The following is a 54,458-nucleotide window of genomic DNA, read 5'->3' as shown; positions in this document are numbered from 1 at the left end:
AAAGGTTCATCAACGAAGCTCAAAGGTTCATCAACGAAGCTCAAAGGTTCATCAACGAAGCTCAAAGGTTCATCAACGAAGCTCAAAGGTTCATCGACGAAGTTCAGAGGTTCATCATTACCTTTACCTTCTCAACAAATTGATAAAAGTATAGATGAGTATTCAAGTTCATTACGCTATCATTCAGCCTTTTGGGATCAATTTCAGCGTATACCTTTATATGGCTTAGATGAATACTTACTTTTAGTCATAGAGCATAACCCAAGCGAGGGTGAAGCTGCCATCAATTATCTCAATGAAAGTCTGCAAAATTGGGCTGTTCAAATTTGCAAAGATGGACTGAGCTTAAGAAACTGTGGTGATGTAGAAGCTATACGGCAAGTTCATCGCACCATAGAAATTGAGGAATTAGGGAACTCAATTGATTCTGTCCTACGCATCTTTACTGGCATCAGTCAGGATGTAAACGCAGCATTAGAACAAAGAAGTAATTACAACCAGCGTTTAGCTCTTAAAGCTGTAACAGAAAAGTTAAATGGACAGTTAGTAAACTTTAATCGTACTAGTAATAAATATGCTTCTTACTTTCTACCTTTTGCTAAAAGATGGCTGGATATAATCAACAAATATATAGAAGAACTAGCTATCAAAGTTGAACAAAATAAAGAAATTGACAACCCTTATTTTATTGGTGTACCCCTCACACGAGAGCAAGAAATTTTCACGGGGCGCGATGATATCGGCTTACGCATTGAGCAACTACTGAGTGATCGCCGTCGTCCACCTCTGCTACTATACGGTCAGCGACGCATGGGTAAAACTTCCCTCCTCAACAACATCGGAAAGTTACTACCTAATACCATCATCCCCATATTTGTAGACTTGCAAGGCGCACCTTCATCAGCTAGTGACCATGCAGGTTTTCTCTACAACCTGGCTAGAGAGATGGAGAAGTCAGCGAAAAAGCAAGGTTTAACTCTACCGTCCCTAGCCCGCGAAGTGCTACAATCTGACCCTTTCACCTATTTCTATGAATGGCTAGATAAAGTAGAACAGGCTCTAGAACAAAATACCGCTTTACTAGCGCTAGATGAATTCGAGGTGCTAGACAACGCCATAGCCAAAGGTCGCTTTGATGAACAGGATGTTTTGGGAATGCTGCGTAACCTTATCCAACATCGTCCCCGCTTTAAGGTGTTGCTGGCTGGCTCTCATACTATCGAAGAATATCAGCGCTGGGCTAGTTATCTAATTAATGTCCAAGTTGTGCATATCTCCTACCTCAAAGAAGCGGAAGCACGACAATTAATTGAACGTCCCGTCAAAGATTTTACCCTCCGCTATGAACCCAACGCCGTTGAGCGAGTGCTACAACTCACCCGTTGTCACCCGTTCTTAGTACAACTCCTCTGCGCGGAAATTATTGTCCTTAAGAACGAACAAGACCCCTCTATCCGGCGATTGGCAACTTTAGTAGATGTGGAAGCAGCGATACCAGAAGCTTTGCAAAGTGGTGGCTTTTTCTTCGCTGATATTCAAAACAATCAAGTAGACGCTACTGGGCAAGCTATTCTACGTTTTATCGCTGCTCAAGGGGAAGGGGCTATAGTTAGCCGCCAAACTCTATTGCAACAGTTCCCTCATGCTGATATTACTTTCAACTTGCTGTTGCAACGGGAGTTAATTGAGGAAGTTAACGACGGCTATGGCTTCCAGGTGGAGTTGATTCGCCGCTGGTTTATTTGAATCATGTTTAGTAAATATGTCATTGCGAGCGGAGCGAAGCAATCGCAAGGGCTGGGATTGCTTCGCTCTGCTCGCAATGACTGTAATTATTTTTGTCCGACTACTTATCAAAAACTCGCTGACGGAGTTCAAAAGCTCATTCACGAGTATTAAAGACTCGTTAACGGAGTTCAAAGGCTCGTTCACGAGTATTAAAGACTCGTTAACGGAGTTCAAAGGCTCGTTCACGAGTATTAAAGACTCGTTCACGGAGTTCAAAGACTCGTTAACGGAGTTCAAAGACTCGTTCACGGAGTTCAAAGACTCGTTCACGGAGTTCAAAGGCTCATTCACGAGTATAAAAGACTCGTTAACGGAGTTCAAAGGCTCGTTCACGAGTATTAAAGACGTAAGGGCTACAATGATTTTGAATCCTACAAGTTAGTAAAGTGGTGCGTTACGCCAAGGGCTAACACACCCTACTAAAACTACTGCTAAAAATAGAAGTTGGAATACGAGTACATCAAGCTTAGGTTGATTTTTACTATTTGTGCTGGCGTAATTGCTCTACTATATATTCTTCTAGTTCTTGTTTTTCTCTATTACTGGCATTTCGTTGATAAGTTCTGCCTGTTTCTTGCATAAACCTACGTTTCTCACTAGGAGAAGATTTGAGCTTACTTCCCGATGCTTGCAGCTTTTGCTGTAATTCTTCCCAAGTCTTCTCACCTACACTTTCACCTAGTTTCACCAGTGCTTTGGGTAGTAATGTTTTTGCCTCTCTTTGAAAATCTTCTTCTGTCTCAAGGGAAGCGAAATCTATTTTGCTGAAGTCGAGATCGATTTGAAATTTACTCATAGAATTGTATTTGTTCTTTTAACGATTATTGCCACAATGGTAATCTGCGAAGATTACTTATCGACATTTTTGTTGTCAAATGATGAGTATCAGAATTGAAATATATCAAATTATCAGTCTGCAATCCACCAAAATCCTCAGAAGCATGATTCTTTCTTTGTGCATCTTGGCTAAAATAATGGTTATATCTCAGAGAATCATTGATTTTAGCGATTTTTAAAGAATAATTTAAGGCTTTTATATCAAAAGGAATATATATCTAGTTAATACAAGCCTAAGCAGGTTAGGAGTATTAAAAATGCTATCTTAAAGGCAAAGGTCATTTGCTCAATTTTTCAGGAAAACGCTATGACTACAACGCTCAGAGAGCCTAATTCTATTGAGTCATTGCTAGGTAAAGAGGCTGAAGACCTGCTTACCTACAAAGCAAAGGTTTCTCAAGATTTAATACATTTACCGGGGCCAGACTTTGTAGATCGAATCTGGCTTAACAGCGATCGCAATCCTCAAGTATTGCGTAATATCCATTTACTTTACTCTACTGGTCGTCTGGCAAACACAGGTTATCTCTCGATTTTACCGGTAGACCAAGGGATTGAACACTCAGCAGGTGCGTCTTTTGCGCCCAATCCGATTTACTTCGATCCAGAAAATATTATCAAGCTAGCGATCGCCGCAGGTTGCAATGCTGTTGCTACCACTTTGGGGACGTTAGGTATAGTTTCGCGCAAGTATGCCCACAAAATTCCCTTTATTGCCAAAATCAATCACAACGAATTGCTGACTTTCCCCAATCAATTTGACCAAGTATTGTTTGCTGATGTGGAACAAGCTTGGAATTTAGGTGCGGCGGCGGTAGGTGCGACAATTTATTTTGGTTCCGAGAATTCTACCAGACAAATCCAAGAAATTAGCAAAGCTTTTAAACGCGCCCATGAATTAGGTTTGGCAACAATTCTCTGGTGCTATCTGCGGAACAACGCTTTTAAACAAGATAAAGATTACCACCTTGCGGCTGACCTCACCGGACAGGCGAATCATTTGGGCGTGACGATTGAAGCTGATATTATCAAACAAAAGTTACCCGAAAATAATAACGGTTACGGCGCAGTTGCCAAAGCCACTGGTAAGAGTTATGGCAAAACCGACGAGCGCATTTATACAGAATTGACAACCGATCACCCAATTGATTTAACTCGTTACCAAGTACTGAATTGTTACTCTGGGCGTGTAGGGCTGATTAATTCTGGTGGCGCGACTGGTAAAAATGACTTCGCTGAAGCAATTCGCACCGCCGTAATCAACAAACGCGCTGGTGGTTCAGGATTAATTTCTGGGCGAAAGACCTTCCAACGTCCTTTTGAGGAAGGCGTGAAGTTATTTCACACTATTCAAGATGTTTACTTATCGCCAGATGTGACAATAGCTTAGGGAGTGGGGGAAGAGGCAGGGGAGCAGAGGAGCAGGGGAGCAGAGGAGAAGTTACAATAAGTTTTTCCCTTCTGCTTCTTGTGCCCAATGGCCCATGCCCCATGCCCATTTCATCTAACATTTCTCAATAAGAAATCTGGTTGACCACAACTTTTTTGCGATCGCTTCAAAATCTCGGCGCTACAAATACCAGGTTCGCCGGTTTTGGAATAACAAAAGAAGACTTCTTGCAAAAATCTTCCCGAACCAGAACAAAAAGGTGCTATACCATCAGCAGTAATTTGATTATTCGCACTCACAAAGGAATTTTTAAAATTTGTAATTGTGGTACGCAATGGTTTCGCAGGACGATTATAAGCTGCGGGAATAGCGATCGCATCTTTTAACTTTTTACTCAATCCCAAATATTCCGCAGGAGTTTTCCCCGAACAAGTACCATGTTTTTCCCATTCATGATCGTAAAGTTTATTACTAGGATACAAATTGGGAAACTGCCGCTTTACTTCCGATGGTAATTTTTGCGTGGAACAGTTAGCTGGATAACCCCTTTGGTATTGTGGCCACAAACCATGTAATACAAAACCAAATTTCTTCCCAGAACTGCACTGCTGTGGATCGCGAGTGCCATTTGTCGCACAATAATCCGGCGACCAAGAGAGTGTCAGTACATAAAAATCAAATTTACCCGGAGTCCCGCGATTTTGAGCAATGGCAGCATTAGGTATAAAAAGACTAGTAATTAACAGAGAAGATGCGATGAAAAGTTTCTTGAATTGCATAAAAACAGTTAGTTTCCACTAAAATTCAAGTTATATGCAATACATTGTTAAGAGTCAAGGATCGAGAATTCTTCCCAATCTACCATCCCCAACGAATTCAAAAAAGGCAAATCTTGGTAGGGATTCTGGGATATCCTTAGATAAGTGAAAGATTTGCCAAAAAATAGTAAGAATGAAGCTGGCAGCAAGAGTAAGTCAGGTAACACCTTCATTAACCTTAGCGATCGCAGCCAAGGCTAAGGCACTGAAGGCGGAAGGAATAGATGTTTGTAGTTTTAGCGCTGGAGAACCAGATTTTGATACCCCGGCGCATATTAAAGCCGCAGCAGTCAAAGCTTTGGAAGAAGGCAAAACCAAGTATGGTGCAGCAGCCGGAGAACCAAAGTTAAGGGAAGCGATCGCCCACAAGCTTAAAATTGATAACGGTCTTGATTACAAGTCGGAGAATGTGATTGTCACCAATGGCGGTAAGCATTCTCTGTACAACTTAATCGTGGCGCTAATCGATCCAGGTGATGAGGTAATTATCCCTGCACCCTACTGGTTAAGTTATCCCGAAATGGTGACTTTGGTCGGTGGAGTCCCGGTGATTGTGCCTACAGATGCCACGACGGGTTATAAAATTACTCCCGAACAACTCCGTAAAGCCATCACGCCGAAGACGAAGTTATTTATCCTCAACTCTCCATCTAATCCTACGGGGATGGTTTACACGCCAGACGAAATCAAAGCACTGGCGCAGGTAGTAGTTGATGCAGATATCTTTGTCGTCTCCGATGAGATTTACGAAAAGATTCTCTACGACGGTGCAGAACATATCAGCATCGGTTCTCTTGGGAAGGAAATTTTTGACCGGACTTTGATTAGTAATGGGTTTGCGAAGGCTTATTCCATGACTGGTTGGAGACTTGGTTATTTAGCAGGGCCAGTGGAAATTATTAAAGCAGCGAGTACCATTCAAGGACATAGTACATCTAACGTGTGTACCTTTGCCCAATATGGTGCGATCGCAGCGCTACAAAGTTCTCAAGATTGTGTCGAAAAAATGCGCCAAGCCTTCGCTAAACGCCGACAGGTAATGCTAGACAGACTTAACGCCATTCCCGGTTTGAGTACCGCCTCACCAGATGGCGCTTTTTATCTGTTCCCTGATATCAGCAAAACTGGTCTAAAATCCTTAAAATTTTGTGACGCTTTGTTGGAAGAACATCAAGTTGCTGTCATTCCCGGAATTGCTTTTGGCGCTGATGACAACATTCGCCTTTCCTACGCCACAGATATGGCGACGATTGAAAAGGGAATGGATAGATTAGAGAAATTTGTCAAGTCGCGTATTTAGTTGGTTGTCACTTGTCATTTGTGAGGATAATTTATCAACTCTCCAACTTTTGAACTCCACCTTTTCGACTCAGAACTGGTGGAGTTCATTTTTAAACCTCAAGTTCGGAGTTGCGACGCTCAAGTTTCGTGTTCTGAAGCTGAAGTTTCGTGTTCCGATGCTCAAGTTTCATGTTCTGAAGTTCAAGCTTCATGTTCTGAAGCTGAAGTTCCGTGTTCCGATACTCAAATTCCGAGTTCTGATGCTCAAGTTCCAGAGATTTTTAGTAAAACATCGCTTGTTTCATTGGCTCTATGTCATCTAAAGAGAACTCACGGGATTCAAGATAATATAAGATTGCTTCAATAGGATCTCGTGCTTCGGTTGGGTAATGCCTTTGCTCGTATGCTTTCACAAGCGTAGTTAAAACTTCCAAGCGGTCAAATTCTGGTGTATTAAGTTCTGCATCAAACAATCTTTCGATTTCATCAAGTGCAGCACGATAATCAGCTTCAGTGTGGATAAGATGGGTTTTAAGCATAGATATTATTTCCTCAAATACTGATTGCATCTACGTTGTCGTATTCTTTAAAGAATTATGCCCGTCGAAGGCAATTATGCTGCCAACATCACCGAACATGAACAAAATATACGAAATAACTTTATCTCTTCATTCATAAAATATTGAAAGGTTTGATACCGTCAAAAGTTTTGATTTCAACTTTTGGGTTGATATTTTTAGATTAGGTAAAAATCGGGGAGAACTAGGGGAGTAGGGGAGCAGCACTTCGCATTGGTGTAAACTTCAGCCGAAAACTATATCAGACAGGCGTTTTGCAAATCCCTCACGCCCTCATCCCCTACCCGTTCTCCCAAGGAAGAACGAGAATTGAATGTCTAGTCTAGCTCCCCTCTCACGGATGGGAGAGGGGCTGGGGGTGAGGGCAAAACGTTGTCACCAAGCGGGTTTAGCGTTAAGTTTACACCTATGAGCACTTCGGCTCCCTTCCCTAGGGGACGCTACGCGTAGCGAGGGGTACGACTTCGCTACCTCCGCTCCGTGTTCCATCGAGCGACTTGTACTGAACTTGTCCTGAGCTTGTACTGAGCGTAGCCGTTGGGGCAGCCTCTCGCAGAGAAGGGCGTAGTCGAAGTAAGTCGAGATGCTCGACTCGACACAAGTCAGGGCAAGTCGCTCTGTAACCGAGGAGAAGTTGCAGTAAGTTTTTCTCCTCTGCTCCTCTGCCTCTCTCTACATTAACTGCATCTCCTGCAATCCCTGGCGTAGTCTCTTCGCCTCTTCGGGATTATACCTTTCGTGAAGGGCGATCGCTTTTTTAAAAGCTGCTAAACTATCTTGATGATTGCCAATTTTGAGCAACACTACCCCTAAATTTTGATATGCTTCAGCATAGTTGGGATTTAGGGCGATCGCATGTTGATAATATACGATCGCATCTGCAAATAAACCCAAAGCCTTAAATGTCATCGCCAAATTATAATGTCCAAAAACAAAAGTAGGATCGATTTTCAAAGCTGTGGTATAAGCAGTTTTCGCACCGTTGAAATCTCCTGCTGCTTTGAGTAAGTTACCCAAGTTGTTGTATGCTGCTAGTTTGAGCATGGGATAAATTGGCAATTTGATGGCAGCTTGATAGTGAGAAATCGCCTGTGGGGATTTTTGCAACCGACTGTAGGCAATGCCTAAATGATAGTGGAGTTCATATAAAATATCGTAGTTGTCTTCAGCAACGGTGATTCCATGTCTGAGCAAATCCATACCTTGAGAAATTTTCCCAGTTTGCACATACAATGCGCCTAATTTACTGCAAACATAGGGATCGTTGGGATGAGTTGCGAGAAACCCTTCCATCGCTGTAGCGGCTTTGGCATATTTGTTATTTTGAGCGATCGCACTTTTTTGATATCCTGTGTGTACAAGGGCAATCCCAGGTAAATAACCTATTTGCCAGTGGGGTTCTTTGGTTAAAATTTCTGACACACTATCATCTACCAAGGCGTGGTAAGGACGGTCAAAACGAATATCTGGATGATTGCGGAATAGCCTGGAAACCAGAGAATAGGGAGATTGTTCTGCACCAACTTCCTGACGGACGAGGTTGATAAGCAGGTATTCATCTCTTGCGATCGCCTCTCGCAACTGCGGTACAATTGCAGGAGTCAGAGTTTCATCAGCATCTAATACCAAAATCCAATCACCAGTGACATATTTGAGAGCTGCATTGCGGGCAGCACTGAAATCATTACACCATTTAAAATGATGGACTTTTGCACCGAGTTGTTGGGCAATATTGGGAGTGCGATCGATTGAGCCTGTATCCAAGACTATCATTTCATCCACTACTTTTCTCACACTGCTCAGGCATTTAGGCAGTGTTGCTGCTTCGTTTTTCACAATCATGCATAGACTCAAACTCATAATTTAAAACTTGGGAGTGGGGAGTAGTGAATAGAGGGAAGGGAGATGAGAAAGCAACATCTTTACTTCCTATTCCCTTTAACAGTGATAGACTCTGCATAGTGGAAAATTTGCCTCGATTATGAAATGTTACAATCAAGGCTTTTCTATCGAGCATAAACACTGACAGATGGTGTCAATAGTGACAGTGTAATGGATAGACTGTCAATATAAATAACCAGTGTCAATCTATGCCGATCCATCTGACTTTATCAGGTAATATAAAATTGCTAGTGTAGACGTAGCCCTTCCTAGACATCGCATCAGGGAGTATTGCCTGAATCTGGATTGGACTAATTATTTAGCTGTTATTACCCATTTTTTATGATTATATAACTATAATACACATTATCTAAAAGTCATATATGTAATGAAAAACTCACTTACCAGAACATTCCAAAAATATTTGCGATCGCTGAACCGTTGGTTTTCAAATACACCAGAAAGGGCACTTTTAGAAGCTTACGAAGCAGCTCAGAGAATTAAAAATATTGAGAACGAACATTTTGATAACAAAAAAATATCTTTACAATCAGTATACTTTACTGAAAATGTAATGGCTTACTGGCAAGTATATCTTAATAAGAACCTAACTATTATTAAGATCAGGCTTGCAGAATTCCAGCTTAGTCGCGGAATTGTCAATATTTCTAATTCTGTTTTATTAGAAAAATTGAAGGTTATTGATGAAGTACTAGAGAAATATGCTATCAAAGATGGACTAATTAACAATACTCCATTAGTACCAACTTATCAGCCTTTAAAAATCAATGACAACGAAATAAAAAAACAGCTAAATTTATCTAACATAAATGATACTCAAGTTCAAGCTCCAATTCCAAAATCTGGACTACCTAAGATTTCTATTGGTAGAAGAGTTAATAAAATTCAAGCAGATTTTGCACCGCAGACAGAAGAAGAGTTTGTCAGGAATTATCGCCTTTCTAAAGGTAGAACAATAATTGCCCTGCGATTTTTGATAGTTCTCATTCTTGTACCGCTTTTAACTCAATATTTATCTAAAGAATTTATAGTAACTCCAATATTAGAAAGGGTTAGAGGAGATAATTTAACTCAAATATTCATCAATTTTGACATGGAAAAAGAAGCTCTCCATCAATTACATAATTTTCAAGAAGAACTGAGATTTGAATATTTTCTTAATCAAGCACCACCACTTTCTTCAGAGCTAACACAAGAAAAAATCAAAAGTAAAGCAATTGAAATCTCTGAAGAATTTAGCAGAAAAAGTAATAGTAGTATTAGTAATGTTTTTGCTGATTTAATATCACTCTTTTCTTTTGGTATAGTTATCGCCATGAGCAAAAGAGAAATTGTTATTCTTAAGTCTTTTATGGATACCATTGTCTCTGGTCTCAGCGATAGTGCCAAGGCTTTTTTAATTATTCTGTTTACAGATATATTTGTAGGATTTCACTCACCAGATGGGTGGGAAGTCCTTCTTGCAGGAATGGCAGAACATTTAGGTCTACCAGCCACTAGAAATGTAATCTTTTTCTTTATTGCTACATTTCCTGTGATTTTAAACACTATCTTTAAATACTGGATATTCCGCTATCTCAGTCGTTTATCTCCATCGGCATTAGCTACATTAAAAGAGATGGACGAGTAATTGTTGACATCCTCACCGACCTAAAGGCGCGGTGATTCTGGAGTAATAAGTAATAAGTAATAAGTAATGAGTAAATACCCATTTTTCATCTACTCCTTACTCCTTACTCATTACTTTAAATCCGTCGTAGAACGACGGGGCTTTTACCCATTTTTTTGGTAATTATCCAACGCCCAAATTCACTTACTTTGAGTAAAGAATATATTTTTTACCAGAAATTAATTAATTACAAATTACGAATTATTTTCACGCATTTGTCTTTTGATTCGCTAGGCTATGTATATCCTGGTTTTCCCGAAGTATACTATGGATTTTGAAAGCAAAGTCAATACCTCAACTCCTACAGACAACATAGAGTTTGCTCAACCAACTACTACCCGTAAGCCGCTGGAACTGCTGCGAGATACTGAGGCTTTACTTCGTCGCCCAACTGTAGCGAAACTGTCGCCGATTTTGCCACCAAAATTGAGCAATAGATTCCAAGCAACTTCATCTTTGGCGGATGACTCCTTTAAAGAACTGGCAGAAATTGACCTAAATACTATTAGTGATTTTGAACTGCGTCCTGGACGAATTCTTGTTGGCTTGAGCCTTGTTGGTTTTGGGGCGCTCATGATATTGGTGCTGCTGTTATACTTAAACACATTGCATCCTAAAACTAGTACAGTTGTGCAGATTCGGCAATATTGGTATCAATATATTTGGTTTGTCTGTTTAGGTATCACAGGAATGTTTATCTTGGGACGTGAAGCAATGCGTCCTATGCCAAAACGACGGAAGTAAATAGATGAGAATAAATCGAAGTAGATTAAGTAATGTAAGAAATCTTGAGATTAGTTCGTAGTGTTCGCGCAGCGTCTCGTTGGCGTAGCCTCTCGCAGAGAAGAGAGGGCTAAAGCCATCATTTGTTCGCGTAGTGTCTCGCAGAGAAGACTAAAGTCCTCACTACAAACTTTTAATTATTTACGCCGCTTTACTTAACTTTCAGAAATCAACACTTCAAAATATGTTTGTATATTAATTAGTTGCTAGGAGATTTTATACATGAATCATGATGCTTTCATTGTTCCACCAGGTTCAAAGATTTCTCTGAAAAAAAACTATGACCCAGCTTATAAGACTGATTTTCATGAAAAAGCTGATGCTGCAATCAAATTACAGGCAGATGTTGAACGACTAGCTAATTACCAAAATATTCTCTATGCTCAGAACACCTATGCTTTGTTAATTATTTTTCAAGCAATGGATGCTGCTGGTAAAGATAGCACTATTAAACACGTGACTTCTGGTGTGAACCCACAAGGATTTCAGGTGTTTAGTTTTAAGGCCCCCAGTGCGGAAGAATTAGACCATGATTACTTGTGGCGCTCAATGAAAGCTCTGCCAGAAAGAGGACGAATTGGTATATTCAACCGTTCATACTATGAAGAAGCGCTAGTGGTGCGTGTCCATCCAGAAATTCTTCAGAAACAACAACTTCCTCACTTACCTAATGGAAAAAAGATATGGAAACAGCGTTTTGAAGAAATCAATAATTTTGAAAAATATTTGGTTAATAATGGTGTAATTATTCTGAAGTTTTTTCTAAATGTCTCCAAGTCAGAGCAGAAAAAACGCTTTTTAGAACGGATTGAATTTCCTGAAAAAAATTGGAAGTTTTCAGATAATGATGTCCGAGAACGAGCTTTTTGGGATGATTATATGAATGCTTATGAAGAGGTTTTTAATAATACTAGTACTAAATGGGCGCCGTGGTATATTATTCCTGCCGATCGCAAATGGTTTACACGCCTGACTGTTGCCAATATTATCTGCACAAAATTAGAAGAACTAAATCTGCAATACCCAACAGTTAGCGAGGAACATAAGCAGCAACTTTTGGAGGCGAAACGTATTCTAGAGCAGGAAGATTAGCCTGTGAATTTGATAGGTAAAGGCAAAAAATGCAGAAGTAGTTTAGATATACGGTATAGTACATATAAGTAAAAATAAAAAATTGTAACTTTATTAATGCTATTTGTAACTAAAGAAGTTACGCAAATAGTCATAGGCGCAAAATCATGATTGAGATGGCAGAAAATGCCAAAAATCATCCACCTGACTTTACTAATGCTGCCTTTGATGTAGTGGCGATCGCAGCCTCGCCAGGTGGTCTAACTGCTGAGGCATTAGTCCAAACTACGGGTGTTGAGATCCAAGGCTTTTTAGCGAAACCCTTCACCGCCAAACAATTATTGAATTTTGTCCAAACAATATTCCGTTAAAATCAATTTGCTAGGATACTCAGCCAAATTAAAATTCTGGAGTTTTTTGACTCTGTGTTTACTCAGTTAACGACTATCAATGTCCTGAAACAGCCCACTAGTTCTGCTTGGGTTGAACAAGCGATCGCTAATTTAGATATCATCTTACTCGACCACTCCCATTGCGAACGCAAAGCAGCAGGTGTGGCCTTGAACATGATGTTTCGCTACCCTTCCAATACTAAAATGGTACGGGAGTTAACTGCGATCGCCCGCGAAGAATTAGAACACTTTGAGCTAGTTAACCAATGGTTAGAACGCCGGAATATTCCCCTAGCTCCCCTACCACCGCCTCCCTATGGCGCGGGTTTAAAAGCTGAAGTACGCCCCAAAGAACCTGAGCGATTTCTGGATTCCTTACTAGTCACTGGTTTAATCGAAGCTCGCTCTCACGAGCGCCTGGGACTATTAGCTGCTCACTGTCCAGAGCCAGAGTTAGCAAAATTTTATCGTGGGCTAATGGCATCCGAAGCGCGTCACTACGGTATATATTGGGTTTTAGCTGCTACTTATTTTGACAAAGAAATTGTCATGCAGCGGCTTGATGAATTAGCAATTGTCGAAAGCGAATTGCTGGCGACTTTGCACCCAGAACCTAGAATTCACAGTTAGTAGACTAACCCAACAGATATGAAGCTTCAGCTAACACACCTGAGACTGCTTGTCTCCAACTACAAAGATTCTTTTCTGTTCTACCGGGATCTGCTGAAATTTGATGTCGATTGGGGCGATGAAGATAGCGGATATGCTGAGTTTAATACCGGATATCTCAAGCTGGGTTTGCTCAAACAAGAATTAATGGCTGAAGTAGTCCCCAGAATTGAACAGCCTTCATACATTGTCAATCGAGATAAAATTATCTTGGTTTTGGCAGTCGATAATGTGGATGAGGTCTATGAGCAAGTAAAGGCTCAAAATGCGCTCGTTGTGACTCAACCACAAGATCGCCCAAGCTGGGGAATCCGCACAGCTCATTTGCGCGATCCTGATGGCAATCTGATCGAAATCTATAACAATCTCGGAATTATCAGCTAAAATTTCTTGCCAACAACGTTATGAAGTAATTAATCATGAATTAGCATGATACAGAAATGGCTTTCTATTGTTGGCATTGGGGAAGATGGATTACAGGGGTTAAGCGCGATCGCTCGTTCTTTAATCGATCGAGCTAAAGTAATTGTGGGAGGCGATCGCCATTTAGCAATGCTCCCTACAGACGATCGACGTGAGAAACTAGTCTGGTCATCCCCCATTAGCACTTCAGTAGACGAAATCATCCAGCGTCGGGGGCAGTCAATCTGCGTACTCGCAAGCGGCGATCCGATGTGTTACGGCATTGGTGTCACCTTGATGCGGCGAATTCCTGTCTCTGAAATGACGATTATCCCCGCACCTTCAGCCTTCAGTCTCGCCTGTGCCAGGGTGGGATGGTCTTTAACTGAGGTGGAAACTTTAAGTTTGAATGGTCGTCCATCCTCCCTACTCCAGTCTTATATCTATCCAAAAGCGCGGCTGTTGATTTTGAGTGAGGGTAAAGACACACCCGCCATTGTTGCTCAAATTTTGACAAATCGCGGCTATGGTGGCAGTAAAATCACTGTATTGGAGCGTATGGGTGGCGCTCATGAAAGAATTGTAGAAGGTACGGCTGCATCTTGGAGTGAAACGGAAGTTGCAGTGTTGAATGCGATCGCAGTTGATTGTATTGCTGATACTGGGGTTATCCCATTACCAAGATTGCCAGGATTACCAGATAAAGCCTACCACCATGATGGACAATTAACGAAGCGTGAAGTTAGGGCAATTACCCTAGCAGCTTTGGCTCCCACACCAGAAGAATTATTGTGGGATGTGGGTGCGGGTTGCGGCTCAATTTCAATTGAATGGATGCGGAGTAATGCGCGATGTCGAGCGATCGCGATCGAACAAAATTCTTCTAGACTACTATATATTGCTGATAATGCTGCAACTCTCGGTACTCCAAATCTGCAAATCATTGCAGGGAAAGCGCCCCATACCCTGAAAGACTTGCCAGCACCAGATGCCATTTTTATTGGTGGTGGGGTTACAGCAACGGGACTTTTTGATGTTTGCTGGGAAGCACTGCGGCCGGGTGGACGTTTAGTGGCCAATGTTGTAACAGTAGAGGGTGAGCAAACTTTATTTCAATGGTATGAACGAGTCGGTGGCGATTTAACTCGTATTGCCATCCAACGGGCGGAACCTATTGGTAAATTTTTAGGTTGGCGAGCAATGGCGGCTGTGACGCAATGGGTAGTAGTGAAGTCTTAAAAATTGAATAAAGTTATGAGTGCGATCGCTTTTGTAATTTGGTAATAACTTACGTAAATTCTAGTTTTGTTATACACAGTATAGTTTATAAAATGTATCTTGCTGTCAAAACTATGAACAATTGTGAGTATATTCTCTACCTTTAGATACAGCAAAATCAATATCTGTCTGCGGTTAAGATATCTAAGACTTATTTTAAATCACAGCATCTTTCAATTTTCGCTTTTTGAAGAAACTAAACATAAATAGCCACTCATTACCCGTTAATACACTGATATTCTTATACCTCAGTTACTTACAATCTGCTACCAATCGGTTATTAATGACCCTACTTTTTAACACCTTACGAAATTCCATTACTCACTGATAGTAGCTACTATGCTCTGGGTATACTAAACCATAGAAAGAAAATTATCATAACTAAATGCAATGCTAGTAGAATCAGATAAAGTATTTCCTATACTTGGCTATCGCATTATTAAGCAATTATATTCAGGTAAGAAAACCTTAGTTTATCGAGCTATCAGAGAAAGAGATCGGCAATCAGTTATTTTAAAATTGATGCGTAATGAAGATCCTAACTTTGCTGAAATTAATCAGTTTCACAATCAATACACTATTACCCAAAACCTTGAGATTCCAGGCATAGTCAAACCAATAAACTTAGAAAAATATCACAATAGATATGTGATAGTAATGGAAGATTTTGGTGGTATTGCCCTTAATCTTTGGCAGCACGAAGAGCAGAAAAAAGGAAATTATTCTGTTTCATTGAGTGAGTTTATCGGTATTGCCATTGAAATTAGTGCAACTTTAGAACAGCTACATCGCCATCGCATCATTCACAAAGATATCAAACCCGCTAACATTTTGATTCATCCGATAACAGGTAAGACTAGAATCATCGATTTTAGTATTGCTACTCTATTACCAAAAGAAATTCAATTTCTCACAAATCCCAACGTCCTAGAAGGTACTCTAGCTTATATTTCCCCTGAACAAACAGGACGCATGAATCGAGGTATAGACTACCGTACCGACTTTTATTCCTTGGGTATCACCTTTTTTGAACTACTAACAGGGCAGTTACCCTTCAGTACAACTGACCCGATGGAGTTAGTCTACTCTCACATTGCCAAAGAACCGCCAAAAGCCAGTCATATTAACTCCAATATTCCCACAATTTTATCTGATATTATCAGCAAGCTGATGGCAAAAAATGCCGAAGACCGATATCAGAGCGCTCATGGACTCAGGTATGACTTGGAGAGATGTCAAAACCAATGGCAAGAGACAGGAAATATTGCAGCCTTTGAATTAGGAATTCGGGATATCTCAAATCATTTTGCCATTCCTGAAAAACTTTATGGTCGTCAAAGAGAGATTGAAATTCTCCTCACTACTTTTGACCGGGTGACAAAGGGAAGCACGGAAATGATTTTAGTCTCTGGTTACTCAGGGATTGGTAAAACTGCTGTGGTTAATGAAGTTCACAAACCCATTGCCAGACAGCGTAGTTACTTTATCAAAGGGAAGTTTGACCAATTTCAACGTGACATCCCATTGTCAGGATTGGTGCAAGCTTTGCGAGATTTAATTAGTCAAATACTTTCCGAAACAGATGCCCAAATTCAACAGTGGAAAACCAAAATTTTATCGGCATTGAGTACGCAATCTCAGGTAATCATTAATGTAATTCCTGAACTTGAAATAATTATTGGCAAACAACCCCCATCTGCTGAACTTGCTGGTAGCGCTGCTCAAAATCGCTTCAATTTATTGTTCCAGAGATTTATCCAAGTGTTCTCTACTAAAGATCATCCTCTGGTCATCTTTCTAGATGATTTGCAATGGGCAGATACGGCTTCCTTGAAGTTTATTCAATTGTTAATGGATGGAACTTCTTCTCGGTTTGCTAAGAATACAGAAAATCTCTCTGAAAATAAAAGTAGTTTACTACTAATTGGTGCTTATAGAGATAATGAAGTCTCAAATCTACATCCGCTACATTTAACACTACAAGAAATTGTCAATACAGGAGGAGTAATTAATACAATTAAACTCTTACCTTTAAGTCAGATTGATTTAAATCATCTAATTGCTGATACGCTGCGTTGTCCAGAAGTCATTGCTGTGCCTCTGACTCAAATGGTGTTTTTTAAAACTAAAGGAAACCCCTTCTTTACATCTCAATTCCTCAAACTATTATACGATGACGGACTAATTGAATTAGATTTTGATGCAGGTCATTGGAAGTACGATATTAACAAAATTAAAACCTTGTCTCTTACAGATGATGTCGTAGAGTTTATGGGCATACAAATAGGAAAATTGCCCCAGAATGTACAAAATGTATTAAAAATATCTGCTTGTATTGGTAATGAGTTTGACTTAAAAACATTGTCACTTGTTAATGAAAAATCTTTAATAGATACTGCATCTGACTTATGGCAAGCATTACTTGAAGGACTGATTATACCTCAGAAAGATGTTTATAATTTTACACCAGAAAATGATAGACAACTATTAAGCTTTTCAACTAGAGAATCTGAAAACTTATCACTTACTAATGCCCAATTACCAAAATATAAATTCGTACATGATAGAGTTCAGCAAGCAGCTTATTCTCTAATTCCCAAAGACCAAATCAAGCAAATACACTTAAAAATTGGGCTACTTCTCTTGAAAAACACTCCAGTTGCCGAACGGGAAGAAAATATTTTTGAGCTTGTCAATCATTTGAATATTGCAGCTGAATTTATCACCCATCAAGCTAAACGTAATGACTTAGCTGAAATGAGTCTAATTGCTGGACGTAAAGCTTTGGTATCAACAGCTTATTCATCGGCACTTAAGTATTTAACTACTGGAATTGAGCTACTAGCAAATGATAGTTGGGAGATAAAATATGAGCTAACTCTAGCTTTGTATGAAATAGCAGCAGAAGCAGCATACTTGGCTGGCGACTTTGAGCAGATGGCGCAATTAGCAGAAGTGGTATTAGTAAGAGCTAAAACACTCTTAGAAAAAGTGAAAGTCTATGAAGTAAAAATTCAGGCTTATGGCGCACAGAGTCAAGCACTAGAAGCTGTTAACCTTGCACTAGCATTTTTAAAATTATTAGGGGTAGACTTTCCCTTTAATGCTCAGCAGTCTGATCTTCAAATAGCATTAGCGGAAACAGCATCGCATCTAAGCAATAGGAGTATTGAGGACTTAATTAACTTACCCAAAATGACGGACTCTCGATCCTTGGTAGTGATACGTATATTATCTAATATAACTGCTTTTGCTTATACAGCTGTTCCTACATTGTTTCCATTAATAGTTTTGAATCAGATCAACTTATCGATTAAATATGGTAATGCATCTTTATCTGCATTCGCGTATGTTGCTTATGGGGTTATATTGTGCAGTGTCGTAGGAGACATTGAGTCTGGCTATCGATTTGGCAAACTGGCTGAAAGTATGTTGACCAAATTTCAAGCTCAAGAAGTTATGTTGAAGGTAATTCAAACATTTAATCAAATGATCAAACCCTGGAAAGAACATGTTAAAAATACATTAAAGCCTCTGATAGAAGTTTACTCTAATAATTTGGAAACAGGAGATTTAGAATTCGGGGCTTATTGTCTTTATACGTACTCATATTATGCATATTTTATTGGTAAGGAATTAACTCCTCTTGAGCGACAAATGGCAACACATAGCAATGCTATAAAACAAATAAAGCAGGAGCCAATTTTTTATTGGAATGAGATATATCGACAGATGGTATTGAATTTGTTAGGTTCTTCAGAAAATTCTTGCTGTTTAATTGGTGACGCATATAATGAGCAAACAATGTTACCGATTCATATAGCGGCTAATGATGGAGCTGCAATTTTTTACTTATTTATTTGTAAGCTGCAACTATGTTACCTGTTTACAGATTATTCCCAAGCACTTGAAAGTTCTATGAAAGCAGAACAGCATTTATATGCTGGATTAGGAATGATCCTCAGTGCTCAATTCTATTTTTATGATTCATTAGTACAGATCGCTTTCTATCCTGATGTTGATGAAGAGAAACAACAAAAAATTCTCAAAAAAGTTATAGCAAATCAAGAAAAAATAGCACATTGGGCACATCATGCTCCAATGAATTATTTACATAAATTTTATTTAGTTGAGGCAGAACGGCATCGAGTTCTTGGTCAATATCTTGAAGCGATAGATAATTATGAGAACGCTATTTCTCTTGCCAAAGAAAATGAGTACATTAACGAAGAAGCTCTGGCTTGTGAATTAGCGGCTATATTTTATCTCAAATGGGGTAAACAAAGAATTGCCCAATTCTATCTCACTGATGCCTATTATTGCTATGTTCGCTGGGGAGCATTAGCCAAAGTTTATGAATTGCAAAAACGCTATCCTCAATTACTTCTGCCTATGATTCAGCAAGAAGAACTTAGCTATTCTTACAGTGAAAAAGATCTACCCGATCTGAGTCTACATCTATCTACACTTAGTAATAAATCTAGTCTGGTGACAAATGAAACTGTCATTGGCTCCAACACTAGTATTTCAGATATGTTAGATTTGGGAACTGTCATTAAAGCTTCTCAAGCAGTGTCTGGAGAGATTGAATTGGAGGCACTCCTTTCTACTTTAATGGAAGTTGTGATGGAGAATGCAGGAGCTTCTAAATGTGTGCTGATATTAAGTGAAGCTAATAACTTAGATTTAACTATTGCTGCAATTAGTTCTGCTTCCACTTTTAGAGATACTCACACAGAGTTTTTATCTATTCCTTTAGAATCCAGCGATTGTGTTCCTATCTCTTTGATTAATTATGTCAAACGAACCCAAGAAATATTAGTAATTGATGACATTAAAGCGAAAGCTTCTTTTGCAATAGATCGTTATATTAACCGTGAGGAGCCAAAGAGCATATTATGTATTCCGATGCTTAATCAGGGCAAATTGCTGGGACTGATTTATCTAGAAAATAATTTAACTACAGGAGCATTTACACCCGATCGCCTAGAAGTTCTCAAGCTCTTAACTATCCAAGCTGCAATCTCTTTAGAAAATGCCATTCTCTACAATAATTTGGCTAAAGCGAATGAGCAATTGGAGGATTACAGTCATATATTAGAGGAAAGGGTGGTAGTAAGAACAGCAGAACTTAACGAAAAAAATCAGCATCTGGAAGAAGCTCTAGAAGAATTAAAAAGTACCCAAAGCAAATTAATTCAAAGTGAAAAAATGTCTTCTTTAGGGCAAATGGTGGCGGGAATTGCCCATGAAATTAATAACCCTATCAATTTTATTCATGGTAATATCAGTCACGCAAGTGACTATGTTCAACAATTGCTAGATTTGATTAATATTTATCAGCAACAATATCCCCATCCCTCGGCAATAGTGGAGCAAAAAATTGAGGAAATGGATATAGAATTCCTGAGAGAAGACTTACCAAGGGTTCTTGATTCGATGAAGGTGGGAAGTTCCCGTATCCGAACTATTATTCTGAGTTTACGTAACTTCTCTCGTCTAGATGAATCGGAAATGAAGCCTGTAAATATTCATGAAGGCATCGATAGTACCCTAATGATTTTGCAACACCGACTCAAGGAAAAGGGCGATTGCCCGGAAATTCAAGTCTTTAAAGAATACGCGCAACTGCCGGATATTCTTTGCTATGCTGGTCAACTCAACCAAGTGTTTATGAATATTTTAAGTAATGCGATCGATGCTTTAGAGGACTACAAGAATAAAGAAGATTCTCCAAGCAAAAATCCTGAAATTCGTATTCGTACTGAACTAGGAGAAGTAAACACGTTGAAGATTCGGATTGCTGATAACGGTTATGGCATGACTCCACAGGTGATGCAGAAAATATTTGATCCATTTTTTACCACTAAAGCAGTAGGAAGTGGTACGGGGTTGGGGTTGTCAATTAGTTATCAAGTGATAGTGGACAAACATAAAGGTCAGTTAAGCTGTGAATCAACTCCGGGAAAAGGAACTGAGTTTGTGATTGAGATTCCCATGCAACAGTAAGACAAGCTGTTAATACTGAAAAATTTACAATACTCAGCACTCTTCATAATACGGTTCGGTTTAGAACTTCATCGAACCGTATTATGGAGATATCAAGGAACGCTTGTTACCTCTACACTTGGCGCGATCGCATAATCATTAAGAGATGGCTGTTGTTTTGCCTGTAATTCCTGTCGGAGATTCTTGTAGGCAGATGGATCTGCTGGCATCATCAACTCTCCAAGCAGGTTTCCTGATTTGCGGCGGGTGCTGAGACCCATATCCTGAAGCAATTCATCAATGTGATGGAACGTAAAAGGAGTTACACATGCTCCACTGATGAAGGCATAGGGTCTATCTTTCTTCTTCCATTCCAACTCTGCTGTTACATCCTCTAACATCTGTTGTGCGGATGGTAAGGGTATATTTCCTTTGAAATACTCTGATAACCACCTAGCACCAATTTCTGCTGATAACTGGGCACATAAAGTATAGTTATAACCAACAAAACCCATCTGTGGAACATGAGGGTGAATGAGATGGCGGTAAAGATGGAAAGTGCCTTCCTCATCAAACACGTGTCTGTGGTACTTCTCTTCTAAAAAGGGGATTTCCTGAAGAAATCCTGTGCCAAAGACAACAACATCTGCCTGTATTTGCTCGCCGTTATCCAATTCGACCCCACTAGCAAAAAACTTGTTGATCTTTGTCTTGACAGCACGAATTTTGCCTGAGCGTACATGCTCAAAGAAGCCTTTAGGTATCAAGCCGACACTACAGCCGATCAATTTGTTCATCGGTTGTTTGGGCACCATCCCACAAGCATCAAGGGGAAACTGTAAGCGCAGGATAGTCTCATTTAGCCGCCAGAATGCCCACACCAGTGGCTTTCCAAAACTATGCAGCCACTTTTCCCATCCTTGAAGTTTATGATAGGGTGTCCAAATTTCTGCAAACCGAGTTAGGAAAATATACTTGATGTTCAACAGACCAAGAAAAAAGTTAGGAACTTTCCACAGTGCTTGACGGAACACAAGGGTACATTCCTTGGCCTTGCTAGCTGCGAAATTTGCTAAATCGGTGGCTGATTTGCCAAAACCGACAACAACCACTCGCTTCCCCTCAATTACAGAGCCGTCATTAAAGTTGTTAGTATGTATTACCTCACCTCCGGCGGCAATGAACTCTTCCATTCCCGGTAAGTTAGGAATGTAGGGAATATCACAAAGACCATTGCACACAATCACAAAGTCGAACTCGTAATTTTGTTTTTTGATCTCCTTACCATCTTCTTGAAAGCTAACACTAACAATCCATCCAGGAGTGTTGCCTGATTTGCGCTCCACTTTAGTTACTTTTGCACCGAATTGAATTTTTTCTGTGACACCAAAGTATTGGGCATAGGATTCAAGGTAAGCGCATATTTGCTCTCCTGAAGGCCATTCTGGATAGGACGCAGGCATAGGATAGTCTGAGAAAGCATAGGTGTCTCTGGGATTTTGGATTGACAGTCCTGGGTAAGCCCTCGACCTTTCCCACACACCACCAAGTCCCTGCCGCTTCTCGAACAATGTAACCTCGTAACCTTCTTCAAGAAATGTCTTGGCTGAGACTAATCCGCTCACGCCTGCCCCAATCACGCATATTTGTTTGACTATCATCTTGGATTCTCCTCAATTATTATTATCGGACTTACGAAAAAGTACACGGAGTAGGGGCAATACCCTGCGGGAAGCCGCTCCGCGTCTACATGAATTGCCCTAAGAAGAAAATCACAGTTTTGACTATTGTTTGCGTAAGTCCTATATTAAATTGGTACAGGAATTTGATATGCGCTATCGTTAACTGATGAAGTCGGAAAATGATTGTCGCTGAGGTATTCTGACTGTTCTTGAGACTTGATTACATAAGTTAAGTATTCATATTGAGAGGGCAGGTTTTTGCTTAGGTAGTTGGCTTTTTCCTTAATTGCCTGAAATTTAGCTAGCGCCTTCTCGTCGTCAAGATGCTCCAGCAGAGGTAAACTGCCTTCAGGCTTATGATTGAGTCCAAGTAACATTACCGAATAAGAGTATGTCTCGAAGCCATGAAAATATGGATTGATATTCTTTTTATTTGGTAATCTGCTTTTCCATAACTTTAACTTTTCTTGGAGTTCCGCAGGAACTTTAATTTCTTGCTTAGTTGCTTGCCAAAACTTTGTATCTGCTCGATCGCTGGCACGGTAATGGAGTACCAAAAAGTCCCGAACACCATCTAGACAGTTAGCGATCGCTCTATTATAGTTGCGGATCAACTCTTCATTGAACGACTTCCCTGGAAAGTGATTGACTAGCTCTTCAATTCCATGCTGAATAAAAAATATCCCAGTAGATTCTAATGGTTCAACAAAGCCACTGGAAAGCCCTATTGCTACACAGTTTTTCACCCATGAGTTTCTGTTACGTCCAATCCTCATCTGGATATGAGAGGCTTCGCAATTATCAGCGACATTTCCTAAATGCTGGCGAAATTCTTGTTCTGCTTCATCCGCAGAGATGAAGGCGCTGGAATAAACGTACCCTGTACCATCTCTGCCATACAAAGGTATATTCCAGACCCAACCTGATGAGAGAGCAGTTGCAGTTGTGTAAGGGTTGATGCCATTTTTCTGAATATCGGTTGGTATCTGCATAGCGATCGCGCGATCGCACAGTAGCGACTCTGAATAAGAAATGAATGGCTCACCAAGAGCTTGGTTAATCAAAAGACCACGGAAACCAGTACAGTCAATGAAAAGGTCTCCACTGACAATGCCATGCTCTTTGGTGTTAAGACTGTCTATGCTTGCATCTTCAGTTAAATTTACATTTACCACATCATCAACAATTTGTTTCACGCCCCTCTGTCTTGAATAATCTTTCAATAACCTAGCAATTAGATTCGCATCAAAATGGTAGGCGTAAGGATATTGCCCTTCAGCATCAGCAAGTGTCCTGAGATTTTTTTCAGAAAAATGTTTCTCTGAGAATAAATGTTCTACTCTGTCATCAAAGATTTTGCCGTTGAGATATCTCGGAGACCTTTGACGATCGCACAGCGTCGGTGCCATGAAGCAGGAGTAATCAAATGGCTCATTGGCACTCTTAAGTTTCAACCACCATTCAGAGATACTGAATCCATCAATAAAATCAAATCTTTCAAAAGGGTGGTAAAAGTGTCTTCTGTCTGAATTCCAATCAACAAATTTAATCCCCATCTTATAAGTAGCATTGCATTTTGGCATCCATTCATACTCTTGTAATCCCAGAAAATCAAAAAATGACTTGATGCTACTAAAAGTTGCTTCGCCAACTCCAATTTTTGTAATATTAGAAGACTCTACCAGCGTAATCTGAATATTTTTTTTCAAGGCTTTGCTCAAATAAGCTGCCGTCATCCAACCTGCTGAACCACCACCAACAATTACAACATTTTGTACATGCTGTGACATAGTAAAAATTCTCCTTCCGGCTTTAGTTAGGTATTAATTGTCAATTTCAAGAAGCTGGTTTGTTAATTTATCCAGCTTTCAATAGTTGCTCAATTTTATGGGTTTTGGCATATACCAAAAGACTATTTGCAAATTGGGTGAAAACTGTAAATAAGTTCTCAACCAGTTCAAAAGCCTCTTGTTGGGCTGCTTCTGATAGTTGAATATCTTGTAAAAATTGATCTATTCCAGATGAGCCTGTCATGTGATCAGCTTCAATATTCAAATGAAAATCTGCAAAATATCGGCATTGTTTTTGGGTAATTGCTTTAATTTCTTTGCCAATCTCTGCTGCTATGGACAACATTACATTGCCCGTTGCTTCGGTAACTTGAATGACTATTATTTTTTGGATAGGAGTAGCTTGCGAAGTATGTCGATATAATTGATAGTTCAACCAGCGAGCATTCTTAGTTTCTTCACTCCAAAGAAATTTTAATGCATCACTAAATTGCAAGGGTTTGTCAAATTCTAGATTCTTCAAATCTTCTAGAAACCACAGCCAATGATCGTCATCTTCATAAGTATACCTGTTAATTAATGTCTGAATTGGATCGGTTGTTGGTTCTACTCGCAAAAAATATTTATTCAGTTCTCCAAAATTCATAATAAAATGAGCAGCGCATGGTGCCCAAGCTAACCTTTGTCTGGGATTTATACTTTTATCTTGCATAAATTTAAACAAAGGCAATTGAGCGAATTCTTGTTTTTTTTGTTCAATCAATGCTAGTACTTGTTGCATTTTTAATTGTGCCGATTTTCAAGATTTAATATTCAAGTAGAAGTAACTTTCCCACTTTGTTATGGAAAGGGTAATCTGCTCAAGCTCCTTGGTTGTTTAATTCCCAAAGTTTTTTGATAGTCATTAGCTCAAAACCCACTATTTGGATAGCAAATAATGTCTAATTTGTTATATTGCAATACAGTTTAGTTAAGAGTGTGTAGATAATTGGTCTTTGAAGAGATGATAAATCTCGCTCGCATCTACACGGGGTTTTAGGTGTATTGTGTTATATCGTATTGAGGCTGAAGCTAAATTGTAACCAGCTAATTTACTGTTATTGTTTTTACTTTAACTTCAATATATCTATGTAATAAACGTAGCTTTTACTTAAGTAAGCTTGTTAATAAATGGTCTGATGTGAGCGTTTACTTTGCTCAGAAAAACCAAATCGGTCAGTTAAGCGTTCTACTCTAGCTAAGATTTGGAAGCAGACTCGTATATACTTGGAAAGATTTTGAGATTTGTTATAGCTAAATATAGTATCAAAAATTACTCATCATACTCCAGTGCCACTCTAGACTCAGCAGTACGGCCAAATTCTTCTGGTGCATATTGCAAATGTACTTGAGTACCAGACCAAGAAAATGTACCAAGCTTAACAGAGCGGACTAAGTAATAGAGGCTATAAACTTCTGATTCTAGGCGATCGGCATAGACGATAATGCGATCGCCTTATCTCAGTAGCGATAGTGCTTAAGCGTAGCCCGCACTTCTCTACGAGTTGAATTGAGATCACAACGTCTGTCTGGGAATTTTGCTATTATTTGCTACTTTAAAATATATGCAAATAATTGAAATTTCTCCATTCCAAGCATTTCGCAGGAGTGTAGCAACAGTGATACAGGTAGTTCCAAAGGAGCTACGCTATGTAACAATATTGACATTAATGGGTGGTGCAGGCCCAGCGATCGCCATTTGGCTCAACAAAACGATCATTGATGAAATTACCCGCTTATTGAGTACAGGGACAACGCAGAATGCCATCGCCCTCATACTTTCGCAACCGTTGCTACTGTCCAGTATTGCAGGTTCACTGCTAGTAAATTTGGTTAGTGATGCGATCGCTAACATCAATGCTTTTGTATATAGTTCTCTGCGCGATCGCATTTTCGGCTTTGTTCAAGGACAAGTGATTGAAAAGGTTGCCACTTTTGAAGATATTGCTCTGTTTGAAACACCCGATTTGCTCAATTTGGTGCAGTTGACCGAAAAGGGAGTGCAACGACTTCCAGAGCTTTGTCTTAGGCTGGTGACGATGTTAGAGGGAATTTTTATCTTCATTCCAGCCATACTGCTTTCGGTGTCCTTGGCTTGGTGGATACCGCTAATTTTGTTTAGCTGCGTTACCCCCGTCATGTATGTGCAGCTGAAATACCGTAAGCAAGCTTGGGGAGTAGAAAGAACTCAAGCGAGTGTTTTTCGGGAAATGAATTTATATAAAACAGTTTTAACCGGGGAAACATACGCCAAAGAAATACGCTTGTTTAGCTTGCAACCCTTACTGCTAGAACGCTGGCACGGACTTTACCGTACCATTTTTAGAGCAATGGAACAAATCCGCCGTCGGGGGACAACAGCGGTTATTGGCTGGTCTTTATTGAGTGGGTTCGGCTTGGCGTTGCCATACATATACGTCATCCAGGGAGTGCTAGGTGGAACCCATACATTAGGAGATTTGGCACTTTACACTGGGGTAATTTTGGAAGTGCGGCGGAGTTTGGATAATCTGATGTCTGGCGGGTCAGAGTTATATAATATTGCACTGGCAACGACGCCGATTTTTCAGCTTTTGGAGTTAGAGCCGCATTTGTCCCGTTCTTATGGAGAGTTGCAATCAAAATCAGTAACAAAGGTATGGAGAGAAGTCAGAGAATCGACTGCTAACAATCGGAACTTTCAAAGAAATGGGAACGATCGTCGATCGCAAACAGGTATTGACATCAAAAATCTATCCTTTACTTATCCCAATAGCAATCAGCCAATTCTAAAAAACATCAACCTAACGATTCACCCCAACGAGATGATTGTACTGGTAGGTGAAAATGGTGCTGGCAAGACTACATTAGCAAAGCTATTATGTCGCCTCTACGATCCTAGCCAAGGTGCGATTATTTGGAATGGGCAAGATTTGCGTTCGCTCCCATTAGAAGATTTGCGATCGCGGATTGATGTAGTGATGCAAGATTATGCTCGTTTTCCAACTACCGTCCGGGAGAATGTTGCCTTTGGAGATTTAGTTAAAATGCAGGATGATCGCGCCATTACAGAAGCGATCGCTGAAGCTGGTTTGACGAGAGTAATTTCAAATCTCGATCGAGGTTTGGAAACTCTCTTAGGCAAACAGCTAGAAGGAGGTATCGATCTATCAGGAGGACAATGGCAAAGATTAGCGATTGCTCGTGCTTTGCTGCGACTCTCTCCAGCCGAACTAGTCATCCTTGACGAACCAACAGCAAACCTCGATCCGAAAACAGAACATGAGATTTACAATATTTTGCGTAACCTAGCGAAGGGTAGAATAGCCGTTGTAGTCAGCCATCGCCTCGCTTTGGCAAAACTAGCAGATCGAGTAGTAGTACTAGAACACGGTCAAATTATCGAGGTAGGCACTCATGACGAACTCATGGCACTAGGCGGACAGTATCACTTGATGTTTTGTCGCCAAGCTAGTAGTTATAACTGATACCATTTCTTTGTGAGGCTGTGCTAAACCTTTGAAAATAATTGCCTACTCTTACACCGATCCGCTATTAGAATCTTCTCCCGATCGAGCCGATTGGGGATGGGAGGTGGATCGGGTTTATGAAGATTTAGGCAAGCAAAAATCCTCTGAGCGATCGCAATTACAACAATTATTTACTGATTGCCAAACTGAACCAGCAGATTATCTCCTGATTCGTCGGTTGGAAGAATTGGGAGATACTGTAGAGGAAATTAGCGATCGCCTCAATCAAATTGAAGTAATGGGTATATCAGTAATCGCCACTGAACAACCCTATACTTCCGAAAATTACCCTCTGGGCGCTGACTTGCTGAATTTGCTACACGCAATCCAACGTCAGCAACGTAGTCGCCGCATCCGCCAAGGACACGCCCGTAATCGTCTTGAGGTTGCACCGCCACCCGGCAAAGTTCCCTACGGCTATCGCAGAGGTAAGGGAAAATATACTATTGATCGCAGTACTTCACCAGTAGTCAAAGATTTTTTTGAACACTTTTTACTTTATGGTTCCCTGCGGGGTTCAGTGCGTTACTTGGCGAAAAAATACAGCAAGAAAATCTCCGTTACTACAGGAAGACGCTGGCTGACTAATCCAGTTTATCGCGGCAATACAGCCTACCAAAATGGTGAAATTATCTCCAATACCCATATTCCGATAATTTCTAAGGAAGAAGCAGCCCAAGTTGACCGGCTTTTACGCCGTAACAGCCGTTTACCATCCCGAACTGCTAGCGCACCGCGTTCTCTGGCTGGGTTGGTTGTCTGTGCGGAGTGTCAGTCGCATCTGACAGTTACCCGTGTCACCCAACGCAACCAAGATAAGGAGTATCTTTATTTACGTTCTACTAGTTGTCCCCAAAGCCCCAAGTGTAAGGCTATTCCCTACCAAGAGGTGTTGGAACATACCATTGAAACCGTTTGCCGTGATTTACCTCTAGCGGTAGCTGGGGTGAATTTTCCTCAGTTGGATGCATTCAAGAATAGTTTAGGACAAGCGATCGCTCGTCAGCAAGAAATACTGGCTCAGTTACCCGCTTTAATTGAAACTGGAATTTTAGATGACGAAACAGCAAAGTTAAGGGCTTACAAACTCCGCACAGAAATTTCTGCACTCGAAGCAAAGTTGGCGATTCTCCCTCCAGTTAACTTGCGTTCTGTTGCTCAAGCTGTTTCTATACCACAATTTTGGTTAGATTTGTCGGAAACAGAACGAAGATTTTACTTTCGAGAATTTATTAGGCAAATTGAGATTGTTTGTCAGAATAAAGAATTAAAACTCCAAGTTATTTTTATTTTTTGATTTAATTGAAACGCTATTTTTGAGACGGTTGATCCTTAGTATACGCAACAGGTTTTGGCCCTGCATTCCGCACATTGATAACTTTATTGAGGATATCAAACCAAAAAGGCGCACCCATAGCAATAGCAAAACCACTCACTATCCAACCACAAATTAATTTAAAAACCTGTGAAATTCTGATGTAAACTATATTTGATTTCGTGGTATCTAATAACTCAAACTGTTGATTAATATTTTGCCATCCAATTGGTATAGAAGAATTTCCTAATAGTTTTTCAATATTTTTTCTGGCTGCTTCATCATTGATATAATCGATTCGTTGACTTGCACTTTGAGTAATAGTAGAGCGGATAACCGAATCCTCCGATAGTCTTCTAACCAAGTGGAATGTATCAGTATTAGTTAAAAAGGCGACTAATATTCCAATTAAAATAGCAACTCCTTTGGCATTTCGCTTATAAACACCGCTTGCTCGATCCATCGAGCGATCAAACCATGTTTCTACTTCATTTTTAAATTGATTCACTTCCTCTGTGAGATCGCCAATCTTTATCCTGCTACGTTGAGCAATTATACTAAGGCTCTTGATTAAACTATCAGGGACTTCATCAGGTAACTCATTATTAACAAAATCTATAAATTTTTGGTCAATATCTCCATAAATTTCTTGAATTTTTATGTAACTTGCACTAGTGGGATTATTAATACCTTTTTTAAGTTCTTTATAAGAGGCTAATATCATCTGTAAGTTAGTTTTTGCTTCTTCACTAGGATGTTTAACATAATTAATTAGCTCAGGAATTTTTAAGGTATCTAATAAAGTAATTGAAAATGTTTCAGAAGGAAGATAGGAAGGTCCACTTTGCTTTTCTAGTACTACTTTATCAGGTTTTTTAGTAATTTCCTGGAAATGCTTTTCTATTTTACCCTTGGCTTGGTGATTCAATGTATTAATCAAAGGATCGTTATAAAGTTTCTGTACTAGATGAATTGCATTAATAATATCTGATTTTTCACTTTCACTACCACCTGATAAAAGTAATTCAATTGAAGTTCTTAAATGTTTTGCTCTCCATTGTAATAATGTGGCAATTAATTCCTGAATTTCCGAAGCTAGCAAGCTCAAAATCAAGTAAATAAAAACCAAGCCAAGAGTAATATCTACAACTACAGGTAAATTCATTGACAGTCTCCAATAATTTTTAGCTATTTATTGTTATCGAAAGTGCTTAAAAAATTGTATATCATAGATATCTAAATTCAAGAGTTGCTTAATTAAAATTAAAAAAACAAAATCAGTTTATTTAGACAGTTTTATTAAGGACTATTTTTAATTAAAAATTATTGAATTTGCTTTATTGAAAAATAAATGATTAGATTTTTTGCAAAACTACTATTCAAAAATTTGATAGGCAAATTTTTGAAGTATTCAGTATATCATTTAATTGGTGTAGCAATCAGTTACAAAATTTCTGGACTTAGCCAAATAAAAAGTAAATATATAAAATTTAAACTAAGCGTCACCTTAAAAAGAAAATACAAGTTGATTTACGGACTATTTAACAGGTAATAAATAATTGTTTGTATTATTTTTATCATTAATTAGCTGAAATGTGATTTAAACAACCAATATAAATTTTTCAAAAAATAGCGCTAATTATAAAAAATTGAGTTAATCTTGGAAACTAGCAATTGTTAAGAACATACGTTGTTACTGGGTGGCAACATGGGAGATTCGCTAGATGTCTCTATGTAATCAAACCAGCAAGTAAAATGATTACCAGAGAATATGCAAGAAGGAAGCTTTATTTGGAGTCAGCTGGAAAAACAGCATCGCACGGTTGGCAAATGGATTGATTGGTTATGGCTAATAGTATTGCTGTTGGCAGCAGTATTACTGTTTAGCATCAATCTGGGAGGGTTGCCGCTGCGAGATTGGGATGAAGGTACTGTGGCACAGGTTGCTCGTGAAATTTGGCACGCTCCAGCAGGTTCAATGCGTTGGCTTTATCCAACTTTAGGAGGTGAACCATATCATGACAAGCCGCCTTTGATGCATTTGCTAATAGCTTGGGCTTATTCTCTAGGAGGCGAAAATGAGTTGACAACGCGCCTACCTGGAGCAATTTTAACAGCAACATCTGTACCTTTACTGTATTGCATTGCTCGAGAGATATTTCGCCAACGTTGGGCTGCTATTTATAGCGCCTTGATTTACCTAACAATGCTACCCGTGGTACGTCATGGGCGGTTAGCAATGTTGGATGGGGCGATGGTAAGTTTTTTGATGGTAATGATGTTGTGCGTGTTGCGATCGCGCCGGGATTTACGCTATTGTCTTGGTGTTGGCATTAGCTTTGGGTTTATTTGTTTAACTCAAGGACTGCTAGGTGTATTACTCGGTGCGATCGCAATTGTATTTTTGTTTTGGGATACGCCACGACTGCTCACTTGTTACTATCTCTGGATCGCAATATTAATTGGCATTCTACCTGTAGCTGGTTGGTATGGTGCCCAACTAATTCACTATGGTTATACTTTCGCCCAAATTGGTATTGCAAACCCATCACTAGACCGAATTGGCTCAACTGTAGAAGGAAATTCTGAACCACCTTGGTACTATGTGATTGAACTTCTCAAATACACATGGCCGTGGTTATTATTCTTACCACAAACTGTCCGCTTAACCTGGGAAAATCGCAACCTTAGCTGGGCAAAACTAGTAATGGCGTGGAGTGGGGTTTATCTACTGGTAATTTCCTTCATGATTACCAAAGTTCCCTGGTATCTATTCCCGATTTACCCTAGTTTAGCTTTAGCTTTTGGTATCCAATTATCAGATACGGAAAATTCGCCTTTACTCTCATCTTATCCCCGTGCTTGGGTTGCTGGTTTGGCAATACTTGCTGTGGCTGCTTCTGCTGGTAGCATATATTTCAGTGCGGGTACAACACCAAAAACAGACTTACAACTGATTTTTGCCGCAGTAGCTTTAACTATGACCTTAGCAGCTATTTTGGCAGAACGAGGCGACGGACAATTTCTGAAGATTTTGTTTTGGGGAAGTTATATTTCGCTGCTGCTGTTAATGAAATCTAACTACTGGGTTTGGGAATTATCTGAAGCCTATCCAGTGAAACCAGTCGCCGCCATGATTGTCCGGGCAAATCCAGCAACGAGGAAGATTTACACTTCTTTTCCCTACCATCGTCCTTCGTTGGATTATTATAGCGATCGCACCATCATTCCCGCTTCTGTTGGTGAACTGGAATATTATTGGCACTACAACGGCCAACCCTACTTCCTGCTTAATGTATCTGATTTCAACAATCTTGAACTAGAGTCGATGAAGCTAATTGACCAAGCTGAAGGTTGGAAGTTAGTCACAAAAGATACTAATCGGCTGTAAATGTAATGTGGGGCATTGGGTACTTGTACTGAGCCTGTTGAAGTATTGAGGATTGGGCATTAGAAATCTCCAGAAATTTATTATTTGTTGCTTAAAACTTTTGTAGAGACTTAGCAGTGCTACGTCTCTACAAGCATTTTCACTCCTATGTCTATGAAGCATTTTCAAACAACCTTTAAGGCCAAGGATTCGCAGGTGTGCTATTGATGTAAACCCAATAGCGTGCAGGCGGAGACTGCGCTAAACCGTTTATGTAGTCATAGGCTTCTGTCCAGAAACTCCATCCAGCGAAAAAACCAGTACCATCATGGAATTCTGCTATCCGATATCCAGAAGTACCACGAACAATTTGTCCTACGACGTTGCATATCCTATTTGCAACTGCTAGAGATGTTAATTGCGTTCCTTGGACATTAGGAATTACCAACACACTACCGCCAGACCAAGAAGCTGCGGTCGAACCGCCAGGTGTTAAGTAGGATGGAGGAAGACCTAATGGTGCTGGCAGTAGAGGGTTCTTTTTAATGCAGAGCAGTGAGCGATATTCGTTAATACTAGTGTCACCTATATAAGGATTAGTGCCACCATCCGAACCGAACAAAACATAGGTTTTGCCGCCAAGCGGTAAAGGGCTTCCTAACACTCTCCAGGTCATTGCAGTAGGATTGGCTTGAGCCGCAGAAATTGAAACAGTCATCATTAATCCAATTGTTGCAATACTTGTTGCTAAGATTTTTTTAAACATGGGTTTTTTTAACTGAGATAAAGTGGTATTATTGATGGTATTTTTTACCATCTTTAGCTCTATATTTAACAATAAAGTAAGTAATTTATCGGTAATTTGATTTTTATCAAATCAAAATTAATATTTCTATATTTAACTACTAAAATTACTTAGTAGCTTGGTGAATTATGTGACGTTTTTGTATTATTTCTCAAATAGGTAAATGCAGTTTTATCCCGAATATCACTGTTATACAGGCAGGATGGTTTCATACGAAAAAAGAAAAATACAGGCTCTTGCGTTGGTTTTATGGTGTGGCATTAAAATAGCAGTTTTGTAGAAAGGCTCAAAAACTTAAAATCCAGTCACATCAACGAACATAGACTCTGATTAGATTTTATTTATTATTCGGCTCCATAAAAGGAACTGAAGAGCCAAAATACATAAGTCTTGAGTTCTTGTTTTTTGTCCAGGCTTTGAAACCCAGTTTTAGTTTTTCTCTGCTTGTATGAAACCACCCTGACTATCACTATTACACAGATAATTTAGATGACACCAACACTCAGATTTTGAGTGTTCACGATCCAGAATCATTAACAACAGTTTGTAGTAATCACTTTAGTGATGAAAATCCTTGCCTTAAGTACTCAAGTAATTTTTACGTTTAATTAGATTGACCTACTTATGGGGAACGAGAAGTGATTCAACTAATCAGGGATCGCTCTTGAAGCGGACATAATATAAAACCGCGTCCTATTTGGGGTAATAAGACACGGTTCTATCAGAGTATTTAGTTATAATATTACAAAAATCAAAGTAGAATTTGATTTATACCATAAGTAATCGATTTACTGAGATTTGTTTCCTGAGTCATTAACTTTCTCTGTTGTGGGAAGAATTTGGCGATCGTAACTTGTCTTTTCTTGAGTCAAGGCGATCGCACTAAAGAAAATGGCACTACCTACAGCCAAGGCTACCATCGGACGCTTGAGTAGGATAAAATCTCTGAGAATCCTCGCTAAAGGTCGGCTTTGACGACGTAGCGACGAAGACATCATCAATTGTCTCCAAGTAAACGGATCGCGGACATAATGACCACTTTGGCAAACTACTAGCCTTTCCTGGCAATAGGGGCAGCAAAACAAGCCCATGCGTGTTTTAACTGGTTTAGGCGTAGCATTTCTTTGGCAAATTGGGCAAGTAACATAATGATTATCAAAAGTGTGTATATTCATTTACCTCGTCCGCCTAGTCCACTTACTCGCTCTATAACAATAGCTATATTGAATTGGGGTCAATCAATGTACGATCTGATATCAGGCATCAATCATACATACATTCTATTACTACCAAGGATGCCTCAATAGTCGCAACACGAGTATAGCTAGATTTAAACAAGGATGACTCATGGTTAATGTTTACGGGTACTTCCACCCAGCCAAAAAACTTTATTGCCTCTAGAAAAAATAGTGTTGGTGCCCACTCGCACCCCACTAGCCGCAGCTACGCTCAACTTAGGCATCGCTGACCCTTAAATAATAATTGTCTCTCATTTAACCATTCTCCCCACACAAATTTTGCACAATGACATTTTTAGCTAAAGCTTTGTAAGTTAAGCAAGTAAAGTCTACTTGTCCGGTTGCTAAATAATGGCTCACAATGATAAGTAACAGATAAAAATTTAAATTTTTTCTTACATTTACCCCGCCTCTCAATGACTCTCTTGCCTCCCACTCAGCTGAGGAAGGTAACGGAACAACCTGCCTTTCCTACACCTTCCGCTCGTTTAGCTCACCTAATTAATCGTTTTCAACCATCCCCAGAAACAGTGGTGCTGTTTTTAGCCATGCTCATTGGCGGTGGTACTGGTATGGGTGTAGTCACCTTTCACTATTTAATCCAGTTGGTTCACCAGCTGATGCTGGAAAATTTAATGGGTCAAATTGGTGCTTGGGGTGCTTGGACTTTAGCTTGTGTTCCCACCCTTGGCGGATTAATTGTTGGCTTGATGCGCTGGCGCACTCAAGACTTTGGCCCTGGACTTTCATCTCTCATCGCCGCCTCTCAAGGAAAAGAGATTAGGCGACCACTACGACCAGTTAGCAAAATGCTGGCCGCATCTGTTTCTTTAGGGAGCGGTGCTTCTTTGGGGCCAGAGGGTCCGAGTGTCGAAATTGGCGCAAATTTTGGGATGTTGTTCTCTGTAATCCTGAATGTATCTCAAGAACGACAACGTTTGCTATTGAGTGCTGGCGCGGCGGCGGGACTAGCGGCAGGATTTAATGCTCCCATAGCTGGAGTATTTTTTGCTCTGGAGGTAGTGATGGGAGCGACATCTTTCGCTACTTCTGCTGTCAGTGTGGTGCTGTTAGCTGCGGTGGTAGCAGCATTAATTGCCCAAATTGGTTTGGGGGCCCAACCTGCTTTTGATTTACCTGTTTACCAAGTTCGCAGTCCTTTGGAATTACCCCTTTACCTTGGCTTGGGTTTAGGGGCCAGCCTCGTTTCTCTGGCTTATACTCAATCAATTCGGGGAGCAAAAGCTTGCTTTGCTGGGAAAGTTCCAGGTTTTACCTTTTTGGGACGAATTCCTGAGCCGATTCATCCAATTATTGGCGGTGCAATTATTGGCGCAGTTGCTTTGCAATTTCCGCAAATTCTAGGTGTCGGTTATGAAACTGTAGAAGCAATGCTTCAAGATGTGGAGTTTCCCCTCTACTTATTGGTGGTGTTGTTGGTGGTGAAGTTATTGATGACTGCAATTAGTGCAGGTAGTGGTTTCATTGGTGGTTTGTTCGCACCAGCAATGTTTTTAGGTGCTTCTTTTGGATCGGCTTACGCCAAAATGTTGGGTGTAGCATTCCCGACAATTTGCGATCAAATGGCGGCTCCCCCAGCTTACGCAATGGTGGGAATGGCAGCAGTGCTAGCTGCTAGTGTGAGAGCGCCGTTAACGGCTATTTTAATGCTCTTTGAATTAACCCGCGACTATCGGATTGTTTTACCGTTGATGGCAGCTGTCGGTTTGAGTGTTTGGTTAGTAGAAAGGATTAAACCAACTTTTAACTCTAACTCTAATCTACAACAAATTGGTCTTTCGGAATTGAAAGATGAACAATCGGAAATTGTGCAGCAAATCTTGGTAGAAGATGCCATGTACCCTTGTCCCAAAAAGTTACCTGCAACTTTGGGAGTATTAGATGCCGCTGTAGAAATGACCCGCGATCGCGTCCGTAGTGCTTTAGTATTTGATGAAGCAGAGCAATTAGTTGGTATACTTTCTTTGGAAGATATTAACCGTGCCCTTGCTATTTGGCAAACATACCCAAATTCTCTAACTGAAATTCCCGATAATTTGTCCAGTCAAACCCTCATAGACATTTGTACTACTGAAATTCTCTATGCATGGCAAGATGAACTTTTATCTGAGGCTTTAGACCGAATGAGTCTTCGAGGTTTACATCAATTACCAGTGGTAGCACGAGACCAACCCGATCGCATTTTGGGTTTATTAGAAAAAGAGCAAATTGCATTAACTTGTAATTTAGCAGTCACGCGCAAGGCTCTTCGCCACTATTTACCAGTCTTACCTACTACAGATATAGTCATTAGTCATTAGTCATTGGTCATTGGTCATTGGTCATTAGTCATTATTTTTCACAAAGGACACTTGACTAATGACTATTTATAGTCATTGTTTTTCACAAAAGACAAATGACAACGGACAAAGGAGAATTGACTAATGACCATTTATTTATTAAGCCGTGGCTTCTATGGCTTCATTATCTTCACGATCTTCTGGATCTACCTGTCTCAGACGAATGTGCTTTTTGCCTAAAGTGATCAGAAACTCATCTCCTGGTTTAAGATTCATCTGTTTTGTATAAGCTGAACCTATAAGTAAGTTACCATTCGATTGCACACTAATTCTATAGCTAGCACTACGTCCACCACGCCCATTAGCACTGGGTGTACTGTCTAACTGAATGCCTTCAGCATCAATTAGGGCATTTAAGAATTTCATCATATTGACGCGTTCTATACCATTTTTGGTAACGGTATAGTAGCCGCACTTCTTAGCTTTGTCTTCTTTGCTCTCGTTCTCTAGCTCTTTGACTTTTTTGAGCAGTTCTTCGCCGAGTAAGGGTTCAATTTTTTTCTGTTTAGGCATCAACTTAGGTCGAAAATGAATGTTTGAAGTGTTTGAATCGATTTTATTTTAGCTGAGGTTGAGCTAACAGGAACATAATCCTTTAGTTTTTATCTCAACCTAGCCAAGTATATTACACTCAGATGCACAATTGTTATGCCATTACCAATATTGGCAAGACAATCTATTTTAGAAAATGCTGGCAATGCTGATAACTATATATATATAGTTTGTGAATTACTGCTAGACTATATAAGTTTTAAGTTTTCTAAACTAACCTCAAGAGGTTGTCTATTTCTTAAGGATGAGAACTGAGTCACAGAATGATAAGCAAAACTGATCCTTAGTCATTGGTCATTGGTAATTAGTCATTGGTTATTTAGAAACGACAAACTAAAGAAGTCTCAGAGTCGGAAGCCGACCATCAGAATTTCTTTTCAGGGAGATGCAGTGCCAACAAAGACAAAGGACAAACAACAAAGCTTACCAAAATGAAATTAACTACCAGAGGACACTATAGTGTAAAGGCGTTGCTAGATTTAAGTTTACAGCCAAGATATGGGCCTGCATCTGTGAGAGCGATCGCAAAACGCCAAGATATTCCAGCTCCTTACCTCGAAAAACTACTAATAGAAATGCGTCGTGCGTCAATAGTTAAATCAATTCGTGGTAGCATCGGCGGATATCAATTAGCAAGAGAGCCAGCACAAATATCTATAGGAGAAATTTTAGAAGCTGTTGGCGAGACTAGCCATTTACCTCATCACACCCCAGCACCGACACAAGCTGAAGATTGGGTAACGTTTAGCCTCTGGCAGAGACTCAACCAAAAACTCAAAGAAGCTTTATACAGTATTACTCTGGCAGACCTTTATTACGATGCTCGAAGCCGGCAAGCTTCCCTTGGAGAAGAAGCTAGTTTTGTGGTTTAGTCAAGAGTCAATGGTCTAAATATTGAACCTTGACTTTTAACCCAAGACTTGCGACTTATGACTAATAATATCTATATCTTAATAATTGCAGCATTTTTAGATTATTTAATTGGCGATCCTTGGGATTGGCCTCATCCAGTGCAAGTTATGGGGTGGCTAATTTCTCGCCTGACCAAGTTTTTTCTCCAATTGTGTCAAAATTCTCTAACACAACGCCTAGCTGGAATTGTACTAGGTATTATCTTAATAATTGGTAGCGGTCTTGTTGGCTTTTTGATGATTCAAATTGCCAGATGGGTTCATCCACTCTTAGGTATTGCAATAAATAGCATTCTTTTGGCTAGTTGTTTTGCTGGCAAAAGTTTGCGAGTAGCAGCGGAGGCTGTTTTACAACCTTTAACAGTCGGAGATTTAGAGAAGGCTCGAAAGATTTTAAGTAATTACGTTGGTCGAGATACCCAAAACCTCTCACAAGCAGAAATTTCACGAGCTGTTTTAGAAACGGTTGCAGAAAATGCCACCGATGGGGTAATGGCTCCGCTTTTGTATGCAATTGTTGGTGTCTTTATACCAGTTGTGGGGCCAACTCCTTTAGCTTTAGCATATAAAGCCAGCAGCACCCTTGATTCAATGGTGGGCTATCGGGAAGCACCCTATACTTATTTAGGATGGTTTTGTGCGCGGTTAGAAGATTGTTTGACTTGGCTACCTTGTCGGTTAACAGTCGTGACTCTGGCGCTGCTATCGGGTAAACCGATGCATATTTGGCAAATTTGTCGTCGGGATGCAATTAACGATCCTAGCCCCAATTCTGGCTGGAGTGAGTGCGCCTATGCTGCATTTTTAGGTGTGCAGATGGGGGGTACAAATTGGTATCGGGGGGTAGCTAAGTACAAACCACTGCTAGGAGATGCTATTTATGCCATTACTGCAACTTCTATTCAGAATGCTTTACAGCTGACTCGATATTGTTTTTTGCTATGGTTAGGGATAGCGATCGCAATATTCTTAATGCTCCCAAATAGGTAATGATAAATATAAAGTTAGGAGTTACAGACGCGATTAACCCTTGTCTGTACAGGAGTTAAGAATAAAAATTCCTAGCTCTTAACTTATCACTCCTAACTGATGACTCGCTATGTCTGCCAAAGTAGTTGAAATTCTCTCATCCGAAGAAATCCGTCGTACCTTAACTCGCCTTGCTTCTCAAATTGTCGAAAGGACGCGTGATTTGTCTCAACTGGTGCTTCTTGGTATTTATACCAGGGGTGCGTTATTAGCCGAATTATTGGCGCGTCAAATTGAGACGCTCGAAGGTGTAGCCGTGTCAGTCGGCGCTTTGGACATTACATTTTATCGAGATGACCTCGACAAAATTGGATTGCGGACTCCAACGAAAAGCGAAATTCCTTTTGATCTTACGGGGAAAACGGTTGTACTCGTGGATGATGTGATTTTCAAAGGACGGACGATTCGCGCTGCTTTGAACGCAGTCAACGATTATGGTAGGCCAGAGGTGATTCGTTTAGCTGTGTTAGTAGACAGAGGCCATCGAGAATTACCAATTCACCCAGATTTTATTGGCAAGAAGTTGCCTACAGCTAAAGAAGAAATTGTCAAAGTTTACTTACAAAATTGTGATGGAAGAGATGCAGTAGAGTTGATTGCAGATTAGGCTGTGGAGGCAGGGGGCAGTGTTTCGACTACGCTCAACTGCCGCGTAGTCGAAACTCAACAACCAAGCAGGGGCAGGAAGTACAAACTTTTTGTGTCTGATGCATAAATCCTGCATTTTGTCATGTACTTGAAAACTAATATCAGTAATCAAGCGGACATGAGATTACGGGTAAGGGTAACTGTGAAAAGGAGTCTTTGAACCTTGTTATAAAATAAAGATTGTTTGGCTGCCTTGCCAGCAAACCACAACTTCTAATGAGAAAATAAGACATTCCAACCAAGCGATCGCCATAAGATTGTTAACAAACCTGTTAATCAGACCCAATTTTTTTGAATTTAAAGGAAACAAAAGCATTATGGGACATGACTTAGAAAATTAGTGCCTCAAAATACTCCTGAAAGCCAGTTTTTGTTTAATAAGGTTTGTGTAGAATTTGGTGGTGAGGTTATTTACTTGATTCTCAATTGCAACAATCCAGGTTTCATTTATGAGTCAGTCTTTTTCTCAAAACCAAGCAAGACGAAATCGCCAGCAGAGACTCTGGCAACAAAAATGGAGTTTAAAGACTAAAGCAATAGTTTGGGCACTAAGTATCAGTGTCCTTCCTGTGGTTGCGATTGGAACAGCTACTTACAACTATGGCATTAATTTAATTAACACACAAATTCCGCAAGTAAGACTTGAGAGTGCAAAAAGTTCAACAGAAACTGAACTTGCTCTACAAAGACAATTGTCACTCTTGTTAACTGGTATGGGAGTGACAGCAATTTTAGCAGGTGTGATCGCTGTTTTTGTGACGAATCGAGTTATGAGTCGAGTCAGCAATGTTGCTGCGATCTCTAATAATATTAAAAAGAGGCTACGTCCAGACAGTGAGTTTACTCAAGTCTTCATCGCTAGCCAAGATGAATTAGTGATGTTAGAGAGAAACATCACCTTATTTACAGACCTGCTTTCGGTTTTGGTACAGGAGAAAGAAGCCGAAGCTGATTATTCCGAACTATTAATCAAAATTACCCGTTGGGTTCGAGAATCATTCAATGAAGAAGATGTTCTCAAAACTACCTCAGAAGAAATTCGTAAAGCTTTAAGCATCGATCGCGTCACCATCTTTTGCTTCGACTCCAACTATAATGGAACCTTTATCGCCGAATCAGTAGCACCTGGTTTACCGAAAATATTAGGTTTTACAGTCTCTGAGCCTGGATTTGAGGCAGGGTATATAGACAAATATCACAATGGTAGCATCCATGCTATTGATAATATCCATCAAGGCAATCTCAGTGATGCTGATATTGAGTTGCTGGAGCAATTTGCTGTCAAATCTAGTTTAGTAGCACCTATTCTCAAAGGCAAACGGCTATTCGGTTTATTGATTGCACATCAATGTTCTAGACTTCGCTTTTGGCAACAATCTGAGATTGATTTGTTCTCTCAGATAGGCATGCAAGTAGGATTTGCCCTTGACTACGCCAACCTTCTACAACAAGTAGATACCAAGGCAGATAACGCTCAGGTATTTATCGAAATTAACCGCAGCATTCGCCAATCGCTCAACGAAGAAGATGTCCTCAAAACGACGGTGCAAGAGGTTCGTAAAGCATTGAGTACTGACCGAGTACTGGTTTATAGCTTTTACGCTAATTGGTCTGGAATTATAATTGCCGAATCAGTGGTTCCAGGTTATCCCAAAGTTTTGCGGTCTGAAATTCAAGACATCTGTTTCGGTCAGGGTTATGTAGAAAAGTATCAATCTGGTCGCGTTGTAGCCACAAACAACATTTACCAAGCTGGTTTGGCTGATTGTCACATTAGCTTACTCGAATCCTTTGCTGTCAAAGCAAATTTGGTCGCCCCCATTCTCAAAGATGAACAGCTATTTGGCTTATTAATTGCCCATCAATGCTCCAGACCCCGCGATTGGCAACAATCTGAGATTGATTTATTTGCCCAGATAGCCATGCAAGTCGGGTTTGCTCTCGACCATGCAAGACTCCTGCAACGAATCGAGGCTGAGGGTGTGCAAAGTCAGTTGTTAGCAGATACTATCGGCAGTATTCGCCAATCACTCAACGAAGAGGATGTCCTCAAAACCACTGTGGAAGAGATTCGTAAAGCTGTGAGTACTGACCGAGTGATGGTTTATAGCTTTGATGCTAATTGGTCTGGAACAGTGATTGCTGAATCAGTTGTTCTCACTTACCCAAAAGTTTTGCGAGCTGAAATCCAAGACCCATGTTTCGGTCAAGGCTATGTAGAAGAGTATCAGTCTGGTCGCGTTCTCGCAATCAACAACATTTATGAAGCAGGTTTGGCTGACTGCCATATTAACTTGCTCGAATCCTTTGGTGTGAAAGCAAATCTGGTCGCCCCCATTATTAAAGATAAAGAGCTATTTGGCTTGTTAATTGCACATCAATGCTCCAGACCCCGTGATTGGCAACAAGCTGAGATTGATTTATTTGGCCAGATGGCGATGCAAGTAGGATTTGCTCTCGACCATGCAAGACTCCTGCAACGAATCGAAGCTGAAAGGATGCGAAGTCAGTTACTAGTGGATATTATCCGTAGCATTCGCCAATCCCTCAAGGAAGAGGATATCATCAAAACTACTGTGGAAGAGGTTCGCAAAGCACTGAGTACTGACCGAGTGTTAGTTTATAGCTTTTACGCTAATTGGTTCGGAATTATAATTGCTGAATCAGTGCTTCCAGGTTATCCCAAAGTTTTGCGGTCTAAAATCCATGACCCCTGTTTCACTCAAGGCTATGTAGAAAAGTACCAGTCTGGTCGCGTTGTCGCAATCAACAACATTTATGAGTCTAGTTTGGCTGACTGTCATATTAAACTGCTCGAATCTTTTGGTGTGAAAGCAAATTTAGTAGCACCAATTATCAAAGATGAACAGCTATTTGGCTTGTTAATTGCACATCAATGTTCTGAACCCCGTGATTGGCAACAATCTGAGATTGATTTATTTGCCCAGATAGCGATGCAAGTAGGATTTACTCTCGATCATGCTAGGCTCCTACAAGCGTATCAAACTGCTGAAGCTAACTCTGATGAATAGTATGGGCGCGCAGCTATGCAACGTGTCAACTTAACGCTAAACCCGCTTGGTGACCACGTTTTGCCCTCACCCCCAACCCCTCTCCCTTGGGGAGAGGGGAGCTAAAGATTCAATTCCCCTTCTCCCTTGGGAGAAGGGGTTAGGGGATGAGGGCGTGAGGGATTTGCAAAACGCCTGTCCGATATAGTTTTCGGCTTAAGTTGACACCGATGGCAGATGTGCGCCCCTAATTGATATATGTATTTTTACGTTACGCTTAGTGTAACTTTTGACGATGAAGCTGCTAGAGCGATCGCTAATGGTAAAATTCGATGTTCCTGAATTTGAATCCTGGCGTGGAGTGTTTCTGCTGTATCATCCGGCAATACTGGTACTGCGGCTTGCATCAATATTGGGCCACTATCCATTTCTAAGCAAGCTATATGCACTGTACAACCAGTAATTTTTACCCCAGATGCCAAGGCTTGTTCTACAGCATGGATTCCCTTGAAACTAGGTAACAAACTAGGATGGATATTAATAATTCTCTCAGGGAAGGCATCAATGAAAACTGACGTTAATAGTCGCATCCACCCTGCCAAAATCACCCATTCTACATCGTAGTGCCGCAATGTCTGCACAATTTTACGATCAAACTCTTCTCGGTTTTGATAGTTGCGGTGATTTAATAAGACAGTTTCTACACCTCTATTAGCTGCTCTGACGGCTGCTTTCGCTGAGGGATTATTGTAAATTAAAACTTGAATTTGGGCATTTAGCCGCCCATCTTGGATAGCTTGGGCAACTACATCAAAATTGCTGCCATTCCCAGAAGCCATAATTCCTAGTTTTAAAGGGGCGAATTGTTGGTAATCATCGCTAATGTTGGGAGAAATTAAGCTAAGGGTAGAATCAAGGCGGAGAGTCATAACAGCTAGGAGGGTTAATTTATAGATGCCAAAAATATATACTAAGTCGTGGTTGGATAATGATACAGTAGCCGCGTGGATTTTTCTCGCACCAGCATTAATTTTGCTGGGTGTTTTTGTCATTTGGCCAATCGTCTATTTGTTCTATCTCAGTTTCACTGCTGGTAGTTTCAGCTTAAAAGGTATTTATTGGATAGGCTTAAAAAACTATTGGCGCTTGCTACTTGACCCCGATTTCTGGCAAGTTCTGGGTAACACCTTTTATTTTACTGTTGCCACCATCATTCCCAGTTTAGTTATCTCCTTGGGATTGGCAGTACTATTAAACCGTTCTATTCCCTTGCGGGGCATTCTGCGGAGTGCTTATTTTCTACCTTCAATTATTTCACTTGTGGCAGCCGGTTTGGGATTTCGCTGGCTGTTTCAAACATCAGGGCCAGTTAACGGACTTTTAGATTTTTTTGGGATTTCAGAAATCGCCTGGCTAGGAGATACATTTTGGGCAATGCCGGTAATTATTTTAATGAGTATTTGGAAACAACTCGGTTTCAATATGGTAGTTTTTTTAGCAGGGTTGCAAGCAATTCCTTCCAGTCGTTATGAAGCAGCAGATTTAGATGGAGCGAATGCTTGGCAACAATTTTGGTACATTACTTTGCCCGGATTGCGCCCGACTGTGATATTTGCAGTCATTACTACCGCAATTTTTACATTGCGGAGTTTTGAGCAAGTTTTTGTGATGACTGGTGGTGGCCCACTGAATTCGACTAATTTGCTGGTTTACTACATTTATCAAGAGGCTTTTGGTCAGTTTGATTTTGGTTATGCAGCAGCAGGAACGACTGTGTTATTAGCAGTGACGCTGGTACTAGTTTATTTGCAACTGCAAACTTGGGGAGAGGAGTAGAAGAGGCAAGGGGGGCAGAGGGGTAGGGGAGAGTTTTGGAAGTTGCTAAGTTATCGTGCAAATATGCAATGCTAAAAAATGTAGTAATACATTCAATTAGAAACAGTTAGAGTTTTACTTATTAAAACTCTATCGCTTTATGGGTAAAGTATTCACCTATTCTAAATTCTGACTCCTGTTTTACTTCTTATATAGGCTGCGATATTCCCAAGGATTTATAAATTTAGTATCGCTCCAAACGCCGAGCCGTTGTTCTTTCGCCTGAGTTTCGGCTTGTTGAACCAAGTCTTTGCTAGGACATTTGTTTAAATATGGACGATACACTTTTGCCAATCCTTCTTGCAACAATACTTGCTGCACAAAAGTGCCATTTTTTAACCGGACTTCGGCAATTTTACGGCCATAGCGATCGCTATCGGTGATATTCAAAGTCACGCGATCGCCTCCTTGTTGTACCAGTTGTTGCACCCGTTCTTGGGCTTTTACACCCCAAGTAAACTGATTGCGATCGCTAGTGCGTCTACTCTGTTTTTCTTTGTTAGTATGAGCTATCTCTGGCGCATCTACACAAGCAAAACGGACTGTAAGATTTTTGCCGTTGGTGTCTTTTACTACTAAAGTATCGCCATCACTCACTCGCTCAACCGGTTCTCCAGAAGTACCGATAAAGCGATCGCAGCTAATCAAACCCAAAATTATGATAGTTGCACAAAGCCAAAATCGCACTGGTTTAATTAATATTTCCATTCAAACTTACCTGCATTACCTCTGTGGGATGATATTAGCAAAATCAAAAGATAGATTTGTTAACTGTAGGCAATTCAAAATCCAAAATTGTAAAACCCCCTGGTGGCAACCGAATAGAAAATGCGGATTAGTATAAGAATTGTAACCTTCCAATTATCAGTGGCAATTTCTGATGAACTTCTTAACTCACATTTTGCATCTAGCTGGTTCAGGAGCCTTTGCCTATTACTATGCTGCTCAAATTCGTGATTCTAAAACCCGCCCCAACATCCTTGCGGGGTTTCAGTTAGCCGAATCTGGTTCTGTACCGTTTTTATCTGCACTTAGCGATCGCGCCGCAGCCGAAGGCGATACATGGCTAGCCGAAAAACTAGCAAAACACGCATCCGATGAAACTAGGCATGGTAAGATTTTTGCCCACGCCTTACAACAGCTAAATAAACAAGTTATAGATTTCAAGCGTCAACCCCAAACTACATCCACAAAAAAACCACAGCAGCGTAGTCCTTTTTTCGCAGCATTCTTTGAAGGCTACACCCAAGAACAGCTAAAACCGGCTGTCATTGACTGGGATGTGTTTATGGCTAGCACATACATTCTGGAGTTAGATGCAAGCAAAGACTTTGCGCGAATGGCGAAAGTATTACCTGATAACGATCCAACCGCTCGTAACTTGAAGTTAGGAATGTTAAATATTGCCCAAGATGAAACTGGACATGCGGCTTATCTCTACGAAGCGATGATGCGACGGATGTCTGCTGACAAAGTGCAAAAACTCGTAGATATGTGGCGAACCCGCAAGGTTAATGCCTTGTTGGCAATGGTTGGCGGTATCCTCCAGCGTAATGGTGAAACGCGATCGCTAGTCCAGGATAGTGCGCCGTCGGAAACCGATTCTCAGTTGATAGCTACGTAATTATATTTATCCTTTAGTATCTAATGATGAGCTACCCCTGGCTAACGAAAGTTGGAGCCAGGGGTTTCTACATTAGATGGTCTAAAATTTTCTTTTCTTTATATCCACATTTAGGATAGGTTTGACTTGGTTTAACCTGCTTAGTTAGTACTTTTGGAAATATGCCTTAAATATCCTGGAATTTAGATATTAATGACCTTGTAATCATTTTTATGCAAACATTAATTATTGTTTCATTTAGAACTATTTTTTATTTTTACCTCCATTATAACCAAAATTATGCAGAGGCAATCAAAAAATATTGGGTTTAAATTAATATTTGATGAGTAAATATAGCTAAGATTAAATAACAGTTATTAGCTTGATAATTCTTTATCCCATCAATATGGTTTGTTTATTTTTGTCAGCCTTTGTTAGGAAGTCTTTTCATATTTTTTAAATTATTATTTTTTTGGTAAGTAGATAGGCTAGAAAATTCATAACTAAGTCATTGCAATAAAAAATAAGCCATAATATAGGTTTTGAGCTTTTTATATTTATTTATATAGTTAGGTTTGTTTATGCCTACCTACTTGAAATTTTAAAAAATTAACTAAAAAAGCTATTGATAAATTTGTGACTTTGCCTTATTGTACTTTAACTATCTTTAATTCTCTCGTCAAAAAATAAACTCAAACTTCTTACGGCACAGAACTTTTGATCCCAAATTCATGATTAATAGCATTGTGTTAAAAAAGAAAGGCTTAAATCCTCTTTTTATATGAGAGCTAAAAGTTAGCTTCAATTTTTAGTTGGCGAGAGTGATGCAAGAGGGTTATAACATAGTCGGACTTCAAACTATTAACAATTGTGGTAAAAATGAATAACTCTACCAACCGCCCTGTTGCACAAAAGAAGGATGATTATCCAGGACGTGCCTACTTTATTCGACATGGTGAAAGCACCAGCAACGAGCGTAACATTTTTGCAGGAGTACTGGATGTTGACCTCACCGCATTTGGTAGATTGCAGGCACGCCGTGCAGGCGTTGACATTAAGAAAAAAGGTGTGAAGTTTGATGCAGTATACGTATCTCACATGAGACGGGCGCGGCAAACTTGTGAAATCGCCCTTGCTGAAAGTCAGGCGCTGAAGTCGCCTGATATTCCTGTTGAGATTGACCATCGGATTAGCGAGAAATCCTTTGGTATTTTTGCGGGTCGTAACCTAAATCTACTTCGTCTTGCCCTTGGCTACGAAGGCTTTGAAGAAATGTTGCATTCCCACAACGAAGCACCTCCGGCTGGCGAGAAGATTGCCCAAGTTTACGGACGTGCTGCTTCTTTCTATGAGGAGCGAATTGTACCGCACTTGGAACGGGGTGAAACTGTTTTAGTAGTGTGCCATCAATATGTATTGGAGCCTCTAGCACTTTATTTAAGTGATTTACCACCGACTGCCTACGAACACCTGAAACTCCCTAATGGTAAAGCTCTCAGTGGTGAGGAGCTAGTCAAGTTCCGCGACAAGGAATCTGGGGGTGCAGCTTCGGTGCGTAAACAGATCAACGATCTGTCAATTATGTGGGCAATTTTGCTTTACGCTGCTGCTTTCTTACTGGGATGCTTGGTTAGGGCAATCAGCGCCTCCTCAGTCGGAATTCCGTCAGAACTATTTCGAGCGATAATCGTTGCCTGTCTGGCGGCTTCAACGTTTTATACCTACCTAGACATTGACTTTGCAGCGAGTAAACGCAAAGTAACTTCAACAGTGAAGTATATAGTCTACGCCTGGATGTTAGTGAGATGGGTAGTTGGACTACTTTTAATATTTTCTGGAATTTTGTATCAAAATCCAGCAGATTTGTACAAAATTATGTGGGTGCTTTTTTGGATGGTTCCACCCGCCCTTACTTCCCCAGTTTTATCGGTACTCTGGGGGGGTAATCTTTATCCCTCGGCTATCTTATCAAGGACGTTATCAATCATCGCTCCAGTGGCACTGATTGTGACATTTGGTTTGGCAAAACAATTACCAATTAACAGTTCAAGCCTGATATTTTTTGGTGTGATTCTAATTGTTGGTTTGGCAATACCGGGAGCGATCGCCCAATTTTGGCGTGACAAATCTCCTGTTGAATCAAATCACCACAGTAAGAACTGGAAATTTATTGGAGTGCTTGCTGTCGCATTAATGGCTTTAGCAACTGGGTTTCAGTTTACTCCATCAACATTTATTAGCGATTTATTTTTCTCAACGGATGCGAACCGCTCCCTAGCTTGTCTGCAACAACTGGCAGTGGCAACATTAGTCTTTATCTTAATGCGCGTCTTTGCCGTATTAACTTCAGTGTTTACAAAAGATAAGCTAATTAAGGCAGAAGCTAGGGATGCTTATATCCTGCTTGTTAATCCAAACTTTTTCCTTTGGGCTGCTCTTTTCCTCGGAGTTAGTGCAACTGCAAATCCCGAAGCCGTAAGATATGCAATTTTTTGGGCAGCACTAGGATTCTTCTGCATACCACTTGTCGAGCAGATATTGTTTATGAATTCATTTGGTAATGAATTATTGCGAGAAACACTACGTTCTTCGAGAATGGCAACAGAAGATGTGAGAAAACTTTTCCATCAACTGGATACAGATAGCAGCAATGCACTTGATAGAGACGAGATTATGGAGCTTTTAGGTCGAATAGAAGATATGACAACAGGCGAACGTAGCTCTGAAGATGTCAGGAGGTACGTAACTGATTATCTTTTTGTTACTCTTGACTCTGATAAAAGTGGGACGGTTGATTTAGCAGAGTTAGAAGAGTATGTATCAACCTATGGGTTAGTTGCTAATCTTAACGTTGTCTCTGCGGCTGCATCCCCAGTAACAAGTTAATATTGCTAAATCAGTAGATTTAGCTGATAAAGACTTTTTAAATCTCATCGGGGATGGGATTTAAAAAACCTTTATTTTGATCATGAAAAGTATTATACCGCAATTAATTCTTATAGTATAACTTTGTATAAGGTACATTTTTACTGGCTAAATCCAAAAAAAAGCCTTTCTCAAAGTCTTTTTAAATAAAAAAAGTATGTCTTTAAATGTTGAAGTTTTAGAACAAAGCTTTGAAAAAGTTAAACCCCGCGCTGATAAATTTGCAGCCAGTTTCTACAATAATCTTTTTCAAACTCACCCAGAATTGAAACCACTGTTTACTAAAACAGATATGAAAAGCCAAGAGAAAAAACTATTAAGTTCTCTGGTTTTGGTAGTAGAAAACCTCCGTAACCCAGAAGCTTTAGAACCAGTTCTCAAGGCTCTAGGAGCTAGACACGTCGGCTACGGAGCCATTCCTAAATATTATGGATCGGTTGTGGAAGCATTACTGCTAACGTTTGAGCAATATCTCCAGCAAGATTGGACTCCTGAAGTAAAAAAAGCTTGGCTAGATGCTTTTAAAACTATTACTGCCTTGATGTTAAAAGGCGAGGGAGAAGAATCTTCACCAAAACCTGTCCAAGCTGGAAAAAAAACTGAAACTTTAGCAAAATCTGCGACATTAAAAACAGAAAATAAAAAAGAAGATCGGCTATTTCAGCCCACAGTAAAACCAGAGAAAAAATCTCTGCTCTCAATTCAGTTAGAGGGTGAAGGTTTAAAAAAAATTATCAATTATTTTGCCGCTAATTATCAGCAATTTCAGACCAAAGTATCAGAACAGCCATTAAGTGAAGTCCTCAAACAAATTATCAAGAAACTTATTGATGCTTTCTGGATAGCACCAACATGGTTAGTCTCTATAATTTCAGTTGTTATTTTTACCGTAGTTGTTATAGTTGTCGATGAGAATTCTTTGCTAGGAAAGGCTTTGGGTGCTGCTGACACGATCAGTTTGGTGGTGGCGCTTGTTCTATTCATTAAGGAAGCTCCAGATCGCAGAAAACAATTTCATTATCAAGCTTGGAGTACGGTTGATGCAGCACACAATGTGAAAGTTAGTTATGCCAGAATTTTGGCACTGCAAGATTTGAATGAGGATGGTGTTTCTTTAAGAGGTTTGGATGCTCCCGGTGCGGAGTTAGTAGATATTAATCTTTCCCATGCAACTCTGAGTAAAGCTAATTTAATGGGAAGCAATTTTACTAATGCTAATCTCAGCTATGCCAATTTAGATAATGCTAATCTCAGTCAGACTAAACTTAGTGGTGCAAATTTAAGTTATGCAAAACTGGGTTTTTGTCAATTGAATCAGGCTAATCTTAATAGTGCAAATTTGAGTAGCGCTAATTTAATTTGTGCAGATTTGAGTCATGCAAACCTGAGTGGTGCAAATTTGGGAGATGCTAGTTTGAGTGGTGCTAATTTGGAGGGAGCTTACCTAACTGGAGCTAATCTCAAAAATGCTAAAGTGAGCGACGATGAACTGAGTAATGCTTTCCTCGAAGGTGCGATTATGCCTAATGGATCACGATATAAATCTTCACTTAGCGATCGCTGAAGTTACAATTGGCAGAAATATTCCTTTAGGTTTAGTTTATAAATAGCCTCTAATGACGTTATCCGCTTGCTTGTACCCCACAGCAGAAGCGATCGCTTCGCTGTCGTCGCAATATCCCTTGCTTTGGATGAGATGTAACAAGGTGCAGTGGTTGAAAAATTCTTCAGCTAGTGGAGCGATCGCTTTGTCTGGAAGTCTCTACTTTTTTGGATAGCTAGCTCATCTAATTGTAAAACAAGCGATCGCACTTTGATTATTTCTGTAATCAGTAATAATGGATCATCCGTTTTCAGTTGGCTGTGGAAGACAGCAAGTATCTATTGTATTTTCATATTCCCGCAGCTGCTACACTAGTTATGGAAAACCTAAAACAAGTAATCATCAAATAACTAGCATTACTACCTAGCAAACCTGAGTCAAGTTATTCCTATAAAAAACTATGAAAGCTGAAGCAGAAAACCATCTCAGGCTGACTTGTGAAGTAGAAACTACCATAAAGGTGATTGGCGGACGCTGGAAAGTTTTGATTATTAGAGAATTAATGACTGGTGTCAAACGCTTTGGTGAGTTGCAACGGGCTTTACCTGGAGTTACGCAAAAGATGCTAACCCAGCAACTTAGAGAAATGGAGGAAGATGGAATTATTCATCGAGAAGTTTATCCCCAAATTCCACCCAAAGTAGAATATTCTCTAACGCCTTTAGGAGAAAGTTTGCAACCAATTCTCTATGCTATGCATGAATGGGCTGTTCAACATTTATCTCAAACAAATCACCAGGAATATTGATGAACATTTATAAAATCTAAGTTCAAAAAAAGCGAGATTAACTTGTATTTTGGGATTAAAATACATTCACAATTGTTGTCTTCCCGATCCCAGAGACACTGAATAAAAAAAGAATGTTTGGGCGGGAAAGCTGCATAATTTTTCTTACAGAAAAAGCATATTGTTTGGGTTAAAAATTGTTTATGATTGATATATTTTGATATAAATAAGACTTACGCAAAAATCGCCAAAAAGCTTAATTTATCGAACCGCCAAGACGCCAAGAACGCCAAGAATCGTAGAGTGTGCGTAAGTCCTAATAAACATAAAAATCACAGTGTATTTATTTTAAACTTATTCATTACTTCTTAAATATTCAATCGCTGCCTCTAATTTTGAGGAGTAACTTTCAGCAAACCTTTCAAACCAAAGCCCTTCGGACGAAAGTGGATCTACTTTGGTTAACCATTCTTTCGCCTGCACTTTCAAAGTTTCTAGTTGTTTAGCTTTGAGTTGTTCTTGTCGAATTCGTTCCTGTTCTAGTTCTTGCTGTCTTTTTAATTCAATAGCAGCATCCTTTTCGGCAAAATCAGCCTTAACATCTGCCAAAAGGTTATCCATAAAAGATGCCGACTTTGGCGATGATGGAATAAACGATTTGGCTGTGGCTGATTTTGACTGCTGTTGTTGTGGTTGTACTTCTTTATATTCGGTTTGAAGTTCAGCTAATAGCTTATCAATGGAATCCATTTTGGCAATTCCTAATAAATGGTATAGCTAGTCATTAATGGCATTGAGCAGCACTTCCGATAGACTCAAATCTTCCATATCTTCCATAGTAATTGTGTCACAGATATCAAACTTAGCACCAGCACTTTGGAGTTCATCATCTAAGACTTTGAGAAAGCGGGTAGCTTGCTGATCTGTGCCAACTTGAATAAAAGAAATGGCTAATTCTTCATCTCGATCGATGCGGCGAGAAGCTTCAATAATCACCCTCATTACTGCTTTACGATCGTCCGGTTCACCATCAGTAACTACTAAAATTGTTTCACCATTTGGCTTTGTTTGACCTGCTGCTTTGCGTTGCAGGTAATCATCAGTTGCGTGTTTCAACACACCTGCTAAGTCAGTTGTCCCAGAGGGATCGTTCTCTCGAAAAATTTGTGATACCTTGCTGGATGTGACATTTTCGTATCGCTTGAATTTACCAGAAAATACATAGATAGTGATACCATCTGGGTCAAATTGCTCACATTTACTCGCTAAAGCTAAAGTAGATTCTTGGGCTGCAACCCATCTAGTTCTACCACCCTTTTGATCTTGGGTTGCCATGCTGCCGCTTTTGTCGATAATCAAGGTATAATCACGATTTTCTAGCATTATTCAACTCTCCAATTAAGAATTAACAGTTACTGGATACATTAGTCAGTTATTGCGTTCGTCAATACATCTACAAGACTCATTTCTTCTAAGTCGTCTAAAGTGACTGTATCGCAAATATCAAATTTAGCGCCGACACTTTGCAACTGGTCATCCAAAGCTTTGAGGAACTTAGTTGCTTGGGCATCTGAACCTACTTGAACGATCGAAATTCCTAATTCTTCATCACGTTCCATCTGGCGAGTAGCATGAATGATGACTTCAAACACAGCTTTGCGATCGTCTGGTTCACCATCGGTGATGACTAAAATTGTCTCTCCGTTTGGCTTACTTTTACCGGCAGCTTTGCGTTGAAAGTAATTATTAAGGGCATCCTGAAGTACACCTGCTAAGTTTGTTGTGCCAGAAGGGTCATTTTCGAGAAATATCTGCGCGACTTTGGCTGAGGTGACATCATCGTAGCGTTTAAATCTCCCAGAAAACACGTAAACAGTGATGCCATCGGGGTCAAACTGTTCGGCCTTTCTGGCCAAAGCGAGAGTAGACTCTTGGGCGATTTCCCATCTACTTCTACCACCTACTTGGTCTGGCGTGGACATACTACCGCTTTTGTCAATGATTAATGTGTAGTCGCGATCGCTCATCATAATATTCCTCCGATTGTTACCCTCTGGTTCTAGTCTAATCCACGAATTTAACGATACCGTAAGTACTTTAAGGTTTCGTATCAATTATGCTACTCAAAAAAGCCGCATCACAGTTGATGAATGCGTTGGTGTAGCCCGCCGCAGCTATCGCCTAAGCAAACCTAACCTCATCTCTTTGTTCCCCCAAAACACAATCCTCTCAATCCCCAATTCCCTGTTGCATCCGTAGTGATTCTGGGAATAATAAATACTACTCATGCTGACACACAGGGAACTAAACAAAAGCTGTTTAGCTCCATTTTAGAGATAAATTTGGGTATGAACCATTCTCGATACTTAGATAGCCACGAGCAAAAAAACACACAACAGCAAAACTTTTCCCCAGCATTTCTGCATCAAATAATTAATGGCATCTCTGACCCAATTTTTGTCAAAGACCGTCAACATCGTTGGGTATTACTGAACGATCGCTACTGTGATTTCGTCGGTCATAGCTGTAACGACCTGCAATACTAATCGCTCAAACCTGCAATCAAGACATTTACAAACCAGGATTAACTGCAACTATAATTACACTTCAGCCAGGATTA

42 protein-coding genes and 1 pseudogene are annotated in these 54,458 nt (G+C 40.0%); 26 read left to right on the top strand and 17 right to left on the bottom strand.

Translation table 11 applies throughout. The annotated features are described in order from the left end of the window. Window positions 1-1,746: nSTAND1 domain-containing NTPase (locus V7K44_RS18675; protein WP_334933410.1), on the top strand; the 1,746-nt coding region annotated here is incomplete at its 5' end. Window positions 1,747-2,269: 523 nt separating this feature from the next. Here the strand turns inward: V7K44_RS18675 and V7K44_RS18670 are convergent. After that, on the bottom strand, window positions 2,270-2,584 hold the full coding sequence (locus V7K44_RS18670; protein ID WP_322640739.1) for a hypothetical protein: 315 nt from the start codon (window positions 2,582-2,584) through the stop codon (window positions 2,270-2,272). 348 nt (window positions 2,585-2,932) lie between these two features. Here V7K44_RS18670 and V7K44_RS18665 point away from each other — a divergent pair, with 348 nt between their 5' ends. After that, a complete protein-coding gene (locus V7K44_RS18665) occupies window positions 2,933-4,015 on the top strand; it encodes a class I fructose-bisphosphate aldolase (RefSeq protein ID WP_334933409.1) in 1,083 nt (360 codons plus the stop codon). 110 nt (window positions 4,016-4,125) lie between these two features. On the opposite strand, the gene V7K44_RS18660 is transcribed toward V7K44_RS18665, so the two are convergent. After that, the gene (locus V7K44_RS18660; RefSeq protein ID WP_334933408.1) at window positions 4,126-4,794 is read right to left on the bottom strand and encodes a ribonuclease T2 family protein; all 669 of its coding nucleotides are present in this window, start codon (window positions 4,792-4,794) and stop codon (window positions 4,126-4,128) included. 172 nt (window positions 4,795-4,966) lie between these two features. Here V7K44_RS18660 and V7K44_RS18655 point away from each other — a divergent pair, with 172 nt between their 5' ends. Further along, window positions 4,967-6,133, top strand: coding sequence for a pyridoxal phosphate-dependent aminotransferase (locus V7K44_RS18655; RefSeq protein ID WP_334933407.1), 1,167 nt, complete (start codon window positions 4,967-4,969; stop codon window positions 6,131-6,133). Window positions 6,134-6,395: 262 nt separating this feature from the next. Here V7K44_RS18655 and V7K44_RS18650 read toward each other — a convergent pair whose 3' ends face one another. Together V7K44_RS18650 and V7K44_RS18645 are read right to left on the bottom strand one after the other, a co-directional pair. Further along, window positions 6,396-6,653, bottom strand: a complete 258-nt coding sequence (locus V7K44_RS18650) for a helix-turn-helix domain-containing protein (RefSeq protein WP_094352530.1) — start codon at window positions 6,651-6,653, stop codon at window positions 6,396-6,398. 711 nt (window positions 6,654-7,364) lie between these two features. Next, window positions 7,365-8,552, bottom strand: a complete 1,188-nt coding sequence (locus tag V7K44_RS18645) for a tetratricopeptide repeat protein (RefSeq protein WP_334933406.1) — start codon at window positions 8,550-8,552, stop codon at window positions 7,365-7,367. 409 nt (window positions 8,553-8,961) lie between these two features. Here V7K44_RS18645 and V7K44_RS18640 point away from each other — a divergent pair, with 409 nt between their 5' ends. From V7K44_RS18640 to V7K44_RS18605, 8 genes are all read left to right on the top strand, one after another. Further along, the gene (locus V7K44_RS18640) at window positions 8,962-10,224 is read left to right on the top strand and encodes a proton extrusion protein PcxA (RefSeq protein WP_334933405.1); all 1,263 of its coding nucleotides are present in this window, start codon (window positions 8,962-8,964) and stop codon (window positions 10,222-10,224) included. A 306-nt stretch (window positions 10,225-10,530) separates the two neighbouring features. Continuing rightward, a complete protein-coding gene (locus tag V7K44_RS18635; RefSeq protein ID WP_334933404.1) occupies window positions 10,531-11,007 on the top strand; it encodes a hypothetical protein in 477 nt (158 codons plus the stop codon). 261 nt (window positions 11,008-11,268) lie between these two features. Next, the gene (locus V7K44_RS18630) at window positions 11,269-12,138 is read left to right on the top strand and encodes a polyphosphate kinase 2 family protein (RefSeq protein ID WP_334933403.1); all 870 of its coding nucleotides are present in this window, start codon (window positions 11,269-11,271) and stop codon (window positions 12,136-12,138) included. A gap of 146 nt (window positions 12,139-12,284) precedes the next feature. Then, the gene (locus tag V7K44_RS18625) at window positions 12,285-12,488 is read left to right on the top strand and encodes a hypothetical protein (protein WP_334933402.1); all 204 of its coding nucleotides are present in this window, start codon (window positions 12,285-12,287) and stop codon (window positions 12,486-12,488) included. Between the two features lie 54 nt (window positions 12,489-12,542). Continuing rightward, the gene (locus tag V7K44_RS18620; protein WP_334933401.1) at window positions 12,543-13,139 is read left to right on the top strand and encodes a tRNA-(ms[2]io[6]A)-hydroxylase; all 597 of its coding nucleotides are present in this window, start codon (window positions 12,543-12,545) and stop codon (window positions 13,137-13,139) included. Window positions 13,140-13,157: 18 nt separating this feature from the next. Further along, window positions 13,158-13,562, top strand: a complete 405-nt coding sequence (locus tag V7K44_RS18615; protein ID WP_334933400.1) for a VOC family protein — start codon at window positions 13,158-13,160, stop codon at window positions 13,560-13,562. Between the two features lie 45 nt (window positions 13,563-13,607). Further along, the gene (gene cbiE / locus V7K44_RS18610) at window positions 13,608-14,819 is read left to right on the top strand and encodes a precorrin-6y C5,15-methyltransferase (decarboxylating) subunit CbiE (RefSeq protein ID WP_334933399.1); all 1,212 of its coding nucleotides are present in this window, start codon (window positions 13,608-13,610) and stop codon (window positions 14,817-14,819) included. A 429-nt stretch (window positions 14,820-15,248) separates the two neighbouring features. Beyond that, window positions 15,249-20,867 (top strand): ATP-binding sensor histidine kinase, encoded by a 5,619-nt coding sequence (locus V7K44_RS18605; protein ID WP_334933398.1) that lies wholly within the window; start codon window positions 15,249-15,251, stop codon window positions 20,865-20,867. A 92-nt stretch (window positions 20,868-20,959) separates the two neighbouring features. On the opposite strand, the gene V7K44_RS18600 is transcribed toward V7K44_RS18605, so the two are convergent. From V7K44_RS18600 to V7K44_RS33225, 4 genes and pseudogenes are all read right to left on the bottom strand, one after another. Continuing rightward, window positions 20,960-22,507, bottom strand: a complete 1,548-nt coding sequence (locus tag V7K44_RS18600; RefSeq protein WP_334933397.1) for a flavin-containing monooxygenase — start codon at window positions 22,505-22,507, stop codon at window positions 20,960-20,962. A gap of 146 nt (window positions 22,508-22,653) precedes the next feature. Next, the gene (locus V7K44_RS18595) at window positions 22,654-24,318 is read right to left on the bottom strand and encodes a tryptophan halogenase family protein (RefSeq protein ID WP_334933396.1); all 1,665 of its coding nucleotides are present in this window, start codon (window positions 24,316-24,318) and stop codon (window positions 22,654-22,656) included. Window positions 24,319-24,385: 67 nt separating this feature from the next. Then, the gene (locus V7K44_RS18590; RefSeq protein ID WP_334933395.1) at window positions 24,386-25,099 is read right to left on the bottom strand and encodes a hypothetical protein; all 714 of its coding nucleotides are present in this window, start codon (window positions 25,097-25,099) and stop codon (window positions 24,386-24,388) included. A 531-nt stretch (window positions 25,100-25,630) separates the two neighbouring features. Then, window positions 25,631-25,810, bottom strand: a pseudogene (locus V7K44_RS33225) (hypothetical protein); the annotation flags it as partial. A 166-nt stretch (window positions 25,811-25,976) separates the two neighbouring features. On the opposite strand from V7K44_RS33225, the gene V7K44_RS18585 reads away from it, so the two are divergent. After that, entirely contained in the window at window positions 25,977-27,824 is a 1,848-nt protein-coding gene (locus tag V7K44_RS18585; RefSeq protein ID WP_334933394.1) for an ABC transporter ATP-binding protein, read from the top strand. Window positions 27,825-27,855: 31 nt separating this feature from the next. Continuing rightward, window positions 27,856-29,163: a recombinase family protein gene (locus V7K44_RS18580; RefSeq protein WP_334933393.1), complete on the top strand. Its 1,308-nt coding sequence runs from the start codon at window positions 27,856-27,858 to the stop codon at window positions 29,161-29,163. A gap of 13 nt (window positions 29,164-29,176) precedes the next feature. Here V7K44_RS18580 and V7K44_RS18575 read toward each other — a convergent pair whose 3' ends face one another. Next, on the bottom strand, window positions 29,177-30,346 hold the full coding sequence (locus tag V7K44_RS18575) for a hypothetical protein (protein ID WP_334933392.1): 1,170 nt from the start codon (window positions 30,344-30,346) through the stop codon (window positions 29,177-29,179). A 606-nt stretch (window positions 30,347-30,952) separates the two neighbouring features. Here V7K44_RS18575 and V7K44_RS18570 point away from each other — a divergent pair. After that, entirely contained in the window at window positions 30,953-32,572 is a 1,620-nt protein-coding gene (locus V7K44_RS18570; protein WP_334933391.1) for an ArnT family glycosyltransferase, read from the top strand. Between the two features lie 175 nt (window positions 32,573-32,747). Here the strand turns inward: V7K44_RS18570 and V7K44_RS18565 are convergent, their stop codons facing one another. Together V7K44_RS18565 and V7K44_RS18560 are read right to left on the bottom strand one after the other, a co-directional pair. Next, window positions 32,748-33,317, bottom strand: coding sequence for a hypothetical protein (locus V7K44_RS18565; protein ID WP_334933390.1), 570 nt, complete (start codon window positions 33,315-33,317; stop codon window positions 32,748-32,750). A gap of 827 nt (window positions 33,318-34,144) precedes the next feature. Continuing rightward, complete coding sequence (locus tag V7K44_RS18560) at window positions 34,145-34,531, bottom strand: hypothetical protein (RefSeq protein WP_334933389.1); 387 nt, start codon at window positions 34,529-34,531, stop codon at window positions 34,145-34,147. Between the two features lie 479 nt (window positions 34,532-35,010). On the opposite strand from V7K44_RS18560, the gene V7K44_RS18555 reads away from it, so the two are divergent. Continuing rightward, window positions 35,011-36,915, top strand: coding sequence for a chloride channel protein (locus V7K44_RS18555; protein WP_334933388.1), 1,905 nt, complete (start codon window positions 35,011-35,013; stop codon window positions 36,913-36,915). Between the two features lie 138 nt (window positions 36,916-37,053). Here the strand turns inward: V7K44_RS18555 and V7K44_RS18550 are convergent, their stop codons facing one another. Continuing rightward, a complete protein-coding gene (locus tag V7K44_RS18550; RefSeq protein WP_334933387.1) occupies window positions 37,054-37,467 on the bottom strand; it encodes an AbrB family transcriptional regulator in 414 nt (137 codons plus the stop codon). 470 nt (window positions 37,468-37,937) lie between these two features. On the opposite strand from V7K44_RS18550, the gene V7K44_RS18545 reads away from it, so the two are divergent. The 4 genes from V7K44_RS18545 (at window position 37,938) to V7K44_RS18530 (ending at window position 43,126) form a co-directional block, all read left to right on the top strand. Beyond that, window positions 37,938-38,378 carry an Rrf2 family transcriptional regulator gene (locus V7K44_RS18545; protein ID WP_289798377.1) on the top strand — a complete coding sequence of 147 codons (441 nt, stop codon included), beginning with the start codon at window positions 37,938-37,940 and terminating at the stop codon, window positions 38,376-38,378. A gap of 57 nt (window positions 38,379-38,435) precedes the next feature. Beyond that, window positions 38,436-39,407 carry an adenosylcobinamide-phosphate synthase CbiB gene (cbiB, locus tag V7K44_RS18540; protein WP_334933386.1) on the top strand — a complete coding sequence of 324 codons (972 nt, stop codon included), beginning with the start codon at window positions 38,436-38,438 and terminating at the stop codon, window positions 39,405-39,407. 109 nt (window positions 39,408-39,516) lie between these two features. After that, complete coding sequence (pyrR, locus tag V7K44_RS18535; RefSeq protein ID WP_094353001.1) at window positions 39,517-40,053, top strand: bifunctional pyr operon transcriptional regulator/uracil phosphoribosyltransferase PyrR; 537 nt, start codon at window positions 39,517-39,519, stop codon at window positions 40,051-40,053. Between the two features lie 490 nt (window positions 40,054-40,543). After that, window positions 40,544-43,126 carry a GAF domain-containing protein gene (locus tag V7K44_RS18530; protein WP_334933385.1) on the top strand — a complete coding sequence of 861 codons (2,583 nt, stop codon included), beginning with the start codon at window positions 40,544-40,546 and terminating at the stop codon, window positions 43,124-43,126. A gap of 245 nt (window positions 43,127-43,371) precedes the next feature. Here V7K44_RS18530 and purN read toward each other — a convergent pair whose 3' ends face one another. After that, entirely contained in the window at window positions 43,372-44,034 is a 663-nt protein-coding gene (purN, locus tag V7K44_RS18525; protein WP_334933384.1) for a phosphoribosylglycinamide formyltransferase, read from the bottom strand. A 25-nt stretch (window positions 44,035-44,059) separates the two neighbouring features. Here purN and V7K44_RS18520 point away from each other — a divergent pair, with 25 nt between their 5' ends. Next, on the top strand, window positions 44,060-44,941 hold the full coding sequence (locus V7K44_RS18520; protein ID WP_334933383.1) for a carbohydrate ABC transporter permease: 882 nt from the start codon (window positions 44,060-44,062) through the stop codon (window positions 44,939-44,941). Between the two features lie 180 nt (window positions 44,942-45,121). On the opposite strand, the gene V7K44_RS18515 is transcribed toward V7K44_RS18520, so the two are convergent. Beyond that, a complete protein-coding gene (locus V7K44_RS18515; RefSeq protein WP_334933382.1) occupies window positions 45,122-45,688 on the bottom strand; it encodes a thermonuclease family protein in 567 nt (188 codons plus the stop codon). A gap of 172 nt (window positions 45,689-45,860) precedes the next feature. On the opposite strand from V7K44_RS18515, the gene V7K44_RS18510 reads away from it, so the two are divergent. The 5 genes from V7K44_RS18510 (at window position 45,861) to V7K44_RS18490 (ending at window position 51,859) form a co-directional block, all read left to right on the top strand. After that, entirely contained in the window at window positions 45,861-46,604 is a 744-nt protein-coding gene (locus tag V7K44_RS18510; RefSeq protein ID WP_334933381.1) for a ferritin-like domain-containing protein, read from the top strand. 858 nt (window positions 46,605-47,462) lie between these two features. Next, on the top strand, window positions 47,463-49,469 hold the full coding sequence (locus V7K44_RS18505) for a histidine phosphatase family protein (RefSeq protein WP_334933380.1): 2,007 nt from the start codon (window positions 47,463-47,465) through the stop codon (window positions 49,467-49,469). 196 nt (window positions 49,470-49,665) lie between these two features. Continuing rightward, window positions 49,666-51,072: a pentapeptide repeat-containing protein gene (locus V7K44_RS18500; protein ID WP_334933379.1), complete on the top strand. Its 1,407-nt coding sequence runs from the start codon at window positions 49,666-49,668 to the stop codon at window positions 51,070-51,072. A gap of 52 nt (window positions 51,073-51,124) precedes the next feature. Beyond that, entirely contained in the window at window positions 51,125-51,286 is a 162-nt protein-coding gene (locus V7K44_RS18495; protein ID WP_334933378.1) for a hypothetical protein, read from the top strand. A 225-nt stretch (window positions 51,287-51,511) separates the two neighbouring features. Then, window positions 51,512-51,859, top strand: coding sequence for a winged helix-turn-helix transcriptional regulator (locus V7K44_RS18490; RefSeq protein ID WP_334933377.1), 348 nt, complete (start codon window positions 51,512-51,514; stop codon window positions 51,857-51,859). Between the two features lie 333 nt (window positions 51,860-52,192). Here the strand turns inward: V7K44_RS18490 and V7K44_RS18485 are convergent, their stop codons facing one another. From V7K44_RS18485 to V7K44_RS18475, 3 genes are read right to left on the bottom strand one after another with little or no spacing between them, the layout of a single operon-like run. Next, window positions 52,193-52,588, bottom strand: a complete 396-nt coding sequence (locus V7K44_RS18485; protein ID WP_334933376.1) for a salt stress protein, Slr1339 family — start codon at window positions 52,586-52,588, stop codon at window positions 52,193-52,195. A gap of 27 nt (window positions 52,589-52,615) precedes the next feature. Continuing rightward, window positions 52,616-53,221 (bottom strand): vWA domain-containing protein, encoded by a 606-nt coding sequence (locus V7K44_RS18480; protein ID WP_104909152.1) that lies wholly within the window; start codon window positions 53,219-53,221, stop codon window positions 52,616-52,618. Window positions 53,222-53,262: 41 nt separating this feature from the next. Further along, window positions 53,263-53,868 (bottom strand): vWA domain-containing protein, encoded by a 606-nt coding sequence (locus V7K44_RS18475; protein ID WP_292747921.1) that lies wholly within the window; start codon window positions 53,866-53,868, stop codon window positions 53,263-53,265. 318 nt (window positions 53,869-54,186) lie between these two features. Here V7K44_RS18475 and V7K44_RS18470 point away from each other — a divergent pair, with 318 nt between their 5' ends. Beyond that, window positions 54,187-54,384, top strand: a complete 198-nt coding sequence (locus V7K44_RS18470) for a PAS domain-containing protein (protein WP_334933375.1) — start codon at window positions 54,187-54,189, stop codon at window positions 54,382-54,384. The last annotated feature ends 74 nt before the right edge of the window (window positions 54,385-54,458 follow it).

This window comes from Nostoc sp. (assembly GCF_036917235.1).
GTDB lineage: Bacteria > Cyanobacteriota > Cyanobacteriia > Cyanobacteriales > Nostocaceae > Nostoc.
This window is presented reverse-complemented; position numbering and strand designations above follow the sequence as displayed.

Bases quoted from the DNA above. Each gene is read 5' to 3' on its own strand.
- V7K44_RS18670 (WP_322640739.1), bottom strand. From the start codon at position 2,584: ATGAGTAAATTTCAAATCGATCTCGACTTCAGCAAAATAGATTTCGCT.
- V7K44_RS18665 (WP_334933409.1), top strand. From the start codon at position 2,933: ATGACTACAACGCTCAGAGAGCCTAATTCTATTGAGTCATTGCTAGGT.
- V7K44_RS18660 (WP_334933408.1), bottom strand. From the start codon at position 4,794: ATGCAATTCAAGAAACTTTTCATCGCATCTTCTCTGTTAATTACTAGT.
- V7K44_RS18655 (WP_334933407.1), top strand. From the start codon at position 4,967: ATGAAGCTGGCAGCAAGAGTAAGTCAGGTAACACCTTCATTAACCTTA.
- V7K44_RS18650 (WP_094352530.1), bottom strand. From the start codon at position 6,653: ATGCTTAAAACCCATCTTATCCACACTGAAGCTGATTATCGTGCTGCA.
- V7K44_RS18645 (WP_334933406.1), bottom strand. From the start codon at position 8,552: ATGAGTTTGAGTCTATGCATGATTGTGAAAAACGAAGCAGCAACACTG.
- V7K44_RS18640 (WP_334933405.1), top strand. From the start codon at position 8,962: ATGAAAAACTCACTTACCAGAACATTCCAAAAATATTTGCGATCGCTG.
- V7K44_RS18635 (WP_334933404.1), top strand. From the start codon at position 10,531: ATGGATTTTGAAAGCAAAGTCAATACCTCAACTCCTACAGACAACATA.
- V7K44_RS18630 (WP_334933403.1), top strand. From the start codon at position 11,269: ATGAATCATGATGCTTTCATTGTTCCACCAGGTTCAAAGATTTCTCTG.
- V7K44_RS18625 (WP_334933402.1), top strand. From the start codon at position 12,285: ATGATTGAGATGGCAGAAAATGCCAAAAATCATCCACCTGACTTTACT.
- V7K44_RS18615 (WP_334933400.1), top strand. From the start codon at position 13,158: ATGAAGCTTCAGCTAACACACCTGAGACTGCTTGTCTCCAACTACAAA.
- cbiE (WP_334933399.1), top strand. From the start codon at position 13,608: ATGATACAGAAATGGCTTTCTATTGTTGGCATTGGGGAAGATGGATTA.
- V7K44_RS18605 (WP_334933398.1), top strand. From the start codon at position 15,249: ATGCTAGTAGAATCAGATAAAGTATTTCCTATACTTGGCTATCGCATT.
- V7K44_RS18600 (WP_334933397.1), bottom strand. From the start codon at position 22,507: ATGATAGTCAAACAAATATGCGTGATTGGGGCAGGCGTGAGCGGATTA.
- V7K44_RS18595 (WP_334933396.1), bottom strand. From the start codon at position 24,318: ATGTCACAGCATGTACAAAATGTTGTAATTGTTGGTGGTGGTTCAGCA.
- V7K44_RS18590 (WP_334933395.1), bottom strand. From the start codon at position 25,099: ATGCAACAAGTACTAGCATTGATTGAACAAAAAAAACAAGAATTCGCT.
- V7K44_RS18575 (WP_334933392.1), bottom strand. From the start codon at position 30,346: ATGAATTTACCTGTAGTTGTAGATATTACTCTTGGCTTGGTTTTTATT.
- V7K44_RS18570 (WP_334933391.1), top strand. From the start codon at position 30,953: ATGCAAGAAGGAAGCTTTATTTGGAGTCAGCTGGAAAAACAGCATCGC.
- V7K44_RS18565 (WP_334933390.1), bottom strand. From the start codon at position 33,317: ATGTTTAAAAAAATCTTAGCAACAAGTATTGCAACAATTGGATTAATG.
- V7K44_RS18560 (WP_334933389.1), bottom strand. From the start codon at position 34,531: ATGAATATACACACTTTTGATAATCATTATGTTACTTGCCCAATTTGC.
- V7K44_RS18555 (WP_334933388.1), top strand. From the start codon at position 35,011: ATGACTCTCTTGCCTCCCACTCAGCTGAGGAAGGTAACGGAACAACCT.
- V7K44_RS18550 (WP_334933387.1), bottom strand. From the start codon at position 37,467: ATGCCTAAACAGAAAAAAATTGAACCCTTACTCGGCGAAGAACTGCTC.
- V7K44_RS18545 (WP_289798377.1), top strand. From the start codon at position 37,938: ATGAAATTAACTACCAGAGGACACTATAGTGTAAAGGCGTTGCTAGAT.
- cbiB (WP_334933386.1), top strand. From the start codon at position 38,436: ATGACTAATAATATCTATATCTTAATAATTGCAGCATTTTTAGATTAT.
- pyrR (WP_094353001.1), top strand. From the start codon at position 39,517: ATGTCTGCCAAAGTAGTTGAAATTCTCTCATCCGAAGAAATCCGTCGT.
- V7K44_RS18530 (WP_334933385.1), top strand. From the start codon at position 40,544: ATGAGTCAGTCTTTTTCTCAAAACCAAGCAAGACGAAATCGCCAGCAG.
- purN (WP_334933384.1), bottom strand. From the start codon at position 44,034: ATGACTCTCCGCCTTGATTCTACCCTTAGCTTAATTTCTCCCAACATT.
- V7K44_RS18520 (WP_334933383.1), top strand. From the start codon at position 44,060: ATGCCAAAAATATATACTAAGTCGTGGTTGGATAATGATACAGTAGCC.
- V7K44_RS18515 (WP_334933382.1), bottom strand. From the start codon at position 45,688: ATGGAAATATTAATTAAACCAGTGCGATTTTGGCTTTGTGCAACTATC.
- V7K44_RS18510 (WP_334933381.1), top strand. From the start codon at position 45,861: ATGAACTTCTTAACTCACATTTTGCATCTAGCTGGTTCAGGAGCCTTT.
- V7K44_RS18505 (WP_334933380.1), top strand. From the start codon at position 47,463: ATGAATAACTCTACCAACCGCCCTGTTGCACAAAAGAAGGATGATTAT.
- V7K44_RS18500 (WP_334933379.1), top strand. From the start codon at position 49,666: ATGTCTTTAAATGTTGAAGTTTTAGAACAAAGCTTTGAAAAAGTTAAA.
- V7K44_RS18495 (WP_334933378.1), top strand. From the start codon at position 51,125: ATGACGTTATCCGCTTGCTTGTACCCCACAGCAGAAGCGATCGCTTCG.
- V7K44_RS18490 (WP_334933377.1), top strand. From the start codon at position 51,512: ATGAAAGCTGAAGCAGAAAACCATCTCAGGCTGACTTGTGAAGTAGAA.
- V7K44_RS18485 (WP_334933376.1), bottom strand. From the start codon at position 52,588: ATGGATTCCATTGATAAGCTATTAGCTGAACTTCAAACCGAATATAAA.
- V7K44_RS18480 (WP_104909152.1), bottom strand. From the start codon at position 53,221: ATGCTAGAAAATCGTGATTATACCTTGATTATCGACAAAAGCGGCAGC.
- V7K44_RS18475 (WP_292747921.1), bottom strand. From the start codon at position 53,868: ATGATGAGCGATCGCGACTACACATTAATCATTGACAAAAGCGGTAGT.
- V7K44_RS18470 (WP_334933375.1), top strand. From the start codon at position 54,187: ATGAACCATTCTCGATACTTAGATAGCCACGAGCAAAAAAACACACAA.